This window comes from Pseudomonas sp. GV071 (assembly GCF_003050835.1).
Lineage (GTDB): Bacteria > Pseudomonadota > Gammaproteobacteria > Pseudomonadales > Pseudomonadaceae > Aquipseudomonas.
Genome location: NZ_QAOJ01000003.1, coordinates 224,100 through 281,770, shown reverse-complemented (window position 1 = coordinate 281,770; position 57,671 = coordinate 224,100). Strand labels below are relative to the sequence as shown.

Below are 57,671 nucleotides of genomic sequence, written 5' to 3'. Positions count from 1 at the left end.
CCGCGGGCGCATTCACCTGCTCGATGCCAGCCGCCTGGTACACGAAGCGCCGAAGGTCTACGCGACGTTCCTGTTGTGGTTGTTGGCTGAGTTGTTCGAACAGTTGCCTGAGCGTGGCGATGCTGACAAACCGGTGCTGGCGTTGTTCTTCGACGAAGCCCATCTGCTGTTTGCCGATACCCCCAAGGCGCTGCAGGAGCGCCTCGAACAAGTGGTGCGGCTGATTCGCTCCAAGGGTGTGGGCGTGTACTTCGTCACCCAGTCGCCCGGCGACTTGCCGGACGATGTGCTGGCGCAACTGGGCCTGCGCATTCAGCACGGTTTGCGCGCCTTTACCGCCAAGGAACAGAAATCCCTGCGGGCAGTGGCCGATGGCTTTCGCAGCAATCCGGCGTTCGACACCTTGAGCGTGCTGACCGAACTGGGCATTGGTGAGGCGTTGGTCAGCACCCTGGAAGAGAAGGGCACCCCGGCCATGGTGCAACGGGTGGCAATTGCCCCGCCGCAGTCACGCATCGGGCCGTTGAACGACAGCGAACGCGCGGCCTTGATTCGCCAATCGCCACAGGCCGGGCGTTATGACAAAGCCGTGGACCGCGAGTCGGCCTACGAACGTCTCACCACTCGCGCAGCCGCCAGCAGCGAAGCCCAAGACGCACCGCCCGTGGCAGCCGGCAAAGCCGGTGGTGGGTTTGTCGACATGGCCGGAGAGCTGTTGGGCAGCGCGGCGGGCCAGGCGTTGAAAAGCGCAGCACGGCAAGCGGCCAATCAGATTGGTCGCGAATTGGTGCGGGGTTTGCTGGGTTCGTTGCTGGGCAAGAAACGCCGCTGAAAATCTATGGATGCATGTAGGGCGGATATCGCTTCAGCGATATCCGCCGCCGCTTTCCAAGCCACGCGTAACGTGCAGGGCGCTAAATACCGCAAGCGGTATTCGCCCTACAGATCGGTGTCTTTCGCGGAGTCCACTCGGGCTTGGCGTTCTTTTTCGATTTTTTCCAACTCTCTCTCGAATGCTTGATCGAGGAAATTGGAGCGTTTGCGCCATGGCTTGCGTTCCGGGTCCGGCTGGGCGGCGTAGGTCACAACTTCCCCGCCATAAACTTCCTTGTAACGCTGCGCCTGGCGCTCAAGTTCGGCGCGCAGTTCGTCTTTGGTCACGTAGTTTCTCTGGTCCTGGTGAACCGGCCGCCCGCAGTGCGTGTTCGCAGCGCTGGATTAGCGGCCGGAAGAAGGAGCGTAGGCCCCATTCGATTTGGCTGTTGAATGTTTTTTTAAAAAAACTAATTAAATCAATTGGTTGCTTGGTTTGATCGAGTTAATTAGGGCGCCGACGTTATTACGTCGTGCTGTGGATTATAGCCAAGCGAAATGAAAAATCTATCCACAATAATTCGGTGATTATTTCAAGCGAGTACGTATTTTATTCAATACCGTAGTTGGCACCGTAGGCGTGTATGCCGCGCCAGCCGGTCTGGCAACTTCGCATCGCATAGGTTCGCCGGGCAAGCGGTCGCTGCCAAAGCAATAATTAAGTCAGTCCAATAACGGTTTACCTGCGGTTATTCGGCTTGTGCATTTAATAATTCGAACCTCAGCTTCTCGTTCTAACTAAATAGTTAATGCATCACGCCTTCAACTGATTGGCAAACTGCCCAATCGCATCCACCACCTTCTGCGCGCCGTCCTGAATTTCAACGATAACCGCGCCCGCCTCATTGGCCAGTCCCAACCCCTGTTCAGCCTGCTGCCGGCTACTGGACATGCTGTCTACCGCCGTCTGTGCCAACTGCTGGTTCTTCTGCACCACTTCGACGATTTCTTCCGCTGCCTGGCTGGTTCGCCCGGCCAGCAGGCGCACCTCGTCGGCCACCACGGCAAAGCCGCGGCCCTGTTCACCGGCACGTGCGGCTTCGATCGCGGCGTTGAGCGCCAGCAGGTTGGTTTGCCCGGCGATGCCGCTGATGGTTTTGATGATCGAGCTGATCAGTTGCGACTGTTTATCCAGCGCTTCGATGCCTTGGGCGGCGTCCTGCACCTGCAGGCTGATCTGGCGCATCACATCCACCGTCTGCTGGACCACGGTGGCGCCTTTCTGCGCGCTGAGGTCGGTTTGCTGCGAGGTGCTGTAGGCAATGTTGGCGGCTTCGGCGACGGCAATTTCCTGGTTGACCTGGTCAGAAATCACCGTGGCGAATTTCACCACTTTATACAGGCGGTCATGGGCGTCATGCACCGGGTTGTAGGAAGCCTCCAACCACACTGGCCGGCCAAAGGCGTCGACGCGTTTGAAGCGCCCGGCGACGAATTCGCCGCGGTTGAGCTTGGCCCAAAACTCCTTGTAGCCCGGGCTGTTCACTTCCTGTGGTTCGCAGAACTGTGAGTGGTGTTTGCCCTTGATCTGATCGAGCTTGTAGCCCATGGCGCCGAGGAAACGGTCGTTGGCGTTTAGCACTTCGCCCTTGAGGTTGAATTCGATTACCGCGGTCGAGCGCAGCAGCGCGTTGATGATGCCCTCGTGTTCTTTCGAGGCCTCGATGGTACGGGTCAGGTCGTTGGCGAACAGCGAGAAGCTGGTCAACTTCGCCTTGCTGTCGCGCATCGGTTGCCAGATCAGGCGTAGCCAGGCTTCTTCGCCATTGCCGCGCAACAGGCGAAAGGCCCCGCGCAGGTGGTCGCCCTGTTGCAGAGAGTGCTTGATACGGCGGTAGTTTTCTTCTTGGCGAAAGCTGTTGGGAAAAAACTCATCTAACGGGCGGCCGATGAGTTGTTCCGGACGGTAGAGCATCTCGCGCAGAAAGTTCTCATTGGCGAAGGTGATTTTGCCGGCGGTATCGACCTCCAGCACCAGCATTTCTTCGTAGAGCGATTCCTTCACCTGGCGGGTACGAGCGACTTCTTCTTCGAGAACGGCCAGTCGTTGTTTGAGCTGTGAATTGAACATGCTTGCTTACCCGCCTTTTAAGAAGTGCATTCCATTTGCTTGATACGTCGGCACGCAGAAATGTTCCTGAAGCGTAGAAGAGAAATAAACGCCGAGCGGGCGGATGCTACAAATTGTTTCGGCGCAACCCGCCTAAAAAACCGCCTTGAGCCAAGGCCTTATCGCCAAATTGCGCGGCGGTGCGTCTCGCTTGCCGCCGCTATCTGCTTTTATACGCAAGGGCCTGCCTGTTTTGCTCACCGCTTGCCTTACTGCGAAAGACGCATTGCGTTGCGCCGAGCAAAGCCAGACCCTACCGAGACTGCCGTAGGTTATCCCCAGCCATGTTGACTCACGACCGTACCGCGCCGCTTGCTGCACAACCGGAGCCCCAGGTGGCCGAGCCGGTGCTGCTGCATTTGGCCAACGGCTTACCGGTACATTTGCTGCACCTGCCCGACGCCCAGCGCGCGTCGGCGTTTATTCGGGTGGCGGCGGGCAGCCACGATGCGCCGCTGCAATACCCTGGGTTGGCGCACTTCCTCGAGCATTTGCTGTTTCTCGGCAGCCGCGATTTCACTGCTCAGGATGGCCTGCTGGCCTATGTGCGCGCCTGCGCCGGTGAGGTCAATGCCAGCACTCGCGAGCGCCATACCGAGTACTTTTTCGAAGTGCCGGCGAACAAGCTGGGTGATGGTCTGGCGCGCTTGTGCGACATGCTCGCGCGGCCGCTGTTCGACGTCGCCGCGCAGTTGCGCGAGCGGGAGGTGCTGCAGGCCGAGTTCGTCGCTCGTGGCCAGGACCGCAACACCCTCTGCGATACCGCCATCGGCCAGGCCTTGGCCTACGGTCATCCGTTTTCTGCTTTCCATGCCGGCAATCGCGACAGCCTGAAAGTCGAGCACGCGGCTTTTCAGGTGGCCCTGGAAGACTTCCATCAGCGCTTCTACCAGGCCGGGCAGATGCACTTGGTGCTGGCCGGCCCGCAGTCGCTCACTGAACTGCGCCAGTTGGCGCAGCAGCACGGTGCCCTCCTGCGCGCTGCGCCATCCTTGTTGCAAAGCGCCGCGCCAGCGTTGTTGCCGCTGCGCTGCAACGCCTTGCGTTTGCAGGTGCCTGCCGGCCTTCCGCAACTGACCCTGTGCTTCGCCCTGCAAGGCTTGCCGAGTGGTTATCCACAAGCAGTGGACTTTCTCGACACCTGGCTCAGCCACGAAGTTGAAGACGGCCTGCTCGATACCCTGCGCTCCCGCGGCTGGTGCGACGCCCTGCAGCTGCGGCGGGTTTACCACTACGGCGAGCAGGCGCTGCTGGCCATCGACATTCAGCTCAGCGAATCCGCCAACGCGCTCAACCGCGCCTCCATCCGTGCGGCCCTGTTCGACTGGCTGAGCTTTTTCAGCGACCAGGATGATTGGTTGCCCTGGCGCCAGGAATACACCCGCATGGCCACCTTGCGCCTGCGCAGTGGCTCGCCGCTGCAGCTGGCGCGTTACTGGAGCGAACCGCAGGCGTTCGCGGGGCCATGGGGCAGCGAGCAGCTGTGGGCGCTGCGCAAACTGCTCAGCCAACTGCAGCCGGCCAACCTGCTGGAGCTGACCAGCAGCACCGAACCGGTCGAGGCACAGCGTCAACTCGGCTTCACCCTCAATCTGTGCGAAGAGCGGCAGCAGGCGGCCGCCATCGAGTACTGGAACTGGCACCTGCCCGGCGACAACCCACTGCTGCAGCCGCCAGCGTTCAGCAACGCATCTGTCATTCCCTTGCAGGCCCCCGGGCTGACCTTTCTGCCAGGGCCGACGGTGCCAGGGCAGGACGATGTCGCTGCGTTCTACCTGCAATGGCGGTTTAACGAGGCGCCTTCCGACGGCTTGTTCGAAGTGCTGCAGGTGGCGTTGCGTGCCAGCCTGCAACTGGCCAGCCAGGCCGGTGTGCAGGTGCGTTTCGAACAGCAGAACAGCCACTGGCAGCTCCTCCTAAATGGGCGAGCCACGGTGTTTGCGCCGTTGCTCGCCGACCTCGCCAAGGTGCTGGTTCACCCGCCCAACCTGGCCTGGGGCCAAGGCATGCGCCGTTACCGTGAGCAGGCTGCACGGGCGAGTAACGAGCCCCTGGTGCGCCAGCTCTGGCAACGTATACCGGAGATGTTCGAGCAGCCGCACAGCGACGGCTATAAGTTACTGCCCACTCCCAACGCACTGGCACAGTGCTGGGCCAATGCGCGGCATCAGGCCGTGGCAGTGGGCATTGCCGAGTCTCAGCGCGGCACCGTGCACGCGCACGTGGCGATGCTGCCTGGGCAGAGTCAGGCGTTGCAGTGGGCGCCGCCGCAACCGCAATCCGGTTGGCATTGGCGTGAGGTCGTGGCTGATGGCAGCGGTGGTGAGGCCGTGCTGGTGCTGTTCTGCCCTCTGCCTGATCGCGAGGCGCGCACCGAGTTGGCCTGGCGGCTGCTGGCGCAGTGGTTGGAGAGCCCGTTCTTTCAACGCCTGCGCAGCGAATTGCAGCTGGGCTACGCGGTGTTCTGTGGCTTCCGGCAGATCGCCGGGCTGCCCGGCGTGCTGTTTGCCGTGCAGTCGCCGAGCGTCAGCGTGGCGGAGATCAGCACCCACATCGAGGCCTTTCTACAGACCCAGGGCGAGCGCCTGGCACAGCTCGACGCTGCGCAGTTGCACCTGCTGACGGCCAACCTGATGGACCAACTGCAGGCGCAAACCCACAGCGTCGTGGGGCTGGCCGATCAGGCCTGGCTGGCTCAGCAACGGGGTTTGCCGCCGGATTGGAATGCGCAGTTGCTGGCGCAGCTGGCGACGGTGCAAGCGGCGGATATCCAGCACGCCCATCAGCACCTGCTGAACGCCTTAGGTGGCTGTTACGCCATGGCCAACGCGCCAAGCCCGGACGCTCACTGGCAGCACCGCTAAGCCGAGCGTTTCCCCCTCCAAAGTCCTACTCCCGAGTGCATCGGGGCTCGCTACATTGGTCGCCCAACCAAAGCTGCTCCGCCTCAAGCCCACCCGACCCACGCCCTAAATAGCGCGCCACCGCACCTCGGCCAAAGCACCGTTAAACCCCCGCCAAAGCCCGATAGGGCGGGCCTTTGGCACTTTCCATAATCGCCCCGCCACGACTGCATCCTCAGTCGCCTACACAGCGGAGCACGCCATGCGCCACAACAAAAACAACATCGCCACTCGCCCACTTCTGTCTCTGGCCCTGGCCGTGGGCATCGCCCAGCCGGCCTTCGCCGAGATCATGCTGTATGACAAGAACGACACCACCTTTGCTGCCGACGGCTATATCAACGCCTTCTACGTCAACAGCGACATCGACCGCCCCGGCGACCAGTACGACCGCAACCAGGCGCGGGTAAAAATGGGTTTTCTGCCCAACTGGATTGGCTTCAACATGACCAAGCAGGTCGACGACCTCAAGCTCGGCGCACGTTCGTCGTTCTGGGTCACCATCAACGACAGTGAAACCGAGGGCACCGACACCGCCATCGACGTCCGCCAGTTCTACGGCACCGTCGACGGTGAGTGGGGCCAGGTGCTGATCGGCAAAGACTTCGGCCTGTTCGCCCGCTCCAACATCCTCCTCGACGAACTGCTCGGTGGTTACGGCCAGGTCAGCGATACCCTCGGCCTGGTGGATGGCGGCGGGGTGTCGTTCGGCAACATCGGCAGCGGCTACCCGTACCCGTTCCCCACCTCGCAGATCACCTACCGCACCCCTGTGATGGACGGCCTGCGCGTCGCCGCCGGGATCATGGACCCGGTCGACACCAACGACGACAGCGCCACCGGCAAGGCCTACCAGGACAACCCGCGCTTCGAAAGTGAGGTGAGTTACGAGTTCGACCTGGGCGGCTCGAAGATCTATTCGTGGATCAACGGCGCCTACCAGACCTCCGAGAACACCGACGACACCGTCAGCGACGTCACCTCCAAAGGCCTGGGATACGGCGTGCAAGCCAAGATCGCCGACTTCACCGTGGTCGGCTCCGGTTTCACCGCCAAGGGCATCAACCCGTTCTTCACCAACAACCTCGGCGAAGCCTCGCTGAGCAACATGGACAGCAGCGGCTACCTGCTGCAGGGTTCTTATCGCTTTGGCAAAAACCGCATCGCCCTGTCGTACGGCAAAACCGAAGACGACGGCAACGGCCTGGGCATCAAAGCCGACTACGAAACCCGCGCCATCGCCTACACCCGCGACATCAACGCCAACCTGCGGCTGATTGCCGAGTACAACCAGTTCGAGATTGATGGCAAGGAAGGGGTGGGCAATCTTGAGGACACCGACACCCTGGCTTTGGGTATGTCCCTGACCTGGTAACTGCTCTTGTAGGGTGTGCTATGCGCACCATTGCGATTGCCCGTCGTACGCAACGGTGCGCGTAGCACACCCTACAAAAGCTCACCGGGCATCGTGTTTGGCGCAACGGCCTCCCTCCGTTGCGCCTTTTTTGTGAGCGCCGTACCTCCTGCTACTTTCGGATAAGCCCGCCAACACCCAAGTAGGATTCGGCCACCGCCGCCCGCTCCGTACCATCAGCGCATCAGCGTCACTTTCCCCGGGTGGGTCTATGCAGCAGGAAACAACCGACGGCGTGGTTATGGCCATGTCTACCGCCACCGAGCCGGAACAGGTGGCGCAGGAGCTGGCGCGTCAGTTGATTCACCCGCACCTGGGTTTTGTGCTGTTCTTCTGCTCCGCCCAATACGACCTCGACGTGCTCGGGCCCACGCTTGAGCAATACTTCGGCGGCATCGGTCTGGTGGGCTGCACCAGTGCCGGGGAAATCACCCCGCTGGGCTATGGCCGCAACTGCGTCACCGCCGTGGGGTTCGACCACCGCAGCTTTTCCATCGCCAGCGCGCTGATCGACGAAATGGAGCGCTTCAGCCTGATCGATGCTCAGCAGTTGGTAGAGCGCCTGGTCAGCGATTGCCGCAACAACACGCTGGCGCCGATCAAAGACCACTGCTTCGCCTTAACCCTGCTCGACGGCCTCTCCAGCCGCGAAGAACTGGTGCTCGCCGCCCTCAGCGCGGCGCTGGGCAGCATTCCGCATTTCGGCGGCTCGGCCGGCGATGACCTGCACCTCAGCCGCACCTATGTGTATTACGGCGGCGCCTTTCATGTCGGCGCGGCGGTGGTGGTGTTGGTGAACACCCACCTGGATTTCGAAGTGTTCAGCACCCACCACGTCGAGCCCACGCCGGTGAAGCTGGTAGTCACCCAGGCCGACAGCGCCAGTCGCCGTGTGCTGGAACTGAACGCGGAACCAGCCGCCGCCGAGTATGCGCGGCTGATCGGCGTGCCGCTGGAAGCGCTGGACGTCGGCACCTTCGCCGCCCACCCGCTGGCGGTGCGGATCAACGAGCACTACTACGTGCGCTCGATTCAGCGGGTCAACGACGACCTCAGCCTGAGTTTCTATTGCGCGGTGGAGAACGGCATCGTGCTTACCGCCATGACACCCGGCCCGCTCACGCCCAACCTGCACGGCCTGTTCACCCGCTTGCAGACGCGCCTGGGGCCGCCGCTGCTGACCATCGGCTGCGACTGTTTTCTGCGCCGCCTGGAAGTGGAGCGCACCGACGAGGTGGCGCAGACCTCCGCGCTGTACCAGCAACAACGGGTAATCGGCTTCAACTCCTACGGGGAGCAGTTCAATGGCATGCATATCAACCAGACCTTCACCGGCGTTGCCATTGGCCGCCGCGCCAGCCGTGCCGAACGAGGACCTGGCGAGCCTGCAGCAGGAGCTTGAGCAGCTGCGCGAAGACAAGCGCAAGCTGCAACGCATCAATGCCGCGCTGATCGAACGGGTGGAATCCAGTGCCTCGCGCCGCGACGACTCCTATGCCGCCTTCCAGCACTCGGTGGTGCTCGCCGAACAAGTGCGTGAGCGCACGGATGCACTGAACCAGGCCATGGCCGAACTCAAGGCCAGCAACCAGTTGCTCAGCGACGCGCGCCTTCGGGCCGAGACCGCACATCAGCATTTGATCGACGCCATCGAAAGCATTTCGGATGCCTTTGTGCTGTTCGATAAAGACCTGCGCATTGTGCTGTTCAACAGCCGCTTCAAATCCTTCTGGGCCCGCAGCCGCGCGCGCATCGGCGCCGGCACGCGGCTGGCGGAAATCAAGCGCCTGGCCGAAAGCAGCGGGCTGATCGTGGAAGAACACAGCCGCAGCGGCGACGACCACACTCTGTACCGCCTGCACAACGGCCGCTGGATGCAGGTGAGCGAACGGCCCACCCGCGAGGGCGGCCTGGTGATTCTGTACACCGATATCACCGAGGTAAAAATCAGCGAAACCATGCGCCGCGAACAGGCGTTGGCGCAGAAGTCACGGCTGCTGCAACGGGCTGTGGATAACCTCTCCCAAGGCGTGGCCATGGTAAATGCCGAGGGCACGTTGGAGCTGTGGAACCACCGTTTTCTTGAGCTGTGCGGGTTGGCGCCCATCGAGGCCCATCGGCCTTTTGTGGAGGTGATGGAAGATAGCGAGCTGGGCTTGCTGACGCCCGACACGCAAGACACCAACGGCCGGCGCATACAGCAAATGGAACAGCGCCTGTTCGACGGTCGGGTGCTGGAAGTGCGCACCCACCCGATGCCGGCCGGCGGTTACGTCAACACCTTTACCGATATCACCGAGCGCTACCGGCACGCCGAAGCCATCAGCGAAAGCGAGCGCTGGATTCGTCTGATCACCGACCACGTGCCGGCGCTGATCGCGTACCTGAGCGCCGACCTGGTCTACGAGTTCACCAACAAGGTGTACGAAGAGTGGTACCACTGGCCGCGCGGCGGCATGCTCGGGCAGAACATGCGCGAGGTGCACAACGACGAACACTTTCGCAACCTGGCGCCCTACACCGAGCGCGCGCTGAACGGCGAAAGCGTCACCTTTGAAGTGGTTGAAACCAACCGCAACGGGCAGGAGCGCTGCATGCTGCGCTCCTATGTGCCGAACCGGCAGGCCAGTGGCGAAGTGGTTGGCATCTTTGTACTCATCCGCGATATCAGCGAACGCCGGCGCACGGCCGAAGCGCTGCACCAGGCTTACCAGAACCTTGAACAACGGGTGCGTGAACGCACCTCGGAACTGACCCGCCTGAACGGCCAGTTGCAGCAGGAAATCGACGAGCGCAGCCAGGTCGAACTGCGCCTGCGCGAAGCCAAGCGCGAAGCGGAACAGGCCAACCTGTCGAAAACCAAATTTCTCGCCGCCGTCAGCCACGACCTGCTGCAACCACTGAACGCCGCGCGCCTGTTCACCAGTGCCTTGCTCGAACGGGTCGAGCCCAGCGGCAGCCAGACCCTGGTGCGCAACATCAGCAACTCACTGGAAGACGTGGAAAACCTGCTCGGCACCCTGGTGGATATTTCCAAGCTGGATGCTGGGGTGATCAAAGCGGATATCGCGCCGTTTGCCGTCGGCGAGCTGCTCGACAACCTGGCCCTGGAATACCGCCAACTGGCCGCCGTCGAAGGCCTGCAGCTGGACTTTATTGCCTGCTCGGCGCTGGTGCGAACCGATATCCAGCTGCTGGCGCGAATCCTCCGTAACCTGCTGAGCAACGCCATCCGTTACACCCCCAACGGCCGCATCCTGCTCGGCTGCCGACGTAAACGGCAGAGCCTGGTGATCGAGGTGTGGGACACCGGTATGGGCATCGCCGAAGACAAACTCGGCGAGATTTTCCAGGAATTCAAACGCGGCGACGTGCAGCGGCATAACCAGGACCGTGGCCTGGGATTGGGCCTGGCCATCGTCGACAAAATTGCGCAAATGCTCGGCCACCGCATTCGCGTGGCCTCGGTGCCGGGCAAAGGCTCGGTGTTCTCCATCGAAGTGCCCAAAGCCAGTCGCGCGCCGAAGGCCAGTAGCGAACCGGTGGATAACTCCGGACGCCTGTTGGAACGCCTGCACGGCTCGAGGGTGTGGGTGCTGGACAACGACGCCGCCATTTGCGCCGGCATGCGCACCTTGCTGGAAGGCTGGGGCTGCCAGGTGGTCACCGCCTTGTCCGAAGAAGACCTGGCGCGCCAGGTCGACAACTTCCACGCCGACGCGGACCTGCTGATCGCCGATTACCACCTCGACGACGGCCACAACGGCGTCGACGCCGTCGCCACCATCAACGCCCGGCGCAGCACCCCGTTACCTGCCCTGATGATCACCGCCAACTACAGCAACGAACTGAAACTGCACCTGCGCGAGCTAGGGCACACCTTGATGCACAAACCGGTACGGCCGATGAAACTGAAGACGGCGATGAGTCATTTGCTTGACGAAAGTTAACGTTCGCACATAGATCCACGGTGCGCGGAGCACACCCTACGGGGAACTCGATCTGCTTTTGTAGGGTGTGCTATGCGCACCAAGCGGTGGCCCGTCTTACGCAAAGCACGTCCAATCACTGCACTGTTTGCGCACCCACGTACATCGCCCACTCAACCTGTTTTCTAAGCTGGTCACCCCCACTAGCAGGAGACAGGGAATGTCCAACTATCGCCGTCCTCAAAACGCAGGCGGGTTGTATTTCTTCACGTTGGTAACCGCCAAGCGCCGGCCATTGTTCGCCGACGAAAACGTTCGTCGCACGCTGCGTCATGCCGTCGAAACCGTCCGTCAAAGCTATCCCTTCACTATCCACGCCTGGGTCCTTCTGCCCGACCATATGCACTGCATCTGGGGGCTTCCCATACACGACACAGACTTTTCCAAGCGTTGGGCGTTGATCAAAGCCCATGTCAGCCAGCGATACAACTCGCCCACCAGCAACACCAGCAAACGGCGTAGGCATGAGCGGGATATTTGGCAGCGGCGTTTCTGGGAGCATCGATTGCGTGACGACGAAGACTACCGGCGTCATATGGATTACGTGCATTGGAATCCGGTGAAACATGGGCTGGTAAGGACCGTAGTGGAATGGCCTTGGTCGAGTTTTCATCGGTTGGTTCGTGAAGGTGTTTACCCCGGCGATTGGGGCACGGCCGATCAATCGGGGGAGGGGTTTGGTGAATAGGTTGCGGTGTTGGCGAGATCGCAACGGTGCGCGGAGCACACCCTACGCGGCTGCTTTCGTAGGGTGTGCTCCGCGCACCAGGCGGTGGCCCGGCAACCGCGTTTTCACCGAGGGCGTGTTTTGGCGCGAAGCACCAACGCAATCCCGCCCAACACTGCCACCGACGCCATCACCAACCGCGCGCTAATGCTTTCACTCAGCAACACCGCCCCCGCCAGCGCCGCCAGAATCGGCACACTCAGTTGCACCGAGGCCGCCTGGAAGGCGCTTAGCCCAGGCAGCGCGCTGTACCAGATGAAGTAACCCACCCCCGAGGTCAGTGCGCCGGAGAGCAGGGCGTAGATCAGCCCCGGGGTGTCCCAGTCCAGACGCTGGATAAACACCAGGGTCAGCAGGATGGCAAACGGGATCGCCCGCAGAAAGTTACCGGCACTGGCGGCCAGTGGGTCCTTCACGCCACGACCCAGCAACGAGTAGGCGCCCCAGGCCACCCCGGCAAGCAGCATCAGGCCGCCACCGACCAGGGGCGGCGCGCTGGCTCCGGGAAGCATCAGGGCAATCACCCCGGCCAACGCCAGCACAAAACCAATGCCCTGCTGCAGATTGGCCCGCTCACCACGGGCAAACCCGACCACCAGCATGCTGATCTGCACCGCGCCAAACAGCAGCAACGCGCCGGCGCCGGCATCCAGGTGCAGGTAGGCGTAGGAGAACGCGGCGGCGTAGACAAACAGCGCCGCGGCCGATGCCAGGTTGCCGGCCATTGGTGCGCTGCGGTTACGAAGTCGCAGCAGCACCCAGAGCATCAGCGCGCCGCTGAGCAGGCGCACGCTGGTGAAGGTCACAGCGTCGATCTGGGTGGTCTTCAGCGCCAGGCGGCAGAGCAGCGAGTTGCCGGCAAAGGCCAGCATGGCCAGGGCGGTGAGCAGCAGGGTGCGTGGGGTCAGCACCTTTTCCATACAAACCCTTAGCGGCGCAGGTAGGCCGCGAAGTCGATGTCGCCGGCGGAGAGAATGGCTTGCACGCGGTTATGCACATTGAGTTTGTGCAGGATGGCCGACACATGGGCCTTTACCGTGGTCTCGGCAATTTCCAGGTGGTAGGCGATCTGCTTGTTCGACTCGCCCTTGGTCATGCGCTCCAGCACCAACAGCTGTTTGCGCGTGAGCGCTTGGAGCAGTTCCGGGGCGAAGCTCGGTGCGTCGTTCTGGCGGTGGCGGCTGGGGTTTTTCTGGGTGCGGATGATGTCGGAGGGCAGGTACACCTGGCCGTTGAGGATCTGTTCGATGGCTTCGGTCATCTGCAGCCGTGGCGAGGACTTGGTGATAAAACCGACGGCGCCATAGGTGATGGCTTGCAGCACGATTTGCTTGTCTTGCTCGGCGGAAACGATTACCACCGGAATGGTCGGCGCTTCGTTGCGCAGGTTGATCAGGCCGTTGAGGCCGTGCATGCCGGGCATGTTCAGGTCGAGCAGAATCAGGTCGAGGTCGTCGTGTTCCTGGGTCAACAGCAGGGCGCTGTCGAGGTCGGCGGTTTCCATCACTTCGCTGTCGGGGAAGCCGTCGCTGATCACGTTATGAATGGCTTCGCGAAACAGCGGGTGGTCGTCGGCGATCAGAATCTTGTACATGGTCAGCACCTGTCTTCTTATGGTTTTTGCGGGGCTTAGGGAAAAGCCTGGGGTTGTGCGGGCATCAGGGGCAGGCCCGCTTGTTCCCAGGCATCGATGCCGTCACGGTACCAATAGAGTTGCTTGTAGCCTAGCTCGTGGGCGCGTTTGATCGCGTTCCAGCTGGCCCAGCAGTCGGAACGGCAATAGAACACCAGCGGCCGTGCCAGGTCGCCTTCGGTGAGGCGCTGCAGGTTGTCGCTGAAATAGGCTTGCCACGGCCCGTCCAGGTCGCCATTGCCGGTATTGGCCAGCCACAGGCTGCCGGGCAGGTTGGAGTGGGGTTCGTCTTCGATAAATTGACCGTTGAGCCAGGTGCGCCGGTACACATCCACCAGGCGGGTGGCCGGTTGTTCTTTGAGCAGCTTTTGCAGCGCAGGCGTGTCGAGGGTGCGTGCGTGCTCTGCGTTGGCAGGCGTGGGGCTGCGGTATTGGGTGATGCGATAGCCGTCCTCGGAGAAGAGGGCGGGCGTAGTGTCGGCCTGGCAGTTGAGGGCCAGAAGTCCGAGCAGCACGCAGACGGACGTGTGCATAAAGCAGCGCATGGCGAGGCATCTCTTATTTATTTTTATGTAGCCATTACAGGCCAGATGCCATGCCGTCGGTATTGAACGTTACGCCGGTAAAACCAGTACGAAAGTAGTAGAGAAGGTACGGTCCCGTAGGGTGTGCTGTGCGCACCAATGCGTTTGACAGGCAATCGCTTGGTGCGCACACCGAACGCGGACCGGCACACCCTACGAAGGGCGGCGTACGGCGGCGTGTTGGGGGTTGAAGCTGAGGACGGCGAGTACGCTGAAGATCAAAGTCAGCACCAAGCACACGACCATGGCCAACAGGTTGAACCGCTCATACAGCGCAAACCGCACTAACTCCACCGCATGGCTGAACGGATTCAACGCACACAACCAATACAACCACTCGCTGGACTCACGCATCTTCCACAGCGGATACAGCGCCGACGACAGAAAGAACAACGGGAAGATCACGAAATTCATCACCCCGGCGAAGTTCTCCAACTGCCGAATGCCGTTGGACAGCAACAGCCCCATCGCACTCAGCAACAATGCCACCAACAGCAACGCCGGCAGCGCCGCGAGCATGCCCCAGGCTGGCGGTTGCACGCCGTAGGCCCAAGCGATGGCGAGAAACGCGTACACCTGCAGCAGCGAAATCAGCGCCGTGGCCAACAGCTTGCTGGCCAGCAAAAACGCGCGGGGCAGGGGGCTGGTGAGCAGTACGCGCATGCTGCCCATCTCGCGGTCGTAGACCATCGCCAACGAACCTTGCATGCCGTTGAACAGCAAAATCATGCAGGCCAGGCCCGGGACGATGTAGGTCTCGTAGGTGATGTAGGTGTCGTACGGGGCGATGATGGCGATGCCCAGGGCGGCGCGAAAGCCGGCGGCGAACACCAGCAGCCAAAGCAGTGGGCGCACCAGGGCGCTGAGAAAACGCGTGCGTTGCAGCACGAAGCGCAGCCATTCGCGTAGAACGATGCCGCGTAGGCAGTGCCAGTAGGCGTTCATGGGTGGTTGCTCTTGTAGGGTGGCCGGTCCGCGTTCGGCAGCGCACCCTGCAGTTGCCCGTCCATCGCATTGGTGCGCGGAGCACACCCTACGGTTAGGTCGGCGAAGGCTTGGGCAAGTCCGATGTTTCCGGCAATTGCGCTGGCGTCGTCATTGGCCACCAACTGGCCTTGGTGCAGCACCAGCAACGCATCGTCATCCTGCACTTCATCAAGCAAATGGGTGGTCCACAGCACGCTCAAGGCTTCCTCGCGGCACAACTGCCGCACGTGGGCGAGCAGCGCTTGGCGGCTGGCCGGGTCGAGGCCGACGCTGGCTTCGTCGAGCAATAACAGACGTGGTTGGTGCAGCAACGCGCGGGCGATTTCCACTCGACGACGGTGGCCGCCGTTCAAGTCGCGCACCTTGTCGCGCCGGCGCTCCTGCAAGTGCTGGCGCTGCAATTCGGCTTCGATACGCGCCGTCGCCAAATTGCTGGGCATGCCATGCAGCGCGGCGTGGTAGCGCAGGTTCTGCTCCACGCTCAAGTCCAGGTCCAGCGTGCTTTGCTGAAACACCACACCCAATTGACGCAGCGCTTCACGTGGCTGGCGTTGCAGGCTGTTGCCGTACACGTGCAGCTCACCCTGTTGCAGGTCGTACAGACGGGTGAGCAGGGCGATCAGGGTCGACTTGCCCGCGCCGTTGGGACCCAGCAGGGCGGTAAAACGCCCGGGCTCCAGACTGAAACTGACCTGCTGCAAGGCCTGCCGCGCGCCATAGCTGAAGCTGATGCCGCTGGCTTCCAAGGCTTTCACGGCGTCACCACCACACCCCAGGGGTAACGGCCGACCTTGATCGACTTGGTCACCTTCAGGCTATCCACGTCCACCACCGACACATCGCCGCTGATGCCGTTAGTGGCCAGCAGGGTTTTCTCGTCCGGGGTAAAGGCCATATGCCAGACGCGGCGGCCCACCAGCAGGTAGTCGAGGACCTCGAAGGTTTTCGCATCCACCACGGCGATATGGTTGGCCGGGCCGAGGGCCACGAAGGCGTATTTGCCGTCGCGGGTCAGCTTCACGCCCACCGGCTGCACCTTGTCCGGGTGCACGCCCTGGATCTGGAATTTCAGGGTTTTGATGATTTTGCGGCTGGCCACGTCGATCACGCTGACGGTGCCGCCGATTTCCGCCGAGGCCCACAGTTGAGTGCCGTCTTTGTTGAATTCCACGTGGCGCGGGCGCTGGTCGACCAGGGTGCTGTCCACCAGGGTCTGGGTGGCGGTGTCGATCCAATGCACCATGTTGGTGGTTTCACTGGTGTTGATCGCCCACTTGCCGTCAGGGCTCACGGCCATGCCTTCGGGCTCTACGCCGACGTCCACCTGGGCCAGCACTTTGCTGTCCTGGGTATCGACCACGGTCACCAAGGAGTCGTCTTCGTTGGAGATATACAGCCAGCGGTCGTTGGGGTGCAGGGCGAACTGCTCGGGGTCGGCGCCGGAGGGCAGTTCCTTGATGATTTTGCGCGTGGCCAGGTCCATCACCTGCACGGTGTCCGAGTCGCTTGCGCAGATGTACAGCAGCTTGTTATCGCTCGACAGCAGCAGGCCACGCGGGCGTTTGCCGGTGGGCAGTGTGGCGGTGACGGTCTGCGTGTCTACGTCGATCACGCTGATGTTGTTGTCTTTCTCGTTGGAGATATAGGCCGTGGCGGCAAAGCCCGATGAGCTAAGAAGCAGGCCGCTGGCCAAAGCGGAAAACACAAAAAGACGGCGCATGGCGGTTCCTTGTTGTTGGTTTTTTAGAGGGGCTGATCGCTAAGTCGGCAACCGCTTTCGGGCGCATCGAGCCCCAGGCTGTCCAGCTCGGTATCGGGGTGCAGAAAGCCTTCCTGCGGCGAGGTGCTGACCAGGGCGCGTGGCTGTACCAGCGGAATCGGCTGGCGCAGCTGGCCGTCCCAGTTGCGGAAGCTCAGCTTGCGACCCTTGAAGCCATCCAGCGGTAAATCGGGCGACAGCTCCAGGGTGCGGATGGCCGCTGGGTCGGTGTTTTTCAGGTGGGTGACGGCGGTGGCGATGCTGCGCACGCCCATCCAGGCGGCGAAATCGCGGTCGTTCATCCAGCGTTTGGCGTACAGCTCGAAGCGCTTTTGCAGCTGGGCGGCGCCGTAGGTTTCCACGGTCTTGTGCCAGCCCATCGGCACCAGGCCCTGGGTGCCGGCCACTGGGCGCGGCAGCCAGGTGTTGAAGGGCACGTACTCGCCAAAGTCGCCGGCTTCATCGGCCACCAGCACCACGTCGTAATCGCTGGCCTGGGTGAACAACGGCATATCGGCCTGGGCGCTGCGGCGCTGGTCGTTATCAAAGCTCCAGGGTTTTTCCGCGATGATCTTTACCCCGAAGCGTTTGGCCGCGCGACGCAGGGCGGCGGCGTAAGCCAGATCGCCAGGTTTCTGACCGACGATCAGCAGCGCTTTCTGCCATTGGCGCAGCACCAGAAATTGCACCAGCGCATCGCTGAGCATCGCTCGGCTCGGCAGGGTGTGCAGCACATTGGTCGGGCAGTTCTGGCTGCGCAGGTCGTCGTCGTAGGCGCCGGCGTTGAGCAACAAGCTGTCGCTGAAGGCTGCGCTGAGTTGGCGCAGGGTGTCGGCCGGGGCGTTTACCACAAACAGGCGCAGGCCCTGGTCGTGCAGTTGCTGAGCTGCGGCCAGCAGCTTCTCCGGTGTGTCCGCGGTGGCCACCTGCAGGCTGTATTCGTGCTGAAGAAAACGCCCGGTGCTGTTGCTGTCGGTGATCGCCAGTTCGGCGCCGCGTTGGCCAGCATCGCTGGGTTCGGGAATGACGTTGGACAGCAGCGGACCAACGTCTGGCACCAAGCCCAGGTAACCGACGCGTACGTGTAGTGGCTCTGCAGCGAAGCTGCTGGTGGCGAGCAGCGCCGAGCAGGTAATAGCCAGCAGATAAGCCAGGCCGTAAATCAGGTAGTGGCGCATGGCGGGGCGCTCCTTGTTCTTGTGCCGCCAGCATAGGAAGCGCCCACCCCCTGGGAAATATGCAGAAAGTACCAGGCGGCCAGTACCAAGGTAGTAAGTGCGCATCCGGCGGGCGCCTGCGCAATTGCCGCCAGCATTGTTGCCGATCCCTCCTGCGGCCTTACTACCAAGGGAGTAGCTCAAGAGCGCGAAAGCAGCATACGGCGCCAGTAGGGCGGTTCTTACCATGGCCCCACCAGAAGGTGTGAAAACTACTGCGCTCGGTTAGGCGGCGTTAAAAACAGACTCAACCTGCTCATTGGCTACAGCCAACTGCGCTGTTTCGCCTGTTTTTGCCTTGCCTAACCTTCGCTCGCTACGTTTTCACACCTTCTGGTTTGGCGCTTATTGCCTTGCCCAGCATCTCGAAGAGGATGGTTTCAATGAATAACAACAATGCCCTGCGTAGCCTGATTTTGCTTGCTGGTATCGGCCTCAGCGGCCTGGTCCTGGCCCACGGCGATGTCACCCCACAAGCGGTCAACACCGAAGGCCTGACGCCGCTGGGCAAGGAATGGAAAGACACCAACCCCTACCGTGCCCCTTACGCCAAGAACGCCCTGGCCGTGGAAATCGGCGCTTCGGCCTACAACCAGAACTGCGCCCGTTGCCATGGCCTGGAAGCCAAGTCCGGCGGTATCGCCCCGGACCTGCGCATGCTCGATGTCGGCGCCGAAGGGGATGAGTGGTTCAAGGAGCGCGTGATCAACGGCGCGGTGCGCGATGGCGCCGTGTATATGCCGAAGATGGCCGACTTCATCAGCCAGGAAGGTTTGTGGGCCATCCGTAGCTACCTGGACAGCGTGCACGTAGACGAGTGATCGCCATGCGCTGGCTACCGACCATTGTGTGCTGGGTGCTATGCCTGTGCGTGCCGCTGGTAAGCGATGCGCGGGTGCGGCCCTATGACGACATCGTCGCCTCGGGCGTGCTTAAGGTGGCGGTGTACGAACACTTCGCGCCCTACAGTTTTGAAGAAAATGGCAAGGCCCGTGGCGTGGATGTCGACCTCGCTCAGGCATTGGCCGAGGGCCTCGGCCTGAAGCTCGAGCTGCTGTGGATAGTGCCGGGCGAAAAACTCGACGACGACCTGCGCAACTTCATTTGGAAGGGCCATTACCTGCGCCCCGGCGTGCTCGCCGACCTGATGCTGCGGGTGCCCTATGACAAGGACTACCGCAACCAGCGCAACGACGTTGGCGAGCTGGCCAACGAACAAGTGGTGATGTTCGCCCCCTACCAGCGCGAGCGGTGGCAGGTGGTGCACGACACCCGACGCTTGCCCAAGGTCGACAGCATTGGCGTGTTCCGCCTGCACCGAATCGGGGTAGAGCTGGAGAGTGTGCCGTCGTTCTACTTGTCCACCGTATTTGGCGGCCAACTGAGCGCCAACACCGACCACTTTCCCACCACGGCTGCGGCGTTCGCCGCCTTGCAGGGGAAAAAAGTCGATGCCGTGATGGGCCTGCGCGGTGAGCTGGATTGGCTGATGTTCAATGCCAAGGACGCGGCGCTGAAAGAGTCTGACAACACCTACCCCAACCTCGGGCAGCCGACCTGGGATATCGGCATGGCCGTGCACGAAAGCAACCGCCAGCTTTCCAACGCCATCGATATGCAAGTGGAAGACATGATCAACGATGGACGTATGGCCAAGTTGTTTGAGGCCTATGGCGTGCATTACGAGTTGCCGGGGTTGTACCAGGAGGTCGAATGACCTCCCGTAGGGTGTGCTGTGCGCACCAAGCGATTCCCGAGTAAACGCAACGGTGCGCACAGCACACGCAACGAGGTTGATATGTCATTGAAGACGGTGTTTCTGCTCGGGGTACTGCTGACTCCGGCCGCCCATGCCGACCCAGGCAAAGACCCCATGCCCTCGGTGATGTGGCAGTTCTACCAGCAGAAAATGCTCGGCGCTAAACCCTTTGTGTTTGACGACAAGGTGGTGCTGCAAGCGCCGCCCTTTGCCGAAGACTCCCGTCAGGTGCCGATCCAGGTCGACGCCCGTGCCTATGCCGGGCAGGTCGAAAAGATCATCGCCTGGGCCGAGCTCAACCCCATTCCGCGCATCTTCAGCTTCGAACCCGGCCCGCAGGTGCAGCCGCTGTTGGCCATCCGTATTCGCGTTGAACAGGCCACGCCGATTCGCGCGGCGGTGCTGACCAAAGACGGCGTGTGGCATGTCGGTTCGGTGTGGGTGGAAGCGGCCGGCGGCGGCTGCACGGCGCCGAGCGTGGTACGTGCGCAGGATGGTTGGGAAGAGCGCCTGGGGCAGATTCATGCCGCGCAGTTTATCCACGGCAATGACTCCCGGCTGCGGTTGCGCGTGGACCATCCGATGGATAACGGGATGGTGGGCGGGGTGCCGGAGTTTTATCTGGACCAAGCGCAATTGCGCGATGAGAAAGGCCAGGTGCTGGCGAATATCGAACTGTTCCCCGCTGTGGCGGAAAACCCCGTAGTCAGCCTGGAAGTGCAGGGGCATGATCAAGCGCGGTTATGGCTGCGTGACAACAGTGGTAATGAATTTGAAGGTGAGTTTTAAACCTGCACCGCTCGTGTAGGGTGTGCTGTGCGCACCAGGCGATTTCAGCGTGTACCCATGGTGCGCATAGCACACCCTACGAAAAGCAACCGACCAACAGAGGAAGTTCGACCATGTTCAAACTCAGCGTCTTCTACCCCAACACCCCCGGTGCCAAATTCGACATGGACTACTACATCGGCACCCATATGCCACTGGTACAGAGCCGCGTAGGTGCGGTGTGCACCGGCACCGGCGCCGACAGCGGCCTGGCCGGCGGCGCGCCGGGTGCTCCAGCAGCGTTCATCGCCATCGGGCACGTGTACTTCGACGATGTCGAAGCCTTCCAGGCCGCCTTTGCCCCGCACGCCGCCGAGGTCGTTGGCGACCTCGTCAACTTCACCAACGTCGAACCGACGATGCAATTCAGCGCGGTGCGTTAAACCGCCAAGGAGCCAGGTATGCGCCTGTGGTGTTCACTGTTACTGCTGGCGCTTGCCGCGCACGCCTCTGCCGCGCAGGACTACCACCTGCAACCGCGGCAGATCGCGGAGGACACCTGGCTGCTGGAAGGCAGCCGGGATAATTTCGATAAAACTAATGGCGGCAATATCGTCAACACCGGGTTTATCGTCACCGATGCGGGCGTGGTGGTCATCGACACCGGCCCCTCCAAACAATATGGCGAGGCCATGCGCCACGCCATCGCCAGCGTCACCCCCCAGCCAATCGTGCTGGTGCTGATCACCCACCATCACCCCGATCACGCCCTGGGCAATCAGGCCTTTGCCGATGTGCCGATAGCCGCGCTTGAAGGCACGACCAAACTGCTGGCCGAGCAGGGCAACGCCATGGCGGAAAACATGTACCGCCTGGTGGGCGACTGGATGCGCGGCACCGAGGTGCTGTTGCCGACCGAGACCGTGACGGCGGGTGAGCGCCAGGTGGGCAATCACCGTTTGCGGCTGTTGGCCCTGAGCGGCCATACCGGCGCCGACCTGGCCATTCTTGATGAGAACAGCGGCGTGCTGTTTGCCGGTGATTTGGTGTTTTACGAGCGGGCTCTGACCACGCCCAACAGTCCGGGGCTGGATGTATGGCTCAAGGATCTGGATACCCTGCAGGCGCTGCCCTGGAAACTGATCGTGCCCGGCCATGGGCCGGTTGCCAGCGATGCGGCGCCCTTTGCGCAGATGCGGGATTACCTTGGCTGGCTGGACGGCTTGCTGCGTGACAGTGCGGCCAAAGGCCTGGATATGAACGAGGTGATTCGCGCGCCGATTCCCGCGCGTTTCGATGGAGTAAATCTGTCGCGGTATGAGCTGATTCGCAGCGTGAGCCATCTGTATCCCCGCTACGAGCAGCAAGCACTCCCGCTCAGATAACGACCGTAGGGTGTGCCGGTCCGCGCTCGGTGTGCGCACCAAGCGATTTCCGAGTAAACGCCATGGTGCGCATAGCACACCCTACGGGTTCGAGGTTTGTTTGGAGGGTGACGATCGGCTGGTATTGCTACCAACGAACTAAGAAATTGCGCACTGCGGGCAATTGTTGAACAGGCGCGGCAAACCAAGAATCTGCGCCACATCGGGAAATTTTCCCGAATGACAACAACAAGCCCGCAGAGGTAGACGCAATGAAGCTCACCGGTCTCACCCAGCCTTTCCTTCGCACCACTATGTGCATGGCTGTCACCTTGGCCAGCCTGTCGGCAGTCGCCGCCGTGACCGATCAGGACATCAGCGACAGTGGCAAGCGCAACGACCAGATCGTGGTCAACGGCCTCAACCAGGCCGGTCAGCGCTACAGCACCCTGGACACCCTGAACACCAGTAACGTCAAGGAACTGCGGCCGGTCTGGGCGCTGTCGTTTGGCGGTGAGAAACAGCGCGGTCAGCAAGCTCAGCCCATGATCAAAGACGGCGTGATGTACGTCACCGCCTCCTACTCGCGGGTGTTTGCCGCCGATGCGCGCACCGGTAAAAAACTCTGGCAATACGACGCCCGCCTGCCCGACGGCATCATGCCGTGCTGCGACGTGATCAACCGCGGTGTAGCCCTGTACGGCGACCTGGTGATTTTCGGCACCCTCGACGCCAAGCTCGTGGCCCTGAACAAAGACACCGGCAAGGTGGTGTGGAAGAAAACCGTGGCCGACTACAAGGCCGGTTACTCCATCTCCGCCGCACCGCTGATTGCCAAAGGCAAGCTGATTACCGGCGTGGCCGGCGGTGAGTTCGGCGTGGTCGGCAAAGTCGAAGCCTACGACCCGAGCAACGGCGAGCTGCTGTGGACCCGCCCAACTGTCGAAGGGAACATGGGCTACGTCTACAAAGACGGCAAAGCGGTAGAGAACGGTATCTCCGGCGGCGCCCCAGGCAAAACCTGGCCGGGCGACCTGTGGAAAACCGGCGGCGCGGCCCCATGGCTGGGCGGCTTCTACGACCCGACTACCGACTCGCTGCTGTTCGGCACCGGTAACCCGTCGCCGTGGAACTCGCACCTGCGCCCAGGCGACAACCTGTTCTCCTCCTCGCGCCTGGCGCTGAACCCGGAAGACGGCTCCATCAAGTGGCACTTCCAGACCACCCCACACGACGGCTGGGACTTTGACGGCGTCAACGAACTGGTGTCGTTCGACTACCAGGACGGCGGCAAAACCATCAAGGCGGCAGCCACCGCCGACCGAAACGGCTTCTTCTACGTACTGGATCGCACCAACGGCAAATTTATTCGCGGCTTCCCGTTCGTAGATAAGATCACCTGGGCCAAAGGCCTGGATAAAGACGGCCGGCCGATCTACGACGACGCCCACCGCCCAGGCGAGCCAGGCGCTGAGAAGAAAGGCACGTCGGTATTCGTGGCGCCGTCCTTTCTCGGTGGCAAGAACTGGATGCCAATGGCCTATAGCCAGGACACCGGCCTGTTCTACGTGCCGTCCAACGAGTGGGGCATGGACATGTGGAACGAAGGCGTGACCTACAAAAAAGGCGCCGCCTACCTAGGCGCCGGCTTCACCATCAAGCCGCTGAACGAGGACTACATCGGCGTGCTGCGCGCCATCGACCCGAAAACCGGCAAGGAAGTGTGGCGCTACAAAAACTACGCGCCGCTGTGGGGCGGCGTGCTGGCCACCAAAGGCAACCTGGTGTTCACCGGCAACCCGGAAGGTTACCTGATGGCCTTCGACGCCAAGACCGGCGAGAAGCTTTACCAGTTCAACACCGGCTCGGGCGTGATCGCCTCCCCTGTGACCTGGGAAATGGACGGCGAACAGTACGTCACCGTGCTGTCCGGCTGGGGTGGTGCGGTACCGCTGTGGGGTGGCGAAGTGGCCAAGCGGATCAAGGATCTGGACCAGGGCGGGATGATCTGGACGTTCAAATTGCCGAAGGAATTGGTGGCCAAGCACTGATGGTGATGTGAACAAAAAGCCCGGCTGATGCCGGGCTTTTTGATTTATGGGTTGCTGATGGAATTATGGAGGGATCTCGGACTCTGGATCCCAGCATGCGCTGGGATGACGGAGGTTTTTGCCCAATCCCCCGTCGTCCCAGCAAAGGCTGGGACCCAGAATCTTGCAGGAGTACACAGGGCCCGAAGCCCCGCCATCTACTACCAAATAACTAACCCGCCCATGCCATCGGCGCATTCCGAGCGTTCTGGCGCGTGCCTAAGATCGACCCATGATCTGCTCTGAGCCCAGGGCAGGCACCGACAAGAGAGGCCATGCCATGATCTATGCACAACCAGGCACCGCTGGCGCCGTCGTTTCCTTCAAGCCGCGTTACGGCAACTACATCGGTGGCGAGTTTCTCGCGCCGGTCAAAGGCCAATATTTCACCAACACCTCGCCGGTCAACGGCCAGGTGATCGCCGAATTCCCGCGCTCCAGCAGCGAGGACATCGACAAGGCGCTGGACGCTGCCCATGCCGCCGCCGATGCCTGGGGCAAAACCTCGGTGCAGGATCGCGCGCTGATCCTGCTGAAAATCGCCGACCGCATCGAAGCCAATCTTGAAGTGCTGGCCGTTACCGAAACCTGGGACAACGGCAAGGCCGTGCGTGAAACCCTGAACGCCGACGTGCCCCTGGCCGCCGACCACTTCCGCTACTTCGCCGGCTGCATCCGCGCCCAGGAAGGCAGCGCCGCCGAGATCAACGAACACACCGCCGCCTACCACTTCCACGAGCCCCTGGGCGTGGTCGGGCAGATCATTCCGTGGAACTTCCCGCTGTTGATGGCCGCCTGGAAACTCGCGCCAGCGTTGGCCGCCGGCAATTGCGTGGTACTCAAACCCGCCGAGCAAACCCCGCTGTCGATCATGGTGTTCGCCGAGATCATTGGCGACCTGCTGCCACCGGGCGTGTTCAACATCGTGCAGGGTTTCGGCAAGGAAGCGGGCGAGGCGCTGGCCACCAGCAAACGCATCGCCAAGATCGCCTTCACCGGTTCCACGCCAGTGGGCTCGCACATCATGAAATGCGCCGCCGAGAACATTATTCCGAGCACCGTGGAACTGGGCGGCAAATCGCCGAACGTGTTCTTCGAAGACATCATGCAAGCCGAGCCGAGCTTTATCGAAAAAGCCGCTGAAGGCCTGGTTCTGGCGTTCTTCAACCAGGGCGAAGTGTGCACTTGCCCCTCGCGGGCGCTGGTGCAGGAGTCGATCTACGACGCGTTCATGGTGCACGTGATGAAAAAGGTCGCGACCATCAAGCGCGGCGATCCGCTGGACACCGACACCATGGTCGGCGCGCAGGCCTCCGAGCAGCAGTTCGACAAGATTCTCTCCTACCTCGACATCGCCCAGGGCGAGGGCGCCGAGCTGCTCACCGGCGGCAAGGTCGAGCAACTGGAAGGCAGCCTGGGAGGCGGCTATTACATCCAGCCGACCCTGCTCAAGGGCCACAACAAAATGCGTGTGTTCCAGGAAGAAATCTTTGGCCCGGTGGTCGGCATCACCACCTTCAAAGACGAGGCCGAAGCCCTGGCGATTGCCAACGACACCGAGTTCGGTCTGGGCGCTGGCTTGTGGACCCGCGACATCAACCGCGCGTACCGCATGGGCCGAGCGATCAAGGCCGGGCGTGTGTGGACCAACTGCTACCACCTGTACCCGGCGCATGCGGCGTTTGGCGGGTACAAGAAGTCGGGTGTGGGGCGCGAGACGCACAAGATGATGCTCGATCACTACCAGCAGACCAAGAACCTGTTGATCAGCTATGACATCAATCCGTTGGGGTTTTTCTGAATCGCTAAAAACCCTCTCCCCAGCCCTCTCCCGCAAGCGGGCAGAGGGGGCCTGATAGGCGCTCTTCTGACGAATCGCGATTTGGCTCCCCTCTCCCGCTTGCGGGAGAGGGGCTGGGGGTGAGGGCCGCGCACTAAATCGACGTACCTTTTTGCTACGGTCGTCACGCCGAGGGCTGACCAACCTGTAACGCAACGCGGCCTGGCCGCGTTTTTTTATGCCGCAAGCAAACACCGCTCCCGTAGGGTGTGCTGTGCGCACCAAGCGATTTCCCAGTAAACGTCTGGTGCGCATAGCACACCCTACGCGACACCTGTCGCATCACCTGTCGTATTCATGCGACACCTGCACATCACTTCCACAACCGACCGCTTCGCTACAACCCCCGCCCTTACTGGCCTTCAGCCTTACAAAGAACCCCTGGCACAGCCGTTGCTCCAGTCCCTTGGTCAGCAGCGCGACGCTGCGGCTCCTAATAAGAACTGGAGATTCCACGATGAATCAGATTGGCCTGCAGCGGTGCCTTTTCGCCTCCCTGCTGTTGAGCGCGGCCATTTCCGGCCACGCCATGGCAGCCCCGGACAAACCTGCCGCTGTCGATGGTGCGCGGATCAGCGCCGCCGACAGCGAGCCCGGTAACTGGATGACCACCGGCCGTACCTACGACGAACAACGGTTCAGCCCGCTGAAAAAGATCAACGACGGCAACGTCGACAAACTCGGCCTGGCCTGGAGTTACAAGCTGGATATCGACCGTGGCGTCGAAGCCACGCCCATCATTGTCGATGGCGTGATGTACACCACCGGGCCGTTTTCCATCGTCTACGCGCTCGATGCCCGCGACGGCAAACTGCTGTGGAAATACGACCCGCAGTCCGACCGCTCGCGCGCCGGTGAAGCTTGCTGCGACGCGGTAAACCGTGGTGTGGCGGTGTGGAATGGCAAGGTCTACGTGGGCGTGCTCGACGGCCGCCTCGAAGCCATCGACGCCAAGACCGGGCAAAAAGTCTGGAGTGTGGATACCCGCACCGACCCGAGCCGCAGCATCACCATCACCGGTGCGCCGCGCATCGTCAAAGGCAAGGTCATCATCGGCAACGGCGGCGCCGAGTTTGGCGTGCGTGGCTATATCACCGCTTACGACGCCGAGACCGGCAAGCAGGACTGGCGCTTCTTCACCGTGCCCGGTGACCCCAAGGAAATGCCCAAAGGCAAAGGCATGGAAATCGCCGCCAAGACCTGGTTTGGCGACAACTACGCCAAACAAGGTGGTGGCGGTACCGTGTGGGATTCGATGTCCTACGACCCCGAGCTGAACCTGCTGTACATAGGCGTCGGCAACGGCTCGTCGTGGAATCCGCGTATTCGCAGCGAAGGCAAGGGCGACAACCTGTTCCTCTCATCCATCGTCGCCATTAACCCGGACAACGGCGAATACGTCTGGCACTACCAGACCACCCCTGGCGATGCCTGGGACTACACCGCCACCGCGCACATCATGCTGGTGGACATGGAAATCAACGGCAAGCCGCGCAAGGTGCTGATGCAGGCGCCGAAGAACGGTTTCTTCTACGTGATCGACCGCGCCACCGGCGAACTGCTATCGGCGAAAAACTTCATCCCGATCAACTGGGCCACCGGCGTCGACATGAAAACCGGCCGGCCGATCCGCAACGAAAAAGTCTCGGACTACTGGAAAGACCCGGAGAAAAAAGCCCGCCTGATTCAGCCGGCCTTCTGGGGCGCGCATGACTGGCAGCCTATGTCGTACAACCCGGCCACGGGCCTGGTGTATATCCCGGCGCACATCATGTCGGCCATGTACCAGGACGTTGAAGGCGCACCGCCGCGCTCCAAGTTCAAGAGCATTTACCAGCTCGACGTGAACACCGGGATGATGCCGGAAGACCCAGAAGGTCTGCGCAAGATCGCCGATACCTGGACGGGCAAACTCATTGCCTGGGACCCGATCAAGCAGGAAGCCCGCTGGGAAGTGCCGTACAGCACCATCTTCAACGGCGGCACCCTGAGCACCGCCGGCAACCTGGTGTTTGAAGGCACCGCCAATGGCCGTGTAGTGGCCTATACCGCCGACAAGGGCACCAAGGTCTGGGAATCGCCGGCCAATACCGGCGTGATGGCAGCACCGGTGACCTATGAAGTGGACGGCGAACAGTACGTGACCTTTATGGCCGGCTGGGGTGGCGCGTTCTCGACCTTTGCTGGCGCCTTGTCGCTGCACGCCGGGGTCAAACCCAACGCCCAGGTGCTGACCTACAAACTCGGCGGCAGCGCCAAACTGCCGGAACTCAAAGACCGCTTCGCCGAGCGCAAACCCGAGCCACCGGCGCTGACCGGCACCACCGCGCAGATCGACCAGGGCCGTGAGCTGTTCAACGGCAGCTGCTCGCAATGCCACGGCATCAACGCCATCAGCGGCGGCGTAGTGCCGGACCTGCGCACCCTGAGCAAGGAAAACCACGAACGTTTCCTCGGCATCATCTACGGCGGGCGTATTCCTGACGGCATGCCGTCGTTCCAGGGCCATCTGGATATTCAGCAGGCCGAAGCCGTGCACCAGTACCTGATCAAGCGCGCCATCGACCTGCAAGAGCAATTGGCCGCAGCGAAAAAAACTGCCAGCAACTGATCTTCAACCGCCCGCCACGGCGGGCGTTCAAGCGCGAACAGGAGATACCCGTATGAGCAACATCCTGACCTACGAGAACTACATCGATAACGCCTTTATCGGCAGCGAAGAGCTGATCGAGGTGTACAACCCGGCCAATGCCGAGCTGCTGGCCCGCGTGCCGCAAGCCACCAATGTGCAAGTGGAACGCGCCATCGCCGCCGCCCGTAAAGCGCAAAAAGGCTGGGCCGCCAAACCGGCTATCGAGCGCGCCGGCTATCTGCGCAAAATCGCTCAGAAAGTGCGCGACAACGCCGGGCGCCTGGCGCGGATCATCACCCAGGAACAAGGCAAAGTGTCCGGCCTGGCGATGGTGGAAGTGAACTTCACCGCCGACTACCTCGACTATATGGCCGAGTGGGCACGCCGTCTGGAAGGCGAAGTGCTGACCAGCGATCGCCCGGGCGAGCACATCTTTCTGCAACGCAAACCCTTGGGCGTGGTGGCCGGCATTCTGCCGTGGAACTTCCCGTTCTTTCTCATCGCCCGCAAGATGGCGCCAGCGCTGATTACTGGCAACACCATCGTGATCAAACCGAGCGAAGAGACGCCAATCAACTGCTTCGAATTCGCTCGCCTCGTGGCGGAAACCGACTTGCCCACCGGCGTGTTCAACGTCGTCAGCGGCACTGGCGCGGGTGCTGGCCATGCGCTGACCAGCCATGCCGGTATCGACCTGATCAGCTTCACCGGTAGCGTACTCACCGGCTCGCGAATTATGGCCGCCGCCGCGCCGAACATCACCAAACTCAACCTCGAACTGGGCGGCAAGGCGCCGGCCATTGTCCTGGCCGACGCCGATCTGGAACTGGCAGTAAACGCCATTACCGCCTCGCGTGTGATCAACACCGGGCAAGTGTGCAACTGCGCTGAGCGGGTGTATGTCGAGCGCAAGGTGGCTGACCAATTTATCGACAAGCTGGCCAGCGCCATGGCGGCGACCAAATACGGTGATCCGTCAGTGGATGCGGATCTGGATATGGGCCCGCTGGTGAACAAGATCGGATTGGACAAGGTCGCGCAGATGGTCAGAACCGCTAGCGGGCAGGGCGCGCAAATCATTACCGGCGGCGCTGTGGCTGACCTGGGCAAAGGCTTCCACTACCAGCCGACGGTGTTGGCCGGTTGCACGGCGGATATGGAGATCATGCGCAAAGAGATCTTCGGGCCGGTGTTGCCGGTGCAGATTGTCGATGACCTGGACGAGGCCATTGCCCTGGCCAACGACAGTGAGTACGGGCTGACGTCATCGCTGTATACGCGCAACTTGAGTGCGGCGATGAAGGCTGCCCGTGAGATTGATTTTGGTGAGACCTATATCAACCGCGAGAACTTCGAAGCAATGCAGGGGTTTCATGCCGGTACGCGTAAATCCGGGATTGGTGGCGCGGATGGCAAGCATGGGTTGTATGAGTTTACGCATACGCATGTGGTTTATATCCAGGAGTAAATCCTGGGAGTTGATTAGGTAAGCAGTGCTTTTGGGCGGGCTCACTTCACGGGGTGGGACCGCTTTTTTTGCTTTGGTGTTTCTGGTTTATCGCGTGTGCTGAGCGTTTTGTTTCGCGCCTTACGCGCGACTCACTTTTTCCAGTCGCGGAAAAAGTAAGCAAAAACGCTTGCCCCCACCTTGGGTTTTCACTGCGTGAAAACTACCCTCGCTCCGTCGCCGCTCCAGGGGTCGGCTAGGCGCCCCCGACAAAACGCGGCCATCCATGGCCCGTCTTTGCCTTTCGCGGCTCCTGCCGCTCAACCCCTTCCACGACGACTACGCTCGGCCTGCGCTCAAGGGGCGGGCAGATCAAGATCAAAAGCCAGATCAACGGCCCCTCACCCCAGCCCTCTCCCGCACGCGGGAGAGGGGGCTGTTCTTCGTAGGAGCTAGCTTGCTGGCGAACCCTGGAAAAGGTAATTCGGAACCTACGTTTGCAGGGTTCGCCAGCAAGTTGGCTCCTACAAAAAACAAACGCGACAGTCGCCATACGTCACCCCTCGCCCGCGTGCGGGAGAGGGGCCGGGGGAGAGGGGCATTTGATCTGGCTTTTGATTTACCCGCCCCTTTAGCGCCAGGCCGAGCGGAGTCGTTGCGTAAGGGGTCGTAGCGGCCGGGAGCCGCGGAGAGGGATGGGGCCATGGATGGCCCTCAGCCCGGCCCCTGAAGCGACGACGTAGCGAGGGAAGTTTTCACGCAGTGAAAACCCAAGGTGGGGGCAAGCCGTTTTTGGTTACTTTTTAGGGCGACTGCTAAAAAGTGACTCGCGCGTAAGGCGCGAAACAAAACGCCCAGCACACGCGCCAATGAAGACCATCACCGACCGCCAGAAAATCGCAGTCAAAAAACCTCATTAGGCTGCACAATCCCATGCTTCTTCATCTTCCGATAAAGCGTGGAGCGGGAGATGCCGAAGCTCTCGGCAGCCGCCGTGATGTTCCACTGATGCTGCCTTAACGTGGCATACAAATGCCGAACCTCATCCCCACCCAATTGCTCAGCCAAGCTATTACTCAAGGGCGCAACCGGCGCACTGACCGCCAGTACGGCCCCCTGCAACTCCGCCGGCAAACACTCCCGATCAATCACCCCGTCTTCAGCCAACGCCACGGCATACCTCAGGCAATTCAACAGCTGCCGAATATTCCCCGGCCAGCCATACCCCAACAACCGCGCCCGCGCCTCTTCATCCAGACGCAACCCCCGCGCCCCCGGCTGGGCAGCGAGCAATTGCTCGATCAAGGCCTCCCGGTCACTGCGCTCGCGCAACGCCGGCAAGTGCAGGGTCATGCCACTCAAGCGATAAAACAGATCCTCTCGAAACTGCTTGGCGCTGATCATTCCGGCCAGGTTCTGGTGCGTCGCCGACACCACATGCACATCCAGCGCTACCGGTGCCTCTGCACCCAAGGGCGAGATCTCCCGCTCGGCCAACACCCGCAGCAAACGGGTCTGCAGGTGGGCTGGCATATCGCCAATTTCATCGAGAAACAGGGTGCCGCCATTGGCCAGTTCCAGCTTGCCTTTCTGGCCCTTCTTGTTGGCCCCGGTGAAGCTGCCGCCGCGGTAGCCGAACAGTTCGCTCTCGATCAGGCTTTCCGGAATCGCTGCGCAGTTCAGTGCCACGAACGGCCCGCTGCGGCGCGCGCTGGCCTGGTGGATGGCGCGGGCGAAGGCTTCTTTGCCGGTGCCGGTTTCACCGGTGATCAGCACCGGGATGCCTTTGTCGAGCACCTTGCGAATGCGCCGCACGCCTTGTTGCAGCAGCGGGTCGTTGCCGCCTAGTTGATCGAGTTGCGGATGCTGTTGTGCGGCCGGTTTTGCTGGCAGGTGACTGACCTGAGCCGGGCGCACACGGCCGACCGGAATACGCAGGCCGACGTCCACCAGCGCCTCGTCGATCAAGGCGCGCATCTGCACGCCACGGGCGCCGCCGCTGGTCATGCTCAGCAGCTCGTCGACGCTGGCCGGCAGCAGGCTGTCGATGCGCCGGCCGAGCAGCGCCTGGTGTTGTACCTGGTCATAGGCCACAAACGCAGCGCGGTTGGCGCCGATGACGCGGCCGCTTTCATCGATGGCCAGCAGCTGTTCGTTGGCCAGGTCAGTGATGTCGTCACGCGGCTTGATCGCCAGGGTCAGGCAGTCGCGGTAGCGCTGGCGAAAGTGCGCGTTTTCGATCAGTCGCGCATACATGATCACCAGCTGCAACGTCAGGTATTGCGCCTCTTTCGGCCCGTCGCTGTTGAGGCTGGTGGCGTTCAGACAGCCACGCAGCAAGCCCTGGGCATCGAAGATCGGCGCCACCGAACAACTGAGGCGAAAGTTGGAGGTGAGGAAGTGTTCTTCGCGGTGAATGGTCATCGCCTGTTCGGCGGCCAAGGCGGTGCCGATGCCGTTGGTGCCGGCCACCGACTCGTCCCAGCGCGCGCCGACGATCAGGCCCGATTGGGTATACGGGTCGCGCTGGTTGGGCAGGCGTGAGTCGAGGGTGATGCCGTGTTCATCGCTGAGCAGCACGGCAAACCCGGCTTGCACCACACGTTTGGCCAGGCCGGTGACGCCCTGGCTGGCGATGGCCAGGTACTCCTGGTGTTGCTGCTGGTGCTGGCGGATTTCCTCGGCGGTGAGGATGTGTTTGACATTCACCGCGCGCGGATTGAGCTGGTACAGGTTGACGCTGCGGTACAGCGATTCGGCGATCACCCGGTCGGGGCGAAAGCTGCGTTCGGGGAAGTGGTCTTTGACGAACGCGGCCAGTTCACTGGCATTGGTTTCCACGGCATGCAAAGGCATAGCAGTACTCCCGGTGGCCGATGCCTGCAGCGGGTGAGGCGCTGCGGATCGACGTTTTGTTGTTTTGGCCTGCGCGGAGCTGACACGCAGGCAGGTAGTGCAACCATAGCCCGATGGTCTACCTCTTGCAGTCATCCTTCCGTCGCATGTCTGCCCCTGCAGCAAGCGACATGCCGAAAGCCCAGCGTCCGGCCACAAGGCCCGAGCCAGCGCACCGCAAGGCGTGCAGGGGGAAAACAGGTAGTCGGCACAGCTGTGCCACGGATGACACAGGTGTCGCAACACGCTGGATCAGGTGTCGCAACGGCGCTACTAAATCAGGGGCAAAACTCGTTCGAAAGTAGCATTCGGCGGGTCTGGTCCTGGTGGTTAACTCAGCCTGTCGGTGAAAAACCGGCGTGATGCTTTCGACGTGAAAGACCCCATCAACAACAAGAGGAACGACCCATGTGGACTAAACCCGCCTACACCGACCTGCGTATTGGTTTTGAAGTGACCATGTACTTCGCCAATCGTTGAGCCGGCTCTTGCTCCAAGAGAAGTGCCCCGGTTCGCCGGGGCATTTGCCAACGCGGCCGCCTCAGTGAGATCGCCCTATGTATATCCAGATTCTCGGTTCCGCTGCCGGGGGCGGTTTTCCCCAGTGGAACTGCAATTGCCGTAACTGCCGTGGCGTGCGCGCCGGCACCCTGCGCGCGCAACCGCGTACGCAATCGTCCATTGCCCTGAGCGACGATGGTCAACACTGGATTCTGTGCAACGCCTCGCCGGATATCCGCGTGCAGCTGGAATCCTTCCCCAAGCTGCAACCGGCTCGCAAACTCCGTGACACCGCGATTGGCGCAGTAATTCTGCTCGACAGCCAGATCGACCACACCACCGGCCTGCTCAGCCTGCGCGAAGGTTGCCCGCATCAGGTGTGGTGCACGGAGATGGTCCATCAGGACCTGAGCACCGGCTTCCCTTTGTTTCCCATGCTGACCCACTGGAACGGTGGCTTGCAGCACAACCTGATCAGTCTCGATGGTGAGCCTTTCAGCATTCCCGCCTGCCCAGGTTTACGCATTACCGCCATCGCCCTGCGCAGCAGCGCCCCGCCGTATTCGCCGCACCGGGGTAACCCGCATCCGGGCGACAATATTGGTTTGTTCGTAGAAGACACCCGCTCCGGCCGTTCGCTGTTTTATGCACCGGGCCTGGGTCAGGTAGACGACAGCCTGCTGGCCCGGATGGGCCGCGCCGACTGCCTGCTGGTGGACGGCACCTTGTGGCGCGACGACGAAATGCGCGTGTGCGAAGTCGGCGACAAGCTCGGCAGCGAAATGGGCCATTTGGCGCAGAGCGGGCCGGGCGGGATGATTGAAGTGCTCGACAGCTTGGCCGGCCCGCGCAAGGTGCTTATCCACATCAACAACACCAACCCGATTCTCGACGTCGACTCGCCCGAGCGGGCGATGCTCGCTGAGCACGACATTGAAGTGGCGTGGGATGGGATGAGTATTGAGCTGTGACGCCTGGAATTGGCGTACGACAGCCAATCCTGGATCCCAGCCTGCGCTGGGATGACGGTGGAGGGTGCAAAAAACCTCTGTCGTCCCAGCGCAGGCTGGGACCCAGCATGTTGGACCGGTTACCCGATGGCGCACCGATAACAATAAAAGGACCACCTTCATGCCCACTGCCCTGACCCCCACCGAATTCGAGCAAGCGCTGCTCGCCAAAGGCGCCTATTACCACATTCATCACCCCTTCCACGTGGCCATGTACGAAGGCCGCGCCAGCCGGGAACAGATCCAGGGCTGGGTGGCCAACCGTTTTTATTACCAGGTGAATATCCCGCTGAAAGACGCGGCGATCATGGCCAACTGCCCGGACCGCGACACCCGGCGCGAGTGGGTTCAGCGCATCCTCGACCATGACGGCGCGCCGGGTGAGGAGGGCGGTATCGAGGCCTGGTTGCGCCTGGCCGAAGCGGTCGGCATGGACCGCGAGCAGGTGCTGTCGCAGGCGCTGGTATTGCCCGGCGTGCGGTTTGCCGTAGACGCCTATGTCAACTTCGCCCGCCGTGCCAACTGGCAGGAAGCGGCCAGCAGTTCGCTGACTGAACTGTTCGCTCCACAAATTCACCAGTCACGCCTGGACAGCTGGCCGCAGCATTACAGCTGGATCGACCCCGCCGGTTACGACTACTTCCGCAGCCGTTTGAAGCAGGCGCGCCGCGATGTCGAACATGGTCTGCGCATCACCCTCGCGCACTACACCACCTTCGAGGCGCAGCAACGCATGCTGGAGATTCTGCAATTCAAGCTGGATGTGCTGTGGAGCATGCTTGACGCCATGAGCATGGCCTATGAGCTGAAACGCCCGCCGTACCACACGGTAACCGACGCACACGTCTGGCATCGGGGGATTACGCTATGAGCGCTTTTGTAGGGTGTGCTATGCGCACCAAGCGATTCATCGGCGTGCGCAATGGTGCGCAAAGCACACCCTATGGGAGTACGCCATGACGCCTGTGCACGCTCTACCCACAAGCAAGGTCCCCGTCCTGCGCCGCGGCTACCGCTTTCAATTCGAACCCGCGCAGGCTTGCCATGTGCTGCTTTATCCCGAAGGCATGATCAAGCTCAACGACAGCGCCAGCGAGATTTTCAAGCTGATCGACGGCCAGCAGGACGTCGCCGCGATCATCGCCAACCTGCGCGCGCGTTTCCCCGATGTGCCCGGTATCGACGAAGACATCTTCGCGTTTATGGAGGTGGCCAGTGCTCAGTTCTGGATCGACTTTCTCTAAGGTAGAGAGCGCTAAGCCCAACGTGCCCAAACCCGGCCCGCCGCTGTGGCTGCTGGCCGAGCTGACCTACCGCTGCCCCCTGCAATGCCCGTACTGTTCAAATCCCCTGGACTTTGCCAAGCACGGTAAGGAGCTGAGCACCGCGCAGTGGATCGAAGTATTTCGCCAATCGCGGGAAATGGGCGCAGCGCAGTTGGGCTTTTCCGGCGGTGAACCGCTGGTGCGCCAGGACCTCGCCGAGCTGATAAAAGCCGCCCGCGATATGGGCTATTACACCAACCTGATCACCTCCGGCATCGGCCTCACCGAGAAGCGCATTGCCGAATTCAGCGAGGCCGGTCTGGACCATATCCAGATCAGCTTCCAGGCCGCCGACGAGGAGGTGAACAACATGCTCGCCGGCTCGAAAAAGGCCTTTGCCCAGAAGCTGGCCATGGCCCGTGCGGTGAAGGCCCACGGCTACCCGATGGTGCTCAACTTCGTCACCCACCGGCACAACATCGACCGTATCGAGCGGATCATCGACCTGTGCCTGGAGCTGCAAGCCGACTTCGTGGAACTCGCCACCTGCCAGTTCTACGGCTGGGCCGAACTCAACCGTGCCGGGCTGTTGCCGACCCGCGCGCAACTGGCCAACGCCGAGCGCATCACCAATGAATACCGCGCCCGGCTGGAGGCGCAGAACCACCCGTGCAAGCTGATCTTCGTCACCCCCGACTACTACGAAGAACGCCCCAAGGCCTGCATGAACGGCTGGGCCAATCTGTTCCTCGACATCACCCCGGATGGCACCGCCTTGCCTTGCCACAGCGCGCGGCAATTGCCGGTGCAGTTTCCCAATGTGCTGGAACACAGCATCAGCCATATCTGGAACGAGTCGTTTGGTTTCAACCGTTTTCGCGGCGATGACTGGATGCCCGAGCCATGCCGCTCCTGCGATGAAAAACACAAAGACTTCGGTGGCTGCCGCTGCCAGGCGTTCATGCTCACGGGAGACGCCAGCAATGCTGACCCGGTGTGCAGCAAGTCGGCCCATCACGGTGTAATTCTGGCCGCCCGCGAGGAGGCCGAGCGGGCCTCGCAAGGCATGCAGGCATTGACCATGCGCAATGAAAAGGCATCACGGTTGATTCTGAAGGTTTGATCGTTGGTGAGAGAGGCGTACTCTTTCGCGCTGACCGTGGACCGGCTTATCAGCGGTACCGCCTGCAGTGGTCTAACGCATCCAGGTGAGCCTTCTCCCATGCACGACAGCTCTGCGCGTTATGGTTTTTTCCCCAGCGCCTGGTCGGCCCGGCAAGCGGCCTCGGCCAGCCGCGACTTTGCCGAGCTCAAGGTCAACGCTCAGGGTTTGTTCTGGGTTGAGTTCAACCCGCAGGACGGCCGCAATACCCTCTGGCGCTGGCACGCCGAACAGGCGCAGTGCCTGACCCCGGCGCACTTGTCCATGCGCAGCCGCGTGCATGAGTACGGCGGCGGCGTGTTTTGCCTCACCGAGCACGGCGTGGGCTTTGTCAACGACAGCGACCAGCAGCTCTACCTGCAACAACTCGACGACGGCAGTGTGCAGCGCCTGGGCGAAAGCCTGCAGTGCCGCTACGGCGACCTGCACTTCGACCGGCTGGCACAGGCGCTGATCGCGGTCGAGGAATGCCACGGCCAGGGGCGCGTGCGCAATCGGCTGGTGAGCATCGCCCTGGCGACCGGGCAACGCACGGTATTGGCCGAAGGCGCCGACTTCTACACCTCGCCGGTGCTCAGCGACGATGGCCAGCGCCTGGCCTGGATCGAATGGGACCGCCCGGCGCAGCCCTGGACCCAGACCCGATTGTGCAGCGCGCGCCGCGACAGTCGGGGGCACTGGCCGTTGCTGAAAGTGGTGGCCGGCGGCAATAGTGAAGAGTCCCTGCAACAACCGCGCTTCGATGGCGAAGGCCGGTTGATCTGCCTCAGCGACCGTGACGGTTGGTGGCAGCCGTGGGGTGAGGTGGACGGCTACTGGCAGCGCCTGCCCCACGGTGTCGAGGCCGACCACGCCAGCGCGCCCTGGCAGTTGGGTTCGTGCAGTTATTTGCCGCTGCACGGCGGCGGCTTGTTGCTCACTCGCCTGGTCAATGGCTGGGGTGAGTTGCTGACGCAGTCGGCGGCAGGTGTCGAGCAGCCGCTGGCCACCGACTACAGCCGCTTTCGCGCGTTGGCGGTCGACAGCGATTTTTTCTACTGCATCGCAGAGGCGCCAAACGGCCTGTCGGCGATTCTGGCGATCCGCCGTGGCGATGCCCAGGTGCAGGTGTTGGCAGGCGGTGAGCAGCCGCTGGCGGCCGATCAGGTAGCGCTGCCAGAAGCCCTCGACTACCGCAGCAATGGCGAGCGCGCCCATGGTTTTTTCTACGCCCCGCCACGGGCTTCCACGCTCGCCGAGCAACCGCCGCTGGTGGTGTTTCTGCACGGTGGGCCGACGTCCGCGTGCTACCCGGTGTTCGACCCGCGCATCCAGTTCTGGACCCAACGTGGTTTTGCCGTCGCCGACCTCAACTACCGCGGCAGCAGCGGCTTTGGCCGCGCCTACCGGCAACGCTTGGAAGGGCAGTGGGGCGTGGTGGATGTGCAAGACGCAGTAGCGGTTGTTGCGCACCTGGCGGGGGCTGGACGCATCGATCCTCAGCGGGCGTTTATTCGCGGTGGTAGTGCCGGTGGCTACACGGCGTTATGTGCCTTGGCCTTTCATTCGGTGTTTCGCGGTGGCGCGAGTTTGTATGGCGTAAGCGACCCGCTGGCGTTGCGGCGGGTGACGCATAAGTTCGAGGGCGATTATCTGGATTGGTTGATTGGTAGCCCGATTACCGACGCCGAGCGTTATGAGGCGCGCACGCCGTTGTTTCATGCCAGTCGGATTACCGCACCGGTGATCTTTTTCCAGGGCGGGCGGGACGCGGTGGTGTTGCCGGAACAGACGGCCAGTATGGTGGCGGCATTACAGGCGCAAGGGGTTGAGGTGGAGCAGCATTTTTACCCGGATGAGGGGCATGGGTTTCGCCGGGCCGAGCACCTGCAAGAGGTGCTGGAGCTGGAGTTGGGGTTTTATCGGCGGTTGCTCTAGCGGCCTTTTGGTAGGGTGTGCTATGCGCACCGTTGCGGTTGCCGGGCAATCGCTTGGTGCCCATAGCACACCCTACAAAAGCATTGCGCCACCTGAGCTCTACCCTAACGTCGCATTGCAATACCCCGCCATTCCAGTAGCCTCCACCCCACTCATAACAAAAAAACACCAGGCCCCGCGATGAGCCACGATCTCAGCCTTTTGCGTAAATTCGTTTCCCCGGAAATCGTCTTCGGTGCCGGCTGCCGGCACCATGTCGCCAACTTTGCCGCCAATTTTGGCGCGCGCAAGGTGCTGGTGGTGTCCGACCCCGGCGTACTCGCCGCCGGTTGGGTGGCCGATATCGAAGCCAGCCTGCAGGCGCAAAACATTGCCTATTGCCTGTACACCGAGGTCTCGCCTAACCCGCGCGTGGAGGAAGTGATGCGCGGCGCCGAGGTGTACCGCGAGAACAATTGCAACGTCATCGTCGCCGTCGGCGGCGGCAGCCCGATGGATTGCGCCAAGGGCATCGGCATTGTCGTGGCGCACGGGCGCAGCATTCTCGAGTTCGAAGGGGTGGACACCATCCGCGTGCCCAGCCCGCCACTGATTCTGATCCCCACCACCGCCGGCACCTCGGCGGATGTCTCGCAGTTCGTGATCATCTCCAACCAGCAGGAACGGATGAAATTCTCCATCGTCAGCAAGGCGGTAGTGCCCGATGTGTCGCTGATCGACCCGGAAACCACGGCGAGCATGGACCCCTTCCTGTCCGCCTGTACCGGCATCGACGCACTGGTGCATGCCATCGAGGCGTTCGTCTCCACCGGCCACGGCCCGATCACCGACCCCCATGCCCTGGAGGCCATGCGCCTGATCAATGGCAACCTGGTGCAGATGATCGCCAACCCGCAGGACATTGCCCTGCGCGAAAAAATCATGCTCGGCAGCATGCAGGCCGGGTTGGCGTTCTCCAATGCCATTCTCGGTGCGGTGCACGCCATGTCCCATAGCCTCGGCGGCTTTCTCGACCTGCCCCATGGCCTGTGCAATGCGGTGCTGGTCGAGCATGTGGTGGCATTTAATTACAGCGCCGCGCCGGAGCGATTCAAGGTGATTGCCGAAACCCTGGGCATCGACTGCCGCGGGCTCAATCACAACCAGATCCGTCAGCGTCTGGTCGAGCACCTGATTGCCCTCAAACACGCAGTCGGTTTCCATGAAACCCTGAGCCTGCACGGCGTCGGCACCTCGGATATTCCGTTCCTGTCGCAGCACGCCATGGGCGACCCGTGCATCCTTACCAACCCCCGCGAGTCAAGCCAGCGGGACGTCGAGGTCGTGTATGGCGAGGCCCTCTGAGGAACAGCAGAAAGCCCTGGCCGGCCTGCTCGGCCTGGGCAGCCAGTCGGCGCGCAAAAGCCATTACCCGGAACTGCTGACGCGCCTGGAAGAGCTGGAGACCGAGCGCAATCGCTACAAATGGTTGTTCGAACACGCGGTGCACGGCATCTTCCAGGCCAGCCTGCACGAGGGCTTGCGCGCCGCCAACCCGGCGTTGGCGCGGATGCTCGGTTACGACGATCCACAGCAGGTGCTGTGGAGCCTCACCGACATGGCCAGCCACCTGTTTATGGGCGGCGAGGCGGAGTTGCTGCTTATCCGTGAACGGTTGCGGCTGGATGGCGGCCTGTTTGGCTATATCACCCAGCTGCGGCGCAAGGATGGCAGCCATGTCGATGTGCTGATGAACCTGTTGCTCAAGCCGGATGAAGAAGGGTTGGTGGAGGGCTTTGTCGCTGACATCACCGAACGCATCCAGGCCCAGCAGCGCTTGCAGGCTCTCAATGATGAATTGGAGCAGCGCGTCGCCAGCCGCACCGAGCAGTTGCAAACCCTCAACCAACAACTGCGCGAAGCCCGCGATGTGGCGCAGGCCGCCAACCTGAGCAAAGACAAATACCTGGCCGCTGCCAGCCACGACCTGCTGCAGCCGCTGAATGCGGCGCGGTTGTTGGTCTCGACCCTGCGCGAACGGCATTTGCCTGCGGCGGAAAGCTTATTGGTGGAGCGCACCCATCAGGCGCTGGAAGGCGCCGAAGATTTGCTCACCGACCTGCTGGATATTTCTAAGCTGGACCAGGCCGCGATCAAACCGGATATCGATGTGTACCGCCTGGACGAAGTGCTGGCGCCGCTGGCTTCGGAATTCCAATCGGTAGCGGCAGCGGCGGGGCTGACCTTGCGCACGCGGATTGCCAACTACGCGATCCACACCGACCTGCGTTTGCTCACCCGTATTCTGCGCAACCTCCTCAGCAATGCTTGCCGCTACACCAGCCAGGGCGGCGTGCTGCTGGGCGCGCGGCGGCGCGGCGAGCGCTTGTTTATCGAGGTGTGGGACAGCGGGCGGGGGATCGCGGCGGATCAACTGTCGGCGATCTTTCTGGAGTTCAATCAGCTGGATGTCGGCCGCGCGGCTGACCGCAAAGGGGTGGGGCTGGGGCTGGCGATTGTCGAGCGGATTGCCGCCATTCTGGGCTGTGCCGTGCAGGTGCGCTCGAAGCCGGGGCGCGGTTCGGTGTTCAGTATTGAAGTGCCGTTGAGCCTTGAGGTACCAACCCCGACGCTGGCGGCAAAACCCCAGGCGGTGATCGGCAACCCGCTGCCGGGCCGGCGTTTGCTGGTGCTGGATAACGAAGTGAGCATTCTCGACAGTATGGCCGCGTTACTCGGCCAATGGGGTTGTGAGGTGCTCACCGCCACGGACCAGGAGGCGGCCTTGCAGGTGCTGCAAGGGCAGGCGCCGGAGTTGATTCTGGCTGACTTCCACCTTGATCACGGCATCACCGGGTGCCAGGTGGTGCAGCACTTGCGCGAGCATTTTGGGTTGGCGATTCCGGCGGTGATGATTACCGCCGACCGCAGTAATCGGTGCCGGCAAGAGCTGCAAGCGCTGGGCGCGCCGTTGCTGAACAAACCGGTGAAGCCTGGCAAGTTGCGGGCGGTGTTGAGTCAGTTGTTGCGGTAACAACGAACGAGCTCTTGTAGGGTGTGCTGTGCGCACCGTTGCGATATCGGGAAGATCGTTTGGTGCGCGGAGCACACCCTACAAAAGCCGTTACTCGATCGCTTCGTAGGGCAACCCCACGTAGTTCTCGGCGATGGTCTTGCGCCCGGCCTCAGACCCGACAAAGTAGTCCAACTCGGTCTGCTGCATGCGCTGGCTAAACGCATCGGTATCGGGAAAGCGGTGCAGCATCGAGGTCATCCACCAGGAAAAACGCTCGGCTTTCCACACTCGGCGCAGGCAGATTTCGGAGTACTTTTCCAGCAGGTCGGTGCGCCCTTCGCCATACACCTTGAGCAGAATCCGGTACAGAGTGCTGACATCGCTGGCCGCCAGGTTCAGGCCCTTGGCGCCGGTGGGTGGGACGATATGGGCGGCGTCGCCGAGCAGAAACAGGCGCCCGTACTGCATCGGCTCGACCACAAAGCTGCGCAGTGGCGCGATGCTTTTTTCAATCGATGGCCCGGTGATCAGCCTGGCCGCTACGGGCGCCGGCAGGCGGGCTTTCAGTTCGTCCCAGAAGCGCTCATCCGACCAGTCTTCAACCTTTTCCTCGGCTCCCACCTGCACGTAATAACGGGTGCGGGTCGGCGAGCGCATGCTGCACAGGGCAAAGCCGCGTTCGTGGTTGGCGTAGATCAGTTCTTCGTTCACCGGCGGGGTGTCGGCGAGGATGCCCAGCCAGCCAAAGGGGTAGACCCGTTCGAATTCCTTGAGCACGCCTTGGGGAATCGATTGGCGCGACACGCCGTGGAATCCATCGCAACCGGCGATGTAGTCGCAGTCCAGGCGCAAGGTTTCGCCGTTGTGCTCGAAGGTCACGTAGGGCTGTTCGCCCTTGAGTTCATGGGGTTGCACGTTGCTGGCGCTGTAGAAGGTGCTGGCGCCAGCGGCCTGGCGAGCGTGCATGAGGTCGCGGGTGACTTCGGTCTGGCCGTAGACCATCACCGTCTTGCCGCCGGTGAGGCCCTTGAGGTCGATATGTTCGCTGCGGCCGTCGAAGGCCAGCTCGAAACCGTCGTGCACCAGGCCTTCCTCGTCCATGCGCTGGCTGACGCCCGCTTCGCGCAGCAGGTCGACCATGCCTTGTTCCAGCACGCCGGCACGGATGCGGCTTAGCACGTAGTCAGGGGTTTGCCGTTCGATGATGACGTTGCTGATCCCGGCCTTGTGCAGCAACTGGCCGAGCAGGAGGCCGGAGGGGCCGGCACCGATAATGGCGATCTGGGTTTTCATGGGCGTTGTCCTGTTCCGTCGAGGAACTTAGTTGTTTTTATAACGCCTGTATTTTTTGTGGTTAAAGGCCGGCTTAGAAGGCAATATCGAACAGCTTTCTTGCACTTTTCGTGGATGGTGGCGGTGCTCAAACACACAGAAAATCCGGTTCCGGTGTTCAAACTCTATGGCGAGACCGGTGCCTGGCCGATGCCGGACCTGATCCATTGCGAGTCAATTCCCGAACGCAGCCGCTTGCACCATTGGCAGATCAAACCGCACCGCCACAGTGATCTGGTGCAGTTGCTATATGTGCAGTCCGGGCAGGCGCAACTGCAGGTCGAGGACGTACTGACCGAGGTCCGCAGCAGTTCCTTGCAGGTGGTACCCGCGCTGTGTGTGCACGGTTTTCGCTTTTCCGACGACGTGCAGGGCTACATCCTCAGCCTGGCCCAGCCGCTGGCCGAACAGCTCGGCGCCACGCTGGACAGCCAGGTGCTGCGCACGCCGGCGTGCTTTTCCATTGAGAGGTCCATCGGTAGTGAAGGGCGCTACCTGGATGCGCTGTTCGAGTCGATTGCCGCCGAGTACGACCAGCAGCAGAGCGGCCGCGACCTGATGCTGCAGTCGCTGATCAGTGTGTTGCTGGTGTCCCTCAGCCGCCGTGCCGAGGCGCAATCCCAGGCCCAGGGCCCGGACCGTGGGCGTGAGCATGTGGACGCCTTCACCCGCCTGCTGGAAAGCCACTATCGCCAGCACTTGCCGATTGAGCATTACGCCAACGCCCTGAGCATCAGCGCCGCCCATCTGAATGCCTTGTGCCGGCGCCTGGCCGGGCAGTCGGCGTTGCAGATGATCAATCAGCGGCTACTTTTAGAAGCCAAACGCTGTCTGGTGTACAGCGCCATGACCGTTAATCAGGTATCTGACAGCCTGGGCTTTTCCGATCCCGCCTACTTTTCGCGGTTCTTCAAGCGCGGCACGGGCCTGTCGCCCAAGGGCTTTCGCATTCAGCGTTAGCGCCGGTCACGGGCAGTTGCTAGTTTCAACGGTGGGGCACACACCAAGGTGTTGCGGTGCGCTGAAAAAAGTTGCCTATGATTTCCTAACAAGCCGTTCAACCGAGAGTGAGCTCATGGATATAGAAACACTGTTCGCCGACCTGCATGCCTTGCCCAGCATCCCCAAGGTGGCCTTGGAACTGATTCAGCAATTCGATAGCCCCTCGTCCAGCCTGGACGCCGTGGCGCGCAATATCTCGAAGGACCCGGTGATCGCCGCCAAGGTGTTGCGCCTGGCCAACTCCTCGCGCTACCGCGGCGCCCGCGAATCCACCAGCATTGAAGACGCCGCTTCGCGCCTGGGTTTCAATACCTTGCGCACCCTGGTGATGGCCTCAGCGGTGACCGGCGCGTTCAAGGCTGACGCCAGTTTCGACCTCAAGGGTTTCTGGATTCACAGCTTTCAGGTCGCCAGTATCAGCCGCCTGCTGGCCAAGCAGGCCGGCCGGGACGCCGACACCGCGTTCACCTGCGGCATGATGCACAACATCGGTGAGCTGCTGATTCAGACGGGGGCGCCACAGTACGCGCCGAAGTTGAATGCCAGCAAACACGGCAACGCCGCCGGCCGCGCCGCTAACGAAACCCTGCAACTGGGTTTTGGTTATCCGGAAGTGGGCGCCGAATTGGCCCGCCGTTGGCAGTTGCCCAAGCTGATCCAGACCGCTATCGCCCTGCAAGGCAAGCCGTCGCAAGCCCCGGCCGATAACCCGCTGCCGAAAACCCTGGCCCAGGCCGTGCTGATCGCCGAAGCCGTGCAAACCCATGGCGGCGCCACCGACGAAGCCAAGGAGTCGTTGCACGGGCCGCTGATTGAAGAACTGGACCTGGACGTAGTGTTCGCCGCATTGCCAGCCGTGCTGGAAGCAGACAAAGCCTTTGCCGAGTTGCTGGGCTAATTCCTTACGCTTCGGCTCGACGTGCGCCAGGGGTAGGTTGGGTTGAACCGCCGGTGAAGCCCAACATTGCGTCATCACTGGGGCGCACTATCTGGGCAGGCCGCCAGGCCTGACCCGCGCGGTCGTGAGGAGGACGGTTGGGAGGCTCGCGGCAACCCGGCGCTCTGGTTGGTGGCGGGGTTGTGGCTGGTTGATGTGTATCGTTGGGCTTCGCCTTCGGCTCAACCCAACCTACGGCGCGAGCGTCTCATCCACCGTCGGCAACCGACACCGTCCCACCTCCCACCAGGTCGGCAACAACCGCCGTACCGCCGCCTGACTGAAGCGGTCATCCATCAGATACACCACCCCTGAATCCTGCTGGGTCCTGATTACCCGCCCAGCCGCCTGCACGACTTTCTGTAAGCCAGGGTAGAGGTAGGTGTAGTCGTACCCACTGCCGAACATGGCTTGCATGCGCTGCTTGATCTGCTCGTTGATCGGGTTGATCTGGGGCAGCCCCAAGGTGGCGATAAAGGCGCCGATCAGGCGGTTGCCGGGCAAGTCGATGCCCTCGCCAAAGGCGCCGCCGAGCACGGCAAAGCCGATGCCCTGGCCACTCTCCTGAAAGCGCTCGAGAAAGTGTTGGCGCTCGGCTTCGTCCATTTGCCGTGATTGCACCCAGATCGGCACCAGCGGATGGGCGGCGACGAACTCGTCGCGCACCTGCTCCAGGTAGGCGTAGCTGCTGAAGAACGCCAGGTAGTTGCCCGGCCGCTCGGCGAACTGGCGGGCCATCAAGGCGCTGATCGGCGCCAGCGAGCGCTCGCGGTCGACGTAGCGGGTAGAGAGGTTGCTCACCGCCTGCACCTGCAACTGCTCGGCAAGAAACGGCGACTCCACGTCCAGCCACGGTGTTTGTTCCGGCAAGCCGAGCAGGTCGGCGTAATAGTTGGCCGGGCTCAAGGTGGCCGAGAACAGCGTGCAGCTATGCGCCGCGGCCAGCCGTGGAGCAAGGAACGGCGCTGGCACCACGTTGCGAATACACAGGGTGGACTGCGATTTGCCGCCCGGGCCCAGGTGGCGGCTGATATCGAACAGCGAGTGCGGGCCAAACACCTCGGCCAGGCGGCAGAACAACATGGCGTCGAGGTAGAAGTGCAACAGCTCGGCCTCGTTGCCGGTGGGCTGGTCGGTGAGGTGGTCGGTGATCGCGCTGACGGCTTTTTGCAGGGCCATGATCAACAGGTCCGGCGCCGCCGGGTACACCTGGTACAGCGCTTCCTGGTCCTGGTGCAGCTGGTTCCAGTGGCGGTTGACCCGGTCCAGCACACTCTTCAGGCCCTTGGGCGCCAAGCCGCGCATGGTCGTGAAACGCGCCTGCGACAGCTCGGCGGTATACATGCCACGGCCGCGCTCCACCAGGTTGTGCGCCTCGTCCACCAGCAGGGTGACCTTCCACTCGTTGAGCTGGGTAAGGCCGTAGAGCAGGGCAGTCATGTCGAAGTAGTAGTTGTAGTCGCCCACCACCACGTCGCTCCAGCGGCACAACTCCTGGCTCAGGTAGTAGGGGCAGATGCCGTGGGCCAGGGCGGCGTCGCGCACGGCGTTCTGGTTCAGCCATTGGCTGTCCAGCGCCGCTTTGCGCGCGGCCGGCAGGCGATCGTAGAAACCTTTGGCCAGCGGGCAGGAGTCGCCGTGGCAAGCTTTGTCCGGGTGTTCGCAGGCTTTGTCACGGGCCACGTGTTCCAGTACCCGCAGGGCGATTTTCGGCTCCTGGGCGCGCAGGGTTTCCAGGGCATCCAGGGCCAGGCGCCGACCAGGGGTTTTCGCGGTGAGGAAAAACAGCCGGTCGAGTTTCTGCTCGGAAAAGGCCTTGAGCTGCGGGAACAGGGTGCCAATGGTTTTGCCAATACCGGTGGTGGCCTGCGCCATCAGGCTGTGGCCGTCGCGGGCGGCGCGGTACACCGCCTCCGCCAGTTGGCGTTGGCCGCTGCGAAAGCTCGCGTGGGGAAAACGCAGTTGCTCCAGGCTGGTATCCCGCTCGATGCGGTGCGCCTGTTCCTGCTGGGCCCAAGTGATAAAACGCTGGCAATGCAGCTCGAAGAACGCCTGCAGGGCGTTGGCGCTGAAGGTCTCGCGAAAGCTGGTTTCCTTGTGGGTAAGCACATTGAAATACACCACCGCGAGGTCGACTTCTTCCAGCTCGTATTGGCGGCACAGCAGAGCGCCGTAGACCTTCACCTGCGCCCAATGCAGCAGCCGGTGGTTTTCCGGAATGCGCGAAATATCGCCGCGGTGGGTTTTGATTTCTTCCAGCAGGTTGTCATCGGGGTTGTAGCCATCGGCGCGGCCGCGCACCAGCAGCCCTTCATATTCGCCACTTAGCGGCAGCTCGGCGATATAACCCGAGCCACGCCGGGCGACCACGCTCATGTGCCCGGCAATGCCTTCCTGAGCAGTGGGCGAGGGGGTGAAACGCAAGTCGAGGTCGCCCTGTTTGGCGGTGAACTCGCACATTGCCCGCACGGCTACCTGATAAATCACGCCTCACACCACTGCACATAACAAACGTCCACCGGCATGCCGTTCTCGGCACAAAAGGCCAGCCAGCGTTTCTGGTTGTCTTGCAGGCGGTCGCCGGGGCCTTTTACCTCGATCATTCGGTAGCGCTGCTCGGCCGGCCAGAACTGGATCAGGTCGGGCATGCCGGCGCGGTTGGCTTTGATGTCGCCCAGCAACCGTTGGAACCAGGCGCGCAAATGGGCGGCGGGCAGGCAGGTGAGGGCCTGTTCCAGTAATTCTTCCGTGAGCAGCCCCCAGTACACGAAGGGCGACTGGATGCCGAATTTTTCCTGGAAGGTAGCGCGGATGCGGGTTTTGTAGGCCTCGCTGTCCAGCGCCGCCAGGCACTCGGCAAACAGCGCGGCACGGCGCTGGGTAAAGTCGGCGCGCAATAAATCCACCGGGCCGCTGTGGAACGGGTGGAAAAACGCCCCCGGCAGCGGCGCATAAATCGCCGACCAGCAGAGCAGGCCGAACAGGCTGCAGATCAGGGTGTTTTCCACGTAATGCACGGGGGCATGGTCTTCGCCGAGGTGCAGTTGCACGCGTTGTTCGACGCTGAAGTCAGGGTGAAAAGGCAGGCTCAGTTCGATCAGGCCGGCTTCCACCTTGGCTGGCTTGCTGGCTTTGGCCAACCCGAGTTGCCGGTTCAGGCGGGCAAGGGCGCGGGCCACCAGCTGTGCTTCGGCATCGTTGACCGGCGAGGCAGCGGCTTGCTGCGCCAGGGCGTGTGCCTGCTCGTACTGAGCCAGGCGTTCCAGCACGCGAATCTGCCGTTGTCGGGCCTGTGGATAAGCGCTAACGCCATACAACGCCAAGGCATGCTCCAGCTCGCCCAGGCGTTCCAGGTGCTGGCCAATGGCGAACAGCAGTTTGCCGCGCCGCTCCACCAGCAACGGGTTCTCGGTGTGCACTTCGGCAATTTGCTCCAATACCTCGGTCAACGGCTCGCCAGCCTCGAAGCGCTGGCGGCAGTGCCACAGGTGCAGGTAGGTATCGACGTCTTCACGGCGGGTAAACCCGCGCGAGTCGGCGCTCAGCTCAACCTGCTCGTAACGGAAAATGCCCAGGTCCGAGAGCACGAACTCGATCCAGTCCTGGTGCAGATTGCCGAAGAACATCAGACGCAGGCGGTCGATCAATTCGCCGATGCCCAGCGTCAACAGCGGGTCGTCCAGGTGCGGGCACCACTGGCTGAATGGCCGTTCGCCTTCCAGCTGGTTTTCCAGCTGTTCGAGCAGTTGCGGTTTATTGGCGGTGCGGGTGGCGAGCAGGGCGCCGAACTGCTGCAGCACTTCGTCCTTGCGCAGGTAGACGAAGAGTTCCTGCAGGCTGAGGGTGTACGCATTGCTGATCCAACCATGGGCCAGCAGCGGCTCGGCAGCCTGGCGCGGACAGCCGATTTCTTCGTAGCTCAGTTTGCTGGCGCGAAAGTGCGGGCCCTTGCGCATGATCATCCGCGTCAGCAGCGCCTGCGAGGCCAGCGGCAGCTCGCCGAACTGACGGAAGAAGGCCGCCTCGTGCGCGTCGAACAAGTCGTTATAACGCGCAGCCAGCCAGGCCAGCGCTTTATGAAAGTTGGCCAGGTAATAGAAACGGGGATCGTCGAGGGAGTGCATTGGTACGCCAAACCACTGTGTGCATGTACAGATACCAGCGCGGCGCAGCGCTGGCAATCGCAAATTGATCGGTGGCGGCGCGGTGGTCGGTTGGCCTCAGTTGTAGGTGAGGGTGATGACCTGATTGTCGACGCTGGTTTCGCCGGGATTCAGGGGTAGGTATTGGGCTGTGAAGGCGGGGTAGCCCCCGGCGCAGGCATCGTTTTCGTTGGCTGTTTGCAGGGCGTCGGCGTTGGTTGCTGTAGTGACGTTACAGGTTGGATTGACGATCTGGCCTTCGATCTGGATGGTGCCGCCGTCGGCGAAAGCGGATGGGGCAGTGACTAGGGAGGACAGCAGGGTGATGGTGGCGAGGCGGGTAATCATGGCGGCGGCTCCGTGGGTTGCTTGCACGGCAAGTTAAGAGTTACGCGGAGCGATCTGCCAGAAGGGGATTTTTGTTTTGTCGGAGCGTTCCTGAAAAGAGCATTTTCTGAACACTGTAGGACGGGGGGCTGTGGTTATCTGATGGGTTTCAAGATCAAAAGATCGAGGCTGAAGCCTCTCCCACAGAGCAAGCACGGACCATTGTGGGAGAGGGGGCAGCCATCCGATTCAGCCCCGATAGCCTTTGCGCTGTCGCATAAAAAAGCCCCGCATGGGCGGGGCTTTTGTGCGGTGGCTTGGCTTAGCTGCCTTTCACCGCTTTGCCATCCACGCTGCCGTCTTTGAGCATGATCTGGTATTCCTTGCCGTCTTTCTCTACCTGGTAGAGGCGCACCAGCAGGTAGTTCCAGTCTTTGGCGAACCACAGCACGGTCTTGCGGCTGCTTTGGGTCGGGTCACGCACACGCTCGACCTTGATCGCATCGACGCTGCCGGCCATGGTCTCGACCTTCTCTTCGCCCAGTACGCGGAAGTCGTAGGTTTCGATATCGCCGCCATCCACCACCTGGTAGCTCATGGTCTTCTTGCCGGCAGCCACATCGGCTTGCAGCACCACCTGGTAGGTGGATTTGTCCTGGATGCCGCGGTTCAGCGGTAGCGACACCTGGTCGCCACGGTCGCTGCCGATGACTTTCTTGGCGTCCCAGTCGAAGTCCAGTTCCACCGATTTGCCTTTGCCCAGGCCGCTGCGATCATAGCGGTAGGTCAACGGCAGAAAGGTAGTGCCATCAATTCGGAAAGTGCTTTCTTCGGTGAGGCTCGCCACCAGCATGGCGGCTTTGAAATTCAGCAACCAACGACCGTCGGCTTGCTTTTGCAGGCTGCGTTCAGCGCTGCCGCTGACGGGGATCTGTTTCCAGTCCGCGGTGTAGCTGGCAGAGAACGGTTTCAGCTCCAGGGCCTGCGCCGGCAGGGTTAGCACGGCGAGGACGAACAGCAAGGCACGACGCATAAAGTCTCCTAGGTTCGGATCAGGTGGCCGGTGGCCGGTAACAATTGCGCTTTCAGCATTGCCCCCTCGCTGCAAAGGCGCAAGTCACCATCGGCGAACCAGCGCACAGCGAGTGGGTAAATCTGGTGTTCTTGAGCATGTACGCGATTGGCCAGGCTCTGCGCCGTGTCATCGACGCGCACCGGCACAACAGCTTGTACGACCAGAGGCCCTCCATCGAGTTCCTCCGTTACAAAATGCACGCTGCAGCCATGCTCGCTGTCGCCGGCATCCAGCGCCCGTTGATGGGTGTGCAGGCCTTTGTATTTGGGCAGCAGAGAGGGGTGGATATTCAGCAGACGGCCTTCGTAGTGGCGCACAAAGGCGCCGCTCAGAATCCGCATGAAGCCGGCCAGCAACACCAGCTGCGGCTGGCAGCTGTCGATCAGCGCCATCAGCGCGGTATCGAAGCTTTCGCGGTCGGAGAAGGTGGTGTGGTCGAGCACATGGGTGGCGATACCGGCGGCCTTGGCCCGTTCCAGGCCATAGGCGTCGGCGCGGTTGGAGATCACCGCGCAGATTCGGGCAGCGCTGGTGCTGCCCTGAATGTCATCGATCAACGCCTGCAGGTTGCTGCCCGAACCGGACAGCAGCACCACCACATTGCAGGGTGAGGCGTTGGGCATCAGTGGGCTTTCAGGTTGTTCAATACAACGCGATCAGCATCGGCGGCGCCGGCGTTGATCTGGCCGATCACCCATGGTTGCTCGCCGCTGGCGGTGAGGTTGGCCAGTACGCTTTCGACGTGCTCTTGAGCCACGCAGATCACCATGCCCACGCCGCAGTTCAGCACGCGGTGCATTTCGGTTTCGTTGACGTTGCCTTGCTGCTGCAGCCAGTCGAACACCGCTGGGCGTTTCCAGCTGGCGACATCGACCACGGCTTGGGCGCCGTCTGGCAGTACGCGCGGGATGTTGTCCAGCAGGCCGCCACCGGTGATGTGGGCCATGGCTTTGACCGCGCCGGTGTCTTTGATCAGCTTGAGCAGCGGTTTGACATAGATGCGGGTCGGCGCCATTAGCAGTTCGGTCAGGGCTTTGCCTTCGAGCTGTATGGTTTCGATGTCGGCACCGGACACTTCGATGATCTTGCGGATCAGCGAGTAGCCGTTGGAGTGCGGGCCGGAGGAGGGCAGAGCGATCAGCGCGTCGCCGGTTTGCACCTTGGAGCCGTCGATGATTTCAGCCTTTTCCACCACGCCAACGCAGAAACCGGCGAGGTCGTAGTCTTCGCCTTCGTACATGCCCGGCATTTCGGCGGTTTCCCCACCGACCAGCGAGCAGCCAGCCAGTTCGCAGCCGGCGCCAATGCCGGTAACTACGGTAGCGGCCACATCAACGTTGAGTTTGCCGGTGGCGTAGTAGTCGAGGAAGAACAGCGGCTCGGCGCCGCATACCACCAGGTCGTTGACGCACATGGCGACCAGGTCCTGGCCGATGCTGTCGTGTTTGTTCAGGTTCAGCGCCAGGCGCAGCTTGGTGCCGACGCCATCGGTACCGCTGACCAGCACCGGTTGTTTGTAACCAGCGGGGATCTCGCAGAGGGCGCCGAAGCCACCCAGGCCGCCCATCACTTCCGGACGCGCAGTGCGCTTGGCCACGCTTTTGATGCGTTCGACCAGGGCTTCACCTGCATCGATATCGACGCCGGCGTCCTTGTAGCTAATGGAGGGTTGCTTGCTCATAGATCCAGGCCTTTATGAAAGGGATGTTCGGGGAGCGACCGGGGCAGCGGCGGCACAAGGGCCAGCACGCATTCGAGGCACGGTCTGCGAAGGCGCGCGATTTTATCAGGCTTGCCCGTGGCCGGCCATCCGCGCAGCCGGACGGGCAGGAAATTAATCGCTGCCCGCCATGGCTAGAGCCGGAAACGATCCACCGACAGCGACAATTGCCCGGCCAGGTTCGACAGTTCGTCGGTGGTATCGGCTGTTTTGCCAATCACCGTGCTGTTGCTCACCGACATGGTGGCGATGGTTTCCACCTGGTGGGCGATCTCGTTGCTGGCCAGGCTCTGCTCGCCAATCGTGCGGCTGATGTCGTTGACCAGCTGGGTGGTGCTCAGGGTCGCTTCTAGAATTTCGCGGATTGCCCGCTCGACATCGGCGGTTACCGCCATGCCCTTGTCCACCTGCGCGACACCGGCCTCCATGCTGGTGGCAGCGTCGCGGGTGCTGGTCTGGATGCGCTGCACCATGGCGGCGATTTCCTGGGTCGAGGCGCTGGTGCGCCCGGCCAGGCTGCGCACTTCATCGGCGACCACGGCAAAACCACGGCCCTGTTCGCCCGCCCGCGCAGCCTCGATAGCGGCGTTAAGCGCCAGCAGGTTGGTTTGGTCGGCAATGCCCTTGATCACTTGGATAATGCCGAAAATCTGCTCGGACTCCTGGTCCAGGGTGCGAATCACCTGGGCCGAGGCCTGTACCGAACGGGCGATGCCATCCATGTCCTGCACCACCTGGTGAATCACCTTGCCGCCGTCTTTGGCCAGGCGTTCGGCCTGATTGGCCATGTCCAGCGCCTGCCCGGCGTGGCGGGTGATTTCTTCGATGCTGGCGGTCATTTCGCTGGCGGCCGCGGCCATGGTGTTGGCCGCCTCGCTCTGCTGGGCGCTGCTATCGGCCACCTGATGGCAGCCGGAACTGAGCTGGCGGGTGAGGCTGTTGACGCTATCGGCATTGCCGCGCACCACGCCGATCATGCCGCGCAGGTCGCCCTGCATGGTCGCCAGGCTGCGGATCAGGGCGCTGGCTTCATCCTGCTGGCTGGGTTGTTCAATGCTGCGGCCGAGGTCGCCCTGGGCAATGCTGCTGGCGATTTTGCTGGCCGCCAGCAACGGCCGCATGATGCCGCGGATAATCCAGGTGCCCTGCACCACCAATAGCAGCAGGCTGGCGAGCAATACGATGGTCAGGGTGACGTTGGCAGTGCTGAGGGCGCTTTCGGTGTCTTTGCTGGTTTGCCCGGTGTTGTCTTCGATCAGCTCGCTGAGACTGGCCATTTCGCCTTCCAGCTGGGTGAAGGCGGCATTGAAGGTAGGCAGTTGCTGCTGCGCGGCCTCCGGGTTGCTCAGGGCCTGGGCGACGATGCTTTCGGCGGCGGCGATGTAAGAGTCGAGGCTGGGCTTGACCTTGTTCAGCGCCGCCTTGATGGCTGCATTCACCGGCAGTTGCAGGTTTTCTGTCAGCACTTCGCGAAAATGCCCGGCGTGTTCTTCCAGGCTCGAACGTGCTTCTTCTGCCGTGGTGGTGCTTTTACCCAGGCCCACCAGCATGGCCGCCAGCACATCGGCGCGCAGGGCGTCGTGCATCATGTCGGCTTCCATATGGTTGCGCAGCGCGTTCAGGCTGACCTGGTTGGCGCGCACCGCGTCGGCCACCTGATGGTTGCCGATAAAGCTGACCAGGCTGAGGATCAGCGCCGCCAGCAGGCCGGTGGCGGTCAACAAGAGCAAACGTAATTTTATCGACACCGTCGCTACCTCTTTATTGTGTTTGCCGGGGCGCGCACCGACGCCTTGTTCGATGCATATCGGCAGGCCGCTGCGCTTGTTGAATGGCGCAATTAATTAGCTAGTTAAGCCGCTATTTCCACACGCTGCCGAGTCCGCTCTCGACAGGCCCCAAGCCGCCTGTTTAAGGTAGGGCACTTTGCAGCAGCGCCCGCCATGCAGGCCTGTCGCTACCCCCCGAGCCGAGAACCCACCATGCGTTTGTCCGCTTCCTTGTTCGCCCTGGGTCTGTCCCTGTTCAGCCTGACCACCCAGGCCGCTCCCGTCGAAGACCTCTACCAAGTGCGCCAACCGGTGGCCAGCCAGCAGCCCGATGAGCGCGCGGCTGCCCTCAGCAGCGCCCTCGACACCTTGGTGCTGCGCCTGACGGGCGACAGCAAGGCGTTGAGCAACCCGGCCCTTGCCGAGTTACGCAAAGACCCGCAGCAATTGGTGAGTCAGTACGGCTATGAAAACGGTCCGCCCCAGGTTCTGGTGGTCGACTTCGATGCCATCAGCACCGACCGCAGCTTGCGCCAGGCCGGCATTTCGCTGTGGAGCGCAAACCGCCCGGCTGTGCTGGCCTGGTGGCTGAACAACACGGCGGACGGCTCAAGCCTGGTGGGCGACAGCCAGCCGGCTGCGGCCTCCCTGCAACGTGCCGCGCAGAACCGCGGTTTGCCGCTGCGCCTGCCAATCGCAGACCTCAACGAACAACTGGCCGGTACTGCGGAAAACCTCGCCGCCAATAATCCTGATGCACTGAAGGAACCGTCTGCGCGTTATGGCGCTGATGCCCTGTTGGCCGTGAACGCCAAAGAAGAGGGCGGCCAATGGCAAGCCCAATGGCGCCTGTGGTTGGGCGACAGCCGCGAGCAAGGCAAGGCCGAAGGCGCGAGTGCCGATGCCGTGGCTGATGCCGTGTTGCTGGCTGTCAGCCAACGCCTGGCTACCCATTTTGTCGCCGCCCAGGGCGCGGCCCAGGACCTGACCCTGGACATCCAGGGCGCCGACCTTAACCGTTACGCCGAACTGCAACGCCTGCTCGAACCCTTCGATGCGCGCCTGCAAAGCGCCGTCGGCGATCGCCTGACCTACCGGGTAAAAGCCAGCAGCGAGCAATTGCGCGCGCAACTGGCCCTGGCCCGGATGCGGGAACTGCCGCCAGAGCCGGTGGCTGCAGCGCCGGTTGACGCCAACACCGCACCGACCGACCAGGCCGCTGTGCCGGCGCCGGTCGCACCTGTTCCGGCTGCGGCTGCCAACGTTCTGCATTACGGCTGGTGAACCCTTTTCCCCCGAGGTTTTTGAGCATGACTGACACCCGTCACTGGCTATGGATTGCCGCGCTGTTGCTGCTCGTTGCGCTGTTATGGGCCATTCACCCGATTCTTTCGCCCTTCCTTATCGGCATTCTGCTGGCCTACATGGGCGACCCGATTGCCGACCAACTGGAACGCTGGAAACTCTCGCGCACCTGGGCCGTGATCGTGGTGTTCAGCGTGTTCACCCTGATTCTGGTGATCGCCCTGTTGGTTCTGGTGCCCATGCTCGGTAAACAGCTGGTGCGCTTGTATGAACTGGCGCCGCAAATGATTGACTGGGCGCAACACAGCGCCTTGCCCTGGGTGCAAGCCAAGCTCGGCCTGGGCGAGGGCTTCTGGAAATTCGACAGGATCAAAGCCGCCGTCACCGAGCACCTGGGCCAGACCACCGATATCGTCGGCACCGTGCTGGCCTCTGCCGGTGCCTCGAGCCTGGCGTTGCTCGGTTGGCTGGGCAACGTGGTGCTGATTCCGGTGGTGAGTTTCTACCTGCTGCGCGACTGGGACATCATGGTCGCCAAACTGCGCGGCCTGCTGCCCCGCAGCCGCGAAGGATTTATCGTGCAACTGCTCGGCGAATGCCACGAAGTGCTTGGCGCCTTTCTGCGCGGGCAACTGCTGGTGATGCTCGGCCTGGGCGTGATCTATTCCACCGGCCTGATGCTGGTAGGTCTGGAACTGGGCCTGCTGATCGGCATCATCGCGGGCCTCGCCAGCATCGTGCCGTACATGGGCTTTGTGATCGGCTTTGGCGCCGCCATTACCGCCGGCTTCTTCCAGTTCGGCACCGAGTTCTACCCGCTGCTGGGCATCGCTGCCGTCTTCACCGTCGGCCAACTGCTCGAAGGCATGCTGCTGACGCCACTGCTGGTGGGCGACCGCATCGGCTTGCACCCGGTCGCCGTGATTTTCGCCATTCTGGCCGGCGGCGAACTGTTCGGCTTCACCGGCATTCTGCTGGCGCTGCCGGTGGCGGCGGTGATCATGGTGGTGCTGCGCCACGCCCATGACTTCTATAAACGTTCGGATGTCTATGGCGAAGAGGTGGTGGAGACGGTTGAAGTCATAGAAGTGGTGCCTGCGCCGCCGGTGAAGTAGGGCGCGCGCCTCACTCGTAGGAGCGGACGGTCCGGCGCTCCGGTCAGCCGCGATGCTCTTCACCCGCAAGAGCATCGCGGCTGAAGCCGCTCCTACGAGATCTCCATCTATCAGGCAACCGGATAATCCCCCTCGGTAAAGCCCTTCTTGCCCCGGTTCAGATCGGCCTGCAAACGGCGCAGATCGACCATCCGCACCTCGCCCACTTTCACACTCGGAACCATCCCGATCTCAACCCAGTTGCGTACCTTGTCGGCGGGTAAATGCAGCATGGTGGCGAAGGTGCCAATGCCGCAAAAGTCGAAGCCTAGTTCTGCATTTTTCATAATGCTTACTCCTTGTCCTTAAGTGGTTGGATGGCCGTTCCGTTTTCCTTGCGGGCACGGCTTTCCACATCGATAGGCTGTCCTGCACTATGTATGTCTTCGATTTACTGTTTATGGAATAAATCCATATGGACAGTATCCATAATTGGCTTGGGTATGGCAACAGTCCATAACATTGCCTTTAGTAATGGGCACTTCAATGCTTGATAGGGTTCTTAAATTGCTCGCCGCAACCAGCCTGAAAGACCTTGCTGAAGTGAACAGCAAGGAATACGTCAGATGGCAGAGCATCAAGAGAGGCAAGGCCAGAATCAGCGTCGAAGAGATTGAGCAGCTTGGAAAGCTTTATCCAAGCTATCGCTGGTGGCTGATGACGGGGGAGGTGATGCCAGACAAAGGCCAGACCAGTCCCGAGTACGACGAAGCCAACTGAGCAGGTTGGCTTTTGCCATCAATGACTTAGCGCGCAGAAGCCGATAAACTTCGCCCCCTTTGCTGCGCGCCTCCCTGGCGCCACCCGGAACCGCCTTATTCCCGCATGAAACCGATACAGCTTCCCCTTGGTGTGCGTCTGCGTGATGACGCCACGTTTGCGAACTATTACCCCGGGGCCAACGCCGCGGCGCTTGGCTATGTCGAGCGTTTGTGCGAGGCCGAGGCCGGCTGGACGGAAAGCCTGATGTACCTGTGGGGTAGCGACGGGGTAGGGCGCACGCATTTGCTCCAGGCGGCCTGCCTGCGTTTTGAGCAGCGTGGCGAGCAGGCGGTGTATTTGCCGCT

47 protein-coding genes and 3 pseudogenes (2 of these 50 cut by a window edge) are annotated in these 57,671 nt (G+C 61.9%); 29 read left to right on the top strand and 21 right to left on the bottom strand.

Annotated features, from left to right (window positions below):
- On the top strand, window positions 1-832 hold the 3' portion of the coding sequence (locus C8K61_RS07855) for a helicase HerA-like domain-containing protein (RefSeq protein ID WP_108095664.1). It extends 656 nt beyond the left edge of the window; only the last 832 of its 1,488 coding nucleotides appear in the window; the start codon falls outside the window, past its left edge; it ends in the stop codon at window positions 830-832.
- A gap of 107 nt (window positions 833-939) precedes the next feature.
- On the opposite strand, the gene C8K61_RS07850 is transcribed toward C8K61_RS07855, so the two are convergent.
- The 3 genes and pseudogenes from C8K61_RS07850 to C8K61_RS27190 all read right to left on the bottom strand — a co-directional run.
- Window positions 940-1,161 carry a hypothetical protein gene (locus tag C8K61_RS07850; RefSeq protein ID WP_108095663.1) on the bottom strand — a complete coding sequence of 74 codons (222 nt, stop codon included), beginning with the start codon at window positions 1,159-1,161 and terminating at the stop codon, window positions 940-942.
- A gap of 466 nt (window positions 1,162-1,627) precedes the next feature.
- Window positions 1,628-2,062 (bottom strand): annotated as a pseudogene (locus C8K61_RS27195) (methyl-accepting chemotaxis protein); the annotation flags it as partial.
- A gap of 120 nt (window positions 2,063-2,182) precedes the next feature.
- Window positions 2,183-2,854: pseudogene (locus C8K61_RS27190) on the bottom strand (PAS domain-containing protein); the annotation flags it as partial.
- A gap of 413 nt (window positions 2,855-3,267) precedes the next feature.
- On the opposite strand from C8K61_RS27190, the gene pqqF reads away from it, so the two are divergent.
- The 5 genes from pqqF (at window position 3,268) to C8K61_RS07820 (ending at window position 11,977) form a co-directional block, all read left to right on the top strand.
- Window positions 3,268-5,847 carry a pyrroloquinoline quinone biosynthesis protein PqqF gene (gene pqqF, locus C8K61_RS07840; RefSeq protein WP_108095659.1) on the top strand — a complete coding sequence of 860 codons (2,580 nt, stop codon included), beginning with the start codon at window positions 3,268-3,270 and terminating at the stop codon, window positions 5,845-5,847.
- Between the two features lie 241 nt (window positions 5,848-6,088).
- Window positions 6,089-7,261: a porin gene (locus C8K61_RS07835; protein WP_108095657.1), complete on the top strand. Its 1,173-nt coding sequence runs from the start codon at window positions 6,089-6,091 to the stop codon at window positions 7,259-7,261.
- A 250-nt stretch (window positions 7,262-7,511) separates the two neighbouring features.
- Window positions 7,512-8,702: a nitric oxide-sensing protein NosP gene (gene nosP, locus C8K61_RS07830; protein WP_108095656.1), complete on the top strand. Its 1,191-nt coding sequence runs from the start codon at window positions 7,512-7,514 to the stop codon at window positions 8,700-8,702.
- The gene (nahK, locus tag C8K61_RS07825; RefSeq protein WP_108095654.1) at window positions 8,605-11,250 is read left to right on the top strand and encodes a hybrid sensor histidine kinase/response regulator NahK/ErcS'; all 2,646 of its coding nucleotides are present in this window, start codon (window positions 8,605-8,607) and stop codon (window positions 11,248-11,250) included. The genes nosP and nahK overlap by 98 nt, the downstream gene beginning before the upstream one ends.
- Before the next feature lie 199 nt (window positions 11,251-11,449).
- Window positions 11,450-11,977 carry a transposase gene (locus C8K61_RS07820; protein WP_108095653.1) on the top strand — a complete coding sequence of 176 codons (528 nt, stop codon included), beginning with the start codon at window positions 11,450-11,452 and terminating at the stop codon, window positions 11,975-11,977.
- A gap of 104 nt (window positions 11,978-12,081) precedes the next feature.
- Here the strand turns inward: C8K61_RS07820 and C8K61_RS07815 are convergent, their stop codons facing one another.
- The 7 genes from C8K61_RS07815 to C8K61_RS07785 form a co-directional block, all read right to left on the bottom strand.
- Window positions 12,082-12,924, bottom strand: a complete 843-nt coding sequence (locus C8K61_RS07815; protein WP_108095835.1) for a DMT family transporter — start codon at window positions 12,922-12,924, stop codon at window positions 12,082-12,084.
- A gap of 20 nt (window positions 12,925-12,944) precedes the next feature.
- Entirely contained in the window at window positions 12,945-13,610 is a 666-nt protein-coding gene (locus C8K61_RS07810) for a response regulator transcription factor (protein ID WP_108095652.1), read from the bottom strand.
- Between the two features lie 35 nt (window positions 13,611-13,645).
- Entirely contained in the window at window positions 13,646-14,182 is a 537-nt protein-coding gene (locus C8K61_RS07805; RefSeq protein ID WP_256589382.1) for a PQQ-dependent catabolism-associated CXXCW motif protein, read from the bottom strand.
- A 204-nt stretch (window positions 14,183-14,386) separates the two neighbouring features.
- Window positions 14,387-15,178 carry an ABC transporter permease gene (locus C8K61_RS07800; RefSeq protein WP_108095650.1) on the bottom strand — a complete coding sequence of 264 codons (792 nt, stop codon included), beginning with the start codon at window positions 15,176-15,178 and terminating at the stop codon, window positions 14,387-14,389.
- On the bottom strand, window positions 15,175-15,975 hold the full coding sequence (locus C8K61_RS07795) for an ABC transporter ATP-binding protein (protein ID WP_108095648.1): 801 nt from the start codon (window positions 15,973-15,975) through the stop codon (window positions 15,175-15,177). Before C8K61_RS07795 ends, C8K61_RS07800 begins: the two co-directional genes overlap by 4 nt.
- Complete coding sequence (locus C8K61_RS07790; RefSeq protein ID WP_108095646.1) at window positions 15,972-16,940, bottom strand: YVTN family beta-propeller repeat protein; 969 nt, start codon at window positions 16,938-16,940, stop codon at window positions 15,972-15,974. The genes C8K61_RS07795 and C8K61_RS07790 overlap by 4 nt, the downstream gene beginning before the upstream one ends.
- A 23-nt stretch (window positions 16,941-16,963) precedes the next feature.
- Window positions 16,964-18,157, bottom strand: coding sequence for an ABC transporter substrate-binding protein (locus C8K61_RS07785; RefSeq protein ID WP_108095645.1), 1,194 nt, complete (start codon window positions 18,155-18,157; stop codon window positions 16,964-16,966).
- Window positions 18,158-18,579: 422 nt separating this feature from the next.
- Here C8K61_RS07785 and pedF point away from each other — a divergent pair, with 422 nt between their 5' ends.
- From pedF to aldA, 9 genes are all read left to right on the top strand, one after another.
- Window positions 18,580-19,017, top strand: coding sequence for a cytochrome c-550 PedF (gene pedF / locus C8K61_RS07780; protein ID WP_108095643.1), 438 nt, complete (start codon window positions 18,580-18,582; stop codon window positions 19,015-19,017).
- Between the two features lie 5 nt (window positions 19,018-19,022).
- Window positions 19,023-19,913 (top strand): ABC transporter substrate-binding protein, encoded by an 891-nt coding sequence (locus C8K61_RS07775; RefSeq protein ID WP_108095642.1) that lies wholly within the window; start codon window positions 19,023-19,025, stop codon window positions 19,911-19,913.
- A gap of 81 nt (window positions 19,914-19,994) precedes the next feature.
- Window positions 19,995-20,744, top strand: coding sequence for a quinoprotein dehydrogenase-associated SoxYZ-like carrier (locus C8K61_RS07770; RefSeq protein WP_108095640.1), 750 nt, complete (start codon window positions 19,995-19,997; stop codon window positions 20,742-20,744).
- Window positions 20,745-20,857: 113 nt separating this feature from the next.
- A complete protein-coding gene (locus C8K61_RS07765; protein WP_108095638.1) occupies window positions 20,858-21,166 on the top strand; it encodes an EthD family reductase in 309 nt (102 codons plus the stop codon).
- A gap of 18 nt (window positions 21,167-21,184) precedes the next feature.
- Window positions 21,185-22,108, top strand: coding sequence for a quinoprotein relay system zinc metallohydrolase 1 (locus C8K61_RS07760; protein ID WP_108095636.1), 924 nt, complete (start codon window positions 21,185-21,187; stop codon window positions 22,106-22,108).
- A gap of 251 nt (window positions 22,109-22,359) precedes the next feature.
- On the top strand, window positions 22,360-24,138 hold the full coding sequence (locus C8K61_RS07755) for a methanol/ethanol family PQQ-dependent dehydrogenase (protein WP_108095634.1): 1,779 nt from the start codon (window positions 22,360-22,362) through the stop codon (window positions 24,136-24,138).
- A 319-nt stretch (window positions 24,139-24,457) separates the two neighbouring features.
- Window positions 24,458-25,978: an aldehyde dehydrogenase family protein gene (locus C8K61_RS07750; protein WP_108095632.1), complete on the top strand. Its 1,521-nt coding sequence runs from the start codon at window positions 24,458-24,460 to the stop codon at window positions 25,976-25,978.
- 496 nt (window positions 25,979-26,474) lie between these two features.
- Window positions 26,475-28,628 carry a PQQ-dependent dehydrogenase, methanol/ethanol family gene (locus tag C8K61_RS07745; RefSeq protein ID WP_108095630.1) on the top strand — a complete coding sequence of 718 codons (2,154 nt, stop codon included), beginning with the start codon at window positions 26,475-26,477 and terminating at the stop codon, window positions 28,626-28,628.
- Between the two features lie 52 nt (window positions 28,629-28,680).
- Window positions 28,681-30,117, top strand: coding sequence for an aldehyde dehydrogenase (gene aldA / locus C8K61_RS07740; protein WP_108095628.1), 1,437 nt, complete (start codon window positions 28,681-28,683; stop codon window positions 30,115-30,117).
- Window positions 30,118-30,999: 882 nt separating this feature from the next.
- On the opposite strand, the gene C8K61_RS07735 is transcribed toward aldA, so the two are convergent.
- Entirely contained in the window at window positions 31,000-32,952 is a 1,953-nt protein-coding gene (locus C8K61_RS07735) for a sigma-54-dependent Fis family transcriptional regulator (RefSeq protein WP_108095626.1), read from the bottom strand.
- 447 nt (window positions 32,953-33,399) lie between these two features.
- Here C8K61_RS07735 and pqqA point away from each other — a divergent pair, with 447 nt between their 5' ends.
- The 8 genes from pqqA (at window position 33,400) to C8K61_RS07695 (ending at window position 41,859) form a co-directional block, all read left to right on the top strand.
- Window positions 33,400-33,471, top strand: coding sequence for a pyrroloquinoline quinone precursor peptide PqqA (gene pqqA, locus C8K61_RS07730; RefSeq protein ID WP_003243383.1), 72 nt, complete (start codon window positions 33,400-33,402; stop codon window positions 33,469-33,471).
- 77 nt (window positions 33,472-33,548) lie between these two features.
- Entirely contained in the window at window positions 33,549-34,463 is a 915-nt protein-coding gene (gene pqqB, locus C8K61_RS07725; RefSeq protein WP_108095624.1) for a pyrroloquinoline quinone biosynthesis protein PqqB, read from the top strand.
- 160 nt (window positions 34,464-34,623) lie between these two features.
- On the top strand, window positions 34,624-35,373 hold the full coding sequence (pqqC, locus tag C8K61_RS07720) for a pyrroloquinoline-quinone synthase PqqC (RefSeq protein WP_108095623.1): 750 nt from the start codon (window positions 34,624-34,626) through the stop codon (window positions 35,371-35,373).
- A gap of 85 nt (window positions 35,374-35,458) precedes the next feature.
- Window positions 35,459-35,746, top strand: a complete 288-nt coding sequence (pqqD, locus tag C8K61_RS07715; RefSeq protein WP_108095622.1) for a pyrroloquinoline quinone biosynthesis peptide chaperone PqqD — start codon at window positions 35,459-35,461, stop codon at window positions 35,744-35,746.
- Window positions 35,718-36,890, top strand: coding sequence for a pyrroloquinoline quinone biosynthesis protein PqqE (gene pqqE / locus C8K61_RS07710; RefSeq protein WP_256589381.1), 1,173 nt, complete (start codon window positions 35,718-35,720; stop codon window positions 36,888-36,890). Before pqqD ends, pqqE begins: the two co-directional genes overlap by 29 nt.
- Before the next feature lie 99 nt (window positions 36,891-36,989).
- The gene (locus C8K61_RS07705) at window positions 36,990-38,846 is read left to right on the top strand and encodes a S9 family peptidase (RefSeq protein WP_108095620.1); all 1,857 of its coding nucleotides are present in this window, start codon (window positions 36,990-36,992) and stop codon (window positions 38,844-38,846) included.
- A gap of 180 nt (window positions 38,847-39,026) precedes the next feature.
- Window positions 39,027-40,190: an alcohol dehydrogenase-like regulatory protein ErcA gene (gene ercA, locus C8K61_RS07700; protein WP_108095619.1), complete on the top strand. Its 1,164-nt coding sequence runs from the start codon at window positions 39,027-39,029 to the stop codon at window positions 40,188-40,190.
- Entirely contained in the window at window positions 40,174-41,859 is a 1,686-nt protein-coding gene (locus C8K61_RS07695) for a NahK/ErcS family hybrid sensor histidine kinase/response regulator (RefSeq protein WP_108095618.1), read from the top strand. Before ercA ends, C8K61_RS07695 begins: the two co-directional genes overlap by 17 nt.
- A 90-nt stretch (window positions 41,860-41,949) precedes the next feature.
- Here the strand turns inward: C8K61_RS07695 and pobA are convergent, their stop codons facing one another.
- On the bottom strand, window positions 41,950-43,134 hold the full coding sequence (gene pobA, locus C8K61_RS07690) for a 4-hydroxybenzoate 3-monooxygenase (RefSeq protein ID WP_108095617.1): 1,185 nt from the start codon (window positions 43,132-43,134) through the stop codon (window positions 41,950-41,952).
- 114 nt (window positions 43,135-43,248) lie between these two features.
- On the opposite strand from pobA, the gene C8K61_RS07685 reads away from it, so the two are divergent.
- Both C8K61_RS07685 and C8K61_RS07680 read left to right on the top strand, forming a co-directional pair.
- Window positions 43,249-44,133 (top strand): helix-turn-helix domain-containing protein, encoded by an 885-nt coding sequence (locus tag C8K61_RS07685; protein WP_108095616.1) that lies wholly within the window; start codon window positions 43,249-43,251, stop codon window positions 44,131-44,133.
- 115 nt (window positions 44,134-44,248) lie between these two features.
- Window positions 44,249-45,073, top strand: a complete 825-nt coding sequence (locus C8K61_RS07680; RefSeq protein WP_108095615.1) for an HDOD domain-containing protein — start codon at window positions 44,249-44,251, stop codon at window positions 45,071-45,073.
- Window positions 45,074-45,304: 231 nt separating this feature from the next.
- Here the strand turns inward: C8K61_RS07680 and C8K61_RS07675 are convergent, their stop codons facing one another.
- From C8K61_RS07675 to C8K61_RS27180, 8 genes and pseudogenes are all read right to left on the bottom strand, one after another.
- Window positions 45,305-47,572 (bottom strand): ATP-dependent DNA helicase, encoded by a 2,268-nt coding sequence (locus C8K61_RS07675; RefSeq protein ID WP_371919977.1) that lies wholly within the window; start codon window positions 47,570-47,572, stop codon window positions 45,305-45,307.
- Between the two features lie 23 nt (window positions 47,573-47,595).
- The gene (locus C8K61_RS07670) at window positions 47,596-49,236 is read right to left on the bottom strand and encodes a VRR-NUC domain-containing protein (RefSeq protein WP_108095613.1); all 1,641 of its coding nucleotides are present in this window, start codon (window positions 49,234-49,236) and stop codon (window positions 47,596-47,598) included.
- A gap of 96 nt (window positions 49,237-49,332) precedes the next feature.
- Window positions 49,333-49,602 carry a hypothetical protein gene (locus C8K61_RS07665; protein WP_108095612.1) on the bottom strand — a complete coding sequence of 90 codons (270 nt, stop codon included), beginning with the start codon at window positions 49,600-49,602 and terminating at the stop codon, window positions 49,333-49,335.
- Between the two features lie 301 nt (window positions 49,603-49,903).
- On the bottom strand, window positions 49,904-50,614 hold the full coding sequence (locus C8K61_RS07660) for a DUF3108 domain-containing protein (RefSeq protein ID WP_108095611.1): 711 nt from the start codon (window positions 50,612-50,614) through the stop codon (window positions 49,904-49,906).
- 8 nt (window positions 50,615-50,622) lie between these two features.
- The gene (purN, locus tag C8K61_RS07655) at window positions 50,623-51,279 is read right to left on the bottom strand and encodes a phosphoribosylglycinamide formyltransferase (protein ID WP_108095610.1); all 657 of its coding nucleotides are present in this window, start codon (window positions 51,277-51,279) and stop codon (window positions 50,623-50,625) included.
- Window positions 51,279-52,337 carry a phosphoribosylformylglycinamidine cyclo-ligase gene (gene purM, locus C8K61_RS07650; RefSeq protein WP_108095609.1) on the bottom strand — a complete coding sequence of 353 codons (1,059 nt, stop codon included), beginning with the start codon at window positions 52,335-52,337 and terminating at the stop codon, window positions 51,279-51,281. The genes purN and purM overlap by 1 nt, the downstream gene beginning before the upstream one ends.
- A 173-nt stretch (window positions 52,338-52,510) precedes the next feature.
- Entirely contained in the window at window positions 52,511-53,236 is a 726-nt protein-coding gene (locus C8K61_RS27185; RefSeq protein WP_371919976.1) for a methyl-accepting chemotaxis protein, read from the bottom strand.
- Between the two features lie 132 nt (window positions 53,237-53,368).
- A pseudogene (locus C8K61_RS27180) lies at window positions 53,369-53,653 on the bottom strand (HAMP domain-containing protein); the annotation flags it as partial.
- 705 nt (window positions 53,654-54,358) lie between these two features.
- Here C8K61_RS27180 and C8K61_RS07640 point away from each other — a divergent pair.
- Both C8K61_RS07640 and C8K61_RS07635 read left to right on the top strand, forming a co-directional pair.
- Complete coding sequence (locus C8K61_RS07640) at window positions 54,359-55,429, top strand: DUF2066 domain-containing protein (protein WP_108095607.1); 1,071 nt, start codon at window positions 54,359-54,361, stop codon at window positions 55,427-55,429.
- Between the two features lie 26 nt (window positions 55,430-55,455).
- Window positions 55,456-56,565 carry an AI-2E family transporter gene (locus C8K61_RS07635; RefSeq protein WP_108095606.1) on the top strand — a complete coding sequence of 370 codons (1,110 nt, stop codon included), beginning with the start codon at window positions 55,456-55,458 and terminating at the stop codon, window positions 56,563-56,565.
- A gap of 110 nt (window positions 56,566-56,675) precedes the next feature.
- On the opposite strand, the gene C8K61_RS07630 is transcribed toward C8K61_RS07635, so the two are convergent.
- Window positions 56,676-56,891, bottom strand: a complete 216-nt coding sequence (locus tag C8K61_RS07630; RefSeq protein ID WP_108095605.1) for a hypothetical protein — start codon at window positions 56,889-56,891, stop codon at window positions 56,676-56,678.
- Between the two features lie 187 nt (window positions 56,892-57,078).
- Between C8K61_RS07630 and C8K61_RS07625 the strand changes: the two genes are divergently transcribed.
- Both C8K61_RS07625 and hda read left to right on the top strand, forming a co-directional pair.
- The gene (locus C8K61_RS07625) at window positions 57,079-57,324 is read left to right on the top strand and encodes a DNA-binding protein (protein ID WP_108095604.1); all 246 of its coding nucleotides are present in this window, start codon (window positions 57,079-57,081) and stop codon (window positions 57,322-57,324) included.
- Window positions 57,325-57,429: 105 nt separating this feature from the next.
- Window positions 57,430-57,671, top strand: partial view of a DnaA regulatory inactivator Hda gene (hda, locus tag C8K61_RS07620; protein WP_108095603.1) — the 5' end (the start) only. Its footprint extends 463 nt past the window's final position; only the first 242 of its 705 coding nucleotides appear in the window; the start codon lies at window positions 57,430-57,432; its stop codon lies off the right edge, out of view.

Bases quoted from the DNA above. Each gene is read 5' to 3' on its own strand.
- pqqF (WP_108095659.1), top strand. From the start codon at position 3,268: ATGTTGACTCACGACCGTACCGCGCCGCTTGCTGCACAACCGGAGCCC.
- C8K61_RS07835 (WP_108095657.1), top strand. From the start codon at position 6,089: ATGCGCCACAACAAAAACAACATCGCCACTCGCCCACTTCTGTCTCTG.
- nosP (WP_108095656.1), top strand. From the start codon at position 7,512: ATGCAGCAGGAAACAACCGACGGCGTGGTTATGGCCATGTCTACCGCC.
- nahK (WP_108095654.1), top strand. From the start codon at position 8,605: ATGGCATGCATATCAACCAGACCTTCACCGGCGTTGCCATTGGCCGCC.
- C8K61_RS07820 (WP_108095653.1), top strand. From the start codon at position 11,450: ATGTCCAACTATCGCCGTCCTCAAAACGCAGGCGGGTTGTATTTCTTC.
- C8K61_RS07810 (WP_108095652.1), bottom strand. From the start codon at position 13,610: ATGTACAAGATTCTGATCGCCGACGACCACCCGCTGTTTCGCGAAGCC.
- C8K61_RS07805 (WP_256589382.1), bottom strand. From the start codon at position 14,182: ATGCACACGTCCGTCTGCGTGCTGCTCGGACTTCTGGCCCTCAACTGC.
- C8K61_RS07800 (WP_108095650.1), bottom strand. From the start codon at position 15,178: ATGAACGCCTACTGGCACTGCCTACGCGGCATCGTTCTACGCGAATGG.
- C8K61_RS07790 (WP_108095646.1), bottom strand. From the start codon at position 16,940: ATGCGCCGTCTTTTTGTGTTTTCCGCTTTGGCCAGCGGCCTGCTTCTT.
- C8K61_RS07785 (WP_108095645.1), bottom strand. From the start codon at position 18,157: ATGCGCCACTACCTGATTTACGGCCTGGCTTATCTGCTGGCTATTACC.
- pedF (WP_108095643.1), top strand. From the start codon at position 18,580: ATGAATAACAACAATGCCCTGCGTAGCCTGATTTTGCTTGCTGGTATC.
- C8K61_RS07775 (WP_108095642.1), top strand. From the start codon at position 19,023: ATGCGCTGGCTACCGACCATTGTGTGCTGGGTGCTATGCCTGTGCGTG.
- C8K61_RS07770 (WP_108095640.1), top strand. From the start codon at position 19,995: ATGTCATTGAAGACGGTGTTTCTGCTCGGGGTACTGCTGACTCCGGCC.
- C8K61_RS07765 (WP_108095638.1), top strand. From the start codon at position 20,858: ATGTTCAAACTCAGCGTCTTCTACCCCAACACCCCCGGTGCCAAATTC.
- C8K61_RS07760 (WP_108095636.1), top strand. From the start codon at position 21,185: ATGCGCCTGTGGTGTTCACTGTTACTGCTGGCGCTTGCCGCGCACGCC.
- C8K61_RS07755 (WP_108095634.1), top strand. From the start codon at position 22,360: ATGAAGCTCACCGGTCTCACCCAGCCTTTCCTTCGCACCACTATGTGC.
- C8K61_RS07750 (WP_108095632.1), top strand. From the start codon at position 24,458: ATGATCTATGCACAACCAGGCACCGCTGGCGCCGTCGTTTCCTTCAAG.
- C8K61_RS07745 (WP_108095630.1), top strand. From the start codon at position 26,475: ATGAATCAGATTGGCCTGCAGCGGTGCCTTTTCGCCTCCCTGCTGTTG.
- aldA (WP_108095628.1), top strand. From the start codon at position 28,681: ATGAGCAACATCCTGACCTACGAGAACTACATCGATAACGCCTTTATC.
- C8K61_RS07735 (WP_108095626.1), bottom strand. From the start codon at position 32,952: ATGCCTTTGCATGCCGTGGAAACCAATGCCAGTGAACTGGCCGCGTTC.
- pqqB (WP_108095624.1), top strand. From the start codon at position 33,549: ATGTATATCCAGATTCTCGGTTCCGCTGCCGGGGGCGGTTTTCCCCAG.
- pqqC (WP_108095623.1), top strand. From the start codon at position 34,624: ATGCCCACTGCCCTGACCCCCACCGAATTCGAGCAAGCGCTGCTCGCC.
- pqqD (WP_108095622.1), top strand. From the start codon at position 35,459: ATGACGCCTGTGCACGCTCTACCCACAAGCAAGGTCCCCGTCCTGCGC.
- C8K61_RS07705 (WP_108095620.1), top strand. From the start codon at position 36,990: ATGCACGACAGCTCTGCGCGTTATGGTTTTTTCCCCAGCGCCTGGTCG.
- ercA (WP_108095619.1), top strand. From the start codon at position 39,027: ATGAGCCACGATCTCAGCCTTTTGCGTAAATTCGTTTCCCCGGAAATC.
- C8K61_RS07695 (WP_108095618.1), top strand. From the start codon at position 40,174: ATGGCGAGGCCCTCTGAGGAACAGCAGAAAGCCCTGGCCGGCCTGCTC.
- pobA (WP_108095617.1), bottom strand. From the start codon at position 43,134: ATGAAAACCCAGATCGCCATTATCGGTGCCGGCCCCTCCGGCCTCCTG.
- C8K61_RS07685 (WP_108095616.1), top strand. From the start codon at position 43,249: ATGGTGGCGGTGCTCAAACACACAGAAAATCCGGTTCCGGTGTTCAAA.
- C8K61_RS07680 (WP_108095615.1), top strand. From the start codon at position 44,249: ATGGATATAGAAACACTGTTCGCCGACCTGCATGCCTTGCCCAGCATC.
- C8K61_RS07675 (WP_371919977.1), bottom strand. From the start codon at position 47,572: ATGTGCGAGTTCACCGCCAAACAGGGCGACCTCGACTTGCGTTTCACC.
- C8K61_RS07670 (WP_108095613.1), bottom strand. From the start codon at position 49,236: ATGCACTCCCTCGACGATCCCCGTTTCTATTACCTGGCCAACTTTCAT.
- C8K61_RS07665 (WP_108095612.1), bottom strand. From the start codon at position 49,602: ATGATTACCCGCCTCGCCACCATCACCCTGCTGTCCTCCCTAGTCACT.
- C8K61_RS07660 (WP_108095611.1), bottom strand. From the start codon at position 50,614: ATGCGTCGTGCCTTGCTGTTCGTCCTCGCCGTGCTAACCCTGCCGGCG.
- purN (WP_108095610.1), bottom strand. From the start codon at position 51,279: ATGCCCAACGCCTCACCCTGCAATGTGGTGGTGCTGCTGTCCGGTTCG.
- purM (WP_108095609.1), bottom strand. From the start codon at position 52,337: ATGAGCAAGCAACCCTCCATTAGCTACAAGGACGCCGGCGTCGATATC.
- C8K61_RS27185 (WP_371919976.1), bottom strand. From the start codon at position 53,236: ATGGCCGCGGCCGCCAGCGAAATGACCGCCAGCATCGAAGAAATCACC.
- C8K61_RS07640 (WP_108095607.1), top strand. From the start codon at position 54,359: ATGCGTTTGTCCGCTTCCTTGTTCGCCCTGGGTCTGTCCCTGTTCAGC.
- C8K61_RS07635 (WP_108095606.1), top strand. From the start codon at position 55,456: ATGACTGACACCCGTCACTGGCTATGGATTGCCGCGCTGTTGCTGCTC.
- C8K61_RS07630 (WP_108095605.1), bottom strand. From the start codon at position 56,891: ATGAAAAATGCAGAACTAGGCTTCGACTTTTGCGGCATTGGCACCTTC.
- C8K61_RS07625 (WP_108095604.1), top strand. From the start codon at position 57,079: ATGGGCACTTCAATGCTTGATAGGGTTCTTAAATTGCTCGCCGCAACC.